Annotated in this window: 41 protein-coding genes, 1 tRNA gene, 7 pseudogenes and 1 CRISPR repeat array; of the genes and pseudogenes, 8 read left to right on the forward strand and 41 right to left on the reverse strand. The window is 38.9% G+C overall.

The window, feature by feature from the left end; genetic code table 11:
* Window positions 1-38: 38 nt before the first annotated feature.
* A CRISPR array of direct repeats spans window positions 39-339; the repeat unit is 37 nt; unit sequence TGTTTTGGAACCATTCGAAACAACACAGCTCTAAAAC.
* A gap of 322 nt (window positions 340-661) precedes the next feature.
* The 17 genes and pseudogenes from csn2 to HSISS2_RS08125 form a co-directional block, all read right to left on the reverse strand.
* Window positions 662-1,320: pseudogene (gene csn2, locus HSISS2_RS08045) on the reverse strand (type II-A CRISPR-associated protein Csn2).
* Complete coding sequence (cas2, locus tag HSISS2_RS08050; protein WP_042767104.1) at window positions 1,310-1,654, reverse strand: CRISPR-associated endonuclease Cas2; 345 nt, start codon at window positions 1,652-1,654, stop codon at window positions 1,310-1,312. The pseudogene csn2 and the gene cas2 overlap by 11 nt, the downstream one beginning before the upstream one ends.
* The gene (gene cas1 / locus HSISS2_RS08055) at window positions 1,651-2,520 is read right to left on the reverse strand and encodes a type II CRISPR-associated endonuclease Cas1 (protein WP_021146266.1); all 870 of its coding nucleotides are present in this window, start codon (window positions 2,518-2,520) and stop codon (window positions 1,651-1,653) included. The genes cas2 and cas1 overlap by 4 nt, the downstream gene beginning before the upstream one ends.
* Window positions 2,520-6,609: pseudogene (cas9, locus tag HSISS2_RS08060) on the reverse strand (type II CRISPR RNA-guided endonuclease Cas9). Before cas9 ends, cas1 begins: the two are co-directional and overlap by 1 nt.
* Before the next feature lie 330 nt (window positions 6,610-6,939).
* The gene (serB, locus tag HSISS2_RS08065; RefSeq protein ID WP_042767105.1) at window positions 6,940-7,587 is read right to left on the reverse strand and encodes a phosphoserine phosphatase SerB; all 648 of its coding nucleotides are present in this window, start codon (window positions 7,585-7,587) and stop codon (window positions 6,940-6,942) included.
* Between the two features lie 113 nt (window positions 7,588-7,700).
* The gene (gene ezrA / locus HSISS2_RS08070; protein ID WP_021146271.1) at window positions 7,701-9,425 is read right to left on the reverse strand and encodes a septation ring formation regulator EzrA; all 1,725 of its coding nucleotides are present in this window, start codon (window positions 9,423-9,425) and stop codon (window positions 7,701-7,703) included.
* Between the two features lie 96 nt (window positions 9,426-9,521).
* Window positions 9,522-11,474, reverse strand: a complete 1,953-nt coding sequence (gene gyrB, locus HSISS2_RS08075; protein ID WP_002887798.1) for a DNA topoisomerase (ATP-hydrolyzing) subunit B — start codon at window positions 11,472-11,474, stop codon at window positions 9,522-9,524.
* Window positions 11,475-12,034 (reverse strand): annotated as a pseudogene (locus tag HSISS2_RS08080) (HAD-IA family hydrolase).
* Between the two features lie 85 nt (window positions 12,035-12,119).
* Entirely contained in the window at window positions 12,120-12,815 is a 696-nt protein-coding gene (locus HSISS2_RS08085) for an LrgB family protein (protein ID WP_021146273.1), read from the reverse strand.
* Entirely contained in the window at window positions 12,808-13,182 is a 375-nt protein-coding gene (locus tag HSISS2_RS08090) for a CidA/LrgA family protein (protein WP_021146274.1), read from the reverse strand. The genes HSISS2_RS08085 and HSISS2_RS08090 overlap by 8 nt, the downstream gene beginning before the upstream one ends.
* Window positions 13,183-13,334: 152 nt before the next feature.
* Window positions 13,335-13,405: transfer RNA gene (locus HSISS2_RS08095), tRNA-Thr, on the reverse strand.
* A 57-nt stretch (window positions 13,406-13,462) separates the two neighbouring features.
* Complete coding sequence (locus HSISS2_RS08100) at window positions 13,463-13,816, reverse strand: arsenate reductase family protein (RefSeq protein ID WP_008535237.1); 354 nt, start codon at window positions 13,814-13,816, stop codon at window positions 13,463-13,465.
* Between the two features lie 33 nt (window positions 13,817-13,849).
* Entirely contained in the window at window positions 13,850-14,344 is a 495-nt protein-coding gene (locus tag HSISS2_RS08105) for a methylated-DNA--[protein]-cysteine S-methyltransferase (RefSeq protein WP_021146275.1), read from the reverse strand.
* A gap of 56 nt (window positions 14,345-14,400) precedes the next feature.
* Window positions 14,401-15,579, reverse strand: coding sequence for a 3-phosphoglycerate dehydrogenase family protein (locus HSISS2_RS08110; RefSeq protein WP_021146276.1), 1,179 nt, complete (start codon window positions 15,577-15,579; stop codon window positions 14,401-14,403).
* A gap of 18 nt (window positions 15,580-15,597) precedes the next feature.
* Window positions 15,598-16,155: an acetyltransferase gene (locus HSISS2_RS08115; protein WP_021146277.1), complete on the reverse strand. Its 558-nt coding sequence runs from the start codon at window positions 16,153-16,155 to the stop codon at window positions 15,598-15,600.
* A gap of 12 nt (window positions 16,156-16,167) precedes the next feature.
* Window positions 16,168-17,262, reverse strand: a complete 1,095-nt coding sequence (gene serC, locus HSISS2_RS08120) for a 3-phosphoserine/phosphohydroxythreonine transaminase (RefSeq protein ID WP_002887682.1) — start codon at window positions 17,260-17,262, stop codon at window positions 16,168-16,170.
* A 153-nt stretch (window positions 17,263-17,415) separates the two neighbouring features.
* A complete protein-coding gene (locus HSISS2_RS08125; protein ID WP_021146278.1) occupies window positions 17,416-18,309 on the reverse strand; it encodes an ROK family protein in 894 nt (297 codons plus the stop codon).
* Window positions 18,310-18,421: 112 nt separating this feature from the next.
* Here HSISS2_RS08125 and HSISS2_RS08130 point away from each other — a divergent pair, with 112 nt between their 5' ends.
* On the forward strand, window positions 18,422-18,817 hold the full coding sequence (locus tag HSISS2_RS08130; RefSeq protein ID WP_021146279.1) for a VOC family protein: 396 nt from the start codon (window positions 18,422-18,424) through the stop codon (window positions 18,815-18,817).
* Between the two features lie 45 nt (window positions 18,818-18,862).
* Here HSISS2_RS08130 and HSISS2_RS08135 read toward each other — a convergent pair whose 3' ends face one another.
* The 8 genes and pseudogenes from HSISS2_RS08135 to folB form a co-directional block, all read right to left on the reverse strand.
* The gene (locus tag HSISS2_RS08135) at window positions 18,863-19,756 is read right to left on the reverse strand and encodes an SPFH domain-containing protein (RefSeq protein WP_021146280.1); all 894 of its coding nucleotides are present in this window, start codon (window positions 19,754-19,756) and stop codon (window positions 18,863-18,865) included.
* A 271-nt stretch (window positions 19,757-20,027) separates the two neighbouring features.
* Window positions 20,028-21,095 (reverse strand): PotD/PotF family extracellular solute-binding protein, encoded by a 1,068-nt coding sequence (locus tag HSISS2_RS08140; protein WP_021146281.1) that lies wholly within the window; start codon window positions 21,093-21,095, stop codon window positions 20,028-20,030.
* Complete coding sequence (locus HSISS2_RS08145; RefSeq protein WP_021146282.1) at window positions 21,088-21,867, reverse strand: ABC transporter permease; 780 nt, start codon at window positions 21,865-21,867, stop codon at window positions 21,088-21,090. Before HSISS2_RS08145 ends, HSISS2_RS08140 begins: the two co-directional genes overlap by 8 nt.
* A complete protein-coding gene (locus HSISS2_RS08150; protein WP_021146283.1) occupies window positions 21,864-22,658 on the reverse strand; it encodes an ABC transporter permease in 795 nt (264 codons plus the stop codon). The genes HSISS2_RS08145 and HSISS2_RS08150 overlap by 4 nt, the downstream gene beginning before the upstream one ends.
* A complete protein-coding gene (locus tag HSISS2_RS08155; RefSeq protein WP_002887695.1) occupies window positions 22,642-23,796 on the reverse strand; it encodes an ABC transporter ATP-binding protein in 1,155 nt (384 codons plus the stop codon). The genes HSISS2_RS08150 and HSISS2_RS08155 overlap by 17 nt, the downstream gene beginning before the upstream one ends.
* Window positions 23,797-23,842: 46 nt before the next feature.
* Window positions 23,843-24,745, reverse strand: coding sequence for a UDP-N-acetylmuramate dehydrogenase (gene murB, locus HSISS2_RS08160; RefSeq protein WP_008535264.1), 903 nt, complete (start codon window positions 24,743-24,745; stop codon window positions 23,843-23,845).
* Between the two features lie 188 nt (window positions 24,746-24,933).
* A pseudogene (gene folK, locus HSISS2_RS08165) lies at window positions 24,934-25,424 on the reverse strand (2-amino-4-hydroxy-6-hydroxymethyldihydropteridine diphosphokinase).
* Window positions 25,421-25,780, reverse strand: a complete 360-nt coding sequence (gene folB, locus HSISS2_RS08170; protein ID WP_021146287.1) for a dihydroneopterin aldolase — start codon at window positions 25,778-25,780, stop codon at window positions 25,421-25,423. Before folB ends, folK begins: the two are co-directional and overlap by 4 nt.
* Window positions 25,781-26,001: 221 nt before the next feature.
* Between folB and HSISS2_RS12125 the strand changes: the two are divergent.
* Window positions 26,002-27,451 (forward strand): annotated as a pseudogene (locus HSISS2_RS12125) (alpha-amylase).
* A 32-nt stretch (window positions 27,452-27,483) separates the two neighbouring features.
* On the opposite strand, the gene folP reads toward HSISS2_RS12125, so the two are convergent.
* The 9 genes from folP to HSISS2_RS08220 all read right to left on the reverse strand — a co-directional run bounded on the left by folP (window position 27,484) and on the right by HSISS2_RS08220 (window position 36,716).
* A complete protein-coding gene (folP, locus tag HSISS2_RS08180) occupies window positions 27,484-28,284 on the reverse strand; it encodes a dihydropteroate synthase (protein ID WP_021146290.1) in 801 nt (266 codons plus the stop codon).
* Window positions 28,285-28,292: 8 nt separating this feature from the next.
* Entirely contained in the window at window positions 28,293-28,856 is a 564-nt protein-coding gene (gene folE / locus HSISS2_RS08185) for a GTP cyclohydrolase I FolE (RefSeq protein ID WP_002884345.1), read from the reverse strand.
* Window positions 28,857-29,001: 145 nt separating this feature from the next.
* Entirely contained in the window at window positions 29,002-30,846 is a 1,845-nt protein-coding gene (locus HSISS2_RS08190) for an APC family permease (RefSeq protein ID WP_008535274.1), read from the reverse strand.
* A gap of 62 nt (window positions 30,847-30,908) precedes the next feature.
* Entirely contained in the window at window positions 30,909-32,171 is a 1,263-nt protein-coding gene (locus HSISS2_RS08195; protein ID WP_021146291.1) for a folylpolyglutamate synthase/dihydrofolate synthase family protein, read from the reverse strand.
* Window positions 32,172-32,289: 118 nt separating this feature from the next.
* Window positions 32,290-32,538 carry a KH domain-containing protein gene (locus HSISS2_RS08200; protein ID WP_021146292.1) on the reverse strand — a complete coding sequence of 83 codons (249 nt, stop codon included), beginning with the start codon at window positions 32,536-32,538 and terminating at the stop codon, window positions 32,290-32,292.
* A gap of 11 nt (window positions 32,539-32,549) precedes the next feature.
* A complete protein-coding gene (gene rpsP / locus HSISS2_RS08205; RefSeq protein WP_008535277.1) occupies window positions 32,550-32,822 on the reverse strand; it encodes a 30S ribosomal protein S16 in 273 nt (90 codons plus the stop codon).
* A 162-nt stretch (window positions 32,823-32,984) separates the two neighbouring features.
* A complete protein-coding gene (locus tag HSISS2_RS08210) occupies window positions 32,985-34,379 on the reverse strand; it encodes a hypothetical protein (protein WP_021146293.1) in 1,395 nt (464 codons plus the stop codon).
* Between the two features lie 112 nt (window positions 34,380-34,491).
* Window positions 34,492-35,643 carry a sensor histidine kinase gene (locus tag HSISS2_RS08215; RefSeq protein WP_021146294.1) on the reverse strand — a complete coding sequence of 384 codons (1,152 nt, stop codon included), beginning with the start codon at window positions 35,641-35,643 and terminating at the stop codon, window positions 34,492-34,494.
* Window positions 35,644-35,978: 335 nt separating this feature from the next.
* On the reverse strand, window positions 35,979-36,716 hold the full coding sequence (locus HSISS2_RS08220; RefSeq protein WP_008535280.1) for a LytTR family DNA-binding domain-containing protein: 738 nt from the start codon (window positions 36,714-36,716) through the stop codon (window positions 35,979-35,981).
* A gap of 212 nt (window positions 36,717-36,928) precedes the next feature.
* Here HSISS2_RS08220 and HSISS2_RS11995 point away from each other — a divergent pair, with 212 nt between their 5' ends.
* The 4 genes from HSISS2_RS11995 to tehB all read left to right on the forward strand — a co-directional run bounded on the left by HSISS2_RS11995 (window position 36,929) and on the right by tehB (window position 39,848).
* Entirely contained in the window at window positions 36,929-37,123 is a 195-nt protein-coding gene (locus HSISS2_RS11995) for a hypothetical protein (RefSeq protein WP_021146295.1), read from the forward strand.
* Window positions 37,124-37,183: 60 nt separating this feature from the next.
* Window positions 37,184-38,116: a putative Zn-dependent protease gene (locus tag HSISS2_RS11070; RefSeq protein WP_021146296.1), complete on the forward strand. Its 933-nt coding sequence runs from the start codon at window positions 37,184-37,186 to the stop codon at window positions 38,114-38,116.
* Entirely contained in the window at window positions 38,080-38,196 is a 117-nt protein-coding gene (locus HSISS2_RS12000; protein WP_240472074.1) for a M10 family metallopeptidase domain-containing protein, read from the forward strand. Before HSISS2_RS11070 ends, HSISS2_RS12000 begins: the two co-directional genes overlap by 37 nt.
* Before the next feature lie 773 nt (window positions 38,197-38,969).
* Window positions 38,970-39,848, forward strand: a complete 879-nt coding sequence (gene tehB / locus HSISS2_RS08235; protein ID WP_002887717.1) for an SAM-dependent methyltransferase TehB — start codon at window positions 38,970-38,972, stop codon at window positions 39,846-39,848.
* Between the two features lie 123 nt (window positions 39,849-39,971).
* Here tehB and HSISS2_RS08240 read toward each other — a convergent pair whose 3' ends face one another.
* A complete protein-coding gene (locus HSISS2_RS08240) occupies window positions 39,972-40,640 on the reverse strand; it encodes a DUF4767 domain-containing protein (protein ID WP_021146297.1) in 669 nt (222 codons plus the stop codon).
* 560 nt (window positions 40,641-41,200) lie between these two features.
* On the opposite strand from HSISS2_RS08240, the pseudogene HSISS2_RS08245 reads away from it, so the two are divergent.
* A pseudogene (locus HSISS2_RS08245) lies at window positions 41,201-42,027 on the forward strand (exodeoxyribonuclease III).
* Window positions 42,028-42,100: 73 nt separating this feature from the next.
* Complete coding sequence (locus tag HSISS2_RS08250) at window positions 42,101-42,580, forward strand: QueT transporter family protein (protein ID WP_021146300.1); 480 nt, start codon at window positions 42,101-42,103, stop codon at window positions 42,578-42,580.
* A gap of 36 nt (window positions 42,581-42,616) precedes the next feature.
* Here HSISS2_RS08250 and HSISS2_RS08255 read toward each other — a convergent pair whose 3' ends face one another.
* The 6 genes and pseudogenes from HSISS2_RS08255 to HSISS2_RS08280 all read right to left on the reverse strand — a co-directional run bounded on the left by HSISS2_RS08255 (window position 42,617) and on the right by HSISS2_RS08280 (window position 50,208).
* Window positions 42,617-44,245: a hypothetical protein gene (locus tag HSISS2_RS08255; RefSeq protein ID WP_021146301.1), complete on the reverse strand. Its 1,629-nt coding sequence runs from the start codon at window positions 44,243-44,245 to the stop codon at window positions 42,617-42,619.
* Window positions 44,246-44,351: 106 nt separating this feature from the next.
* Window positions 44,352-45,341, reverse strand: coding sequence for a YafY family protein (locus tag HSISS2_RS08260; RefSeq protein WP_021146302.1), 990 nt, complete (start codon window positions 45,339-45,341; stop codon window positions 44,352-44,354).
* Window positions 45,342-45,425: 84 nt separating this feature from the next.
* Complete coding sequence (locus tag HSISS2_RS08265) at window positions 45,426-46,238, reverse strand: hypothetical protein (RefSeq protein WP_021146303.1); 813 nt, start codon at window positions 46,236-46,238, stop codon at window positions 45,426-45,428.
* Window positions 46,239-46,667: 429 nt separating this feature from the next.
* Window positions 46,668-47,681, reverse strand: coding sequence for a diacylglycerol kinase (locus tag HSISS2_RS08270; protein WP_008535295.1), 1,014 nt, complete (start codon window positions 47,679-47,681; stop codon window positions 46,668-46,670).
* Window positions 47,682-47,690: 9 nt separating this feature from the next.
* Window positions 47,691-49,648, reverse strand: a pseudogene (gene ligA, locus HSISS2_RS08275) (NAD-dependent DNA ligase LigA).
* 50 nt (window positions 49,649-49,698) lie between these two features.
* A complete protein-coding gene (locus HSISS2_RS08280; protein WP_042767106.1) occupies window positions 49,699-50,208 on the reverse strand; it encodes a QueT transporter family protein in 510 nt (169 codons plus the stop codon).
* Between the last annotated feature and the right edge of the window lie 164 nt (window positions 50,209-50,372).

Here is a 50,372-nt window from a genome sequence, read left to right on the forward strand (position 1 = left end):
CTCTAAAACAAGTCCCTGGCATTATCTAATACGAAATATGTTTTGGAACCATTCGAAACAACACAGCTCTAAAACAAGTCCCTGGCATTATCTAATACGAAATATGTTTTGGAACCATTCGAAACAACACAGCTCTAAAACGTAATAATAGATTGTTGTACGCTCATATTAGTTTTGGAACCATTCGAAACAACACAGCTCTAAAACGCATTAGTACCAACGTTTTCAACTGGATTTGTTTTGGAACCATTCGAAACAACACAGCTCTAAAACAAAGGTTGCTCGACTTCAGTCTCTTCGTCTGTTTTGGAACCATTCGAAACAACACAGCTCTAAAACCTCGTATATCGTTTTTCTCTACCAGATTTCGTAATCGCGCTATTCATCTCAGCATGACTTCAGTTTCAAAATGATTCCATTTTTATATTTATTATACCTTAAAAAACCTTATATATCAACGTTTTAGACAAGATGTGACTGTAACCATATTGGATTATTTCTTAATAATCATATGTAAAGCAACTTAACTCCTCCTCTATCAAAGCCTTATAATCTACTCTCTAACAAAATAATTATTCCATTCAACTTCATACAGAAACTACTAAATACTAAAAGATAGTCTTGAAATAACTCAAGACTATCTATACTTATTACCAAATTACTAGTTATTATAGGGCATCAAAATATAATCCTTGTCTAAAATAAATTGTTGAATCCCTTTAATCTGTCTAGGTTCCAAAAATAATACATCAGCTTGTAATAACTTTATATATTCCAAGATTTGATAAATTTCATCTTTAGAAAAATACGACAAGCTATTGACGAATACTAAAATTTTCTTTTTAACTAAATATTTGAAAATCTGTAAGATCTCAAATATTTTTCAAAAACCGTACAAGACTTAGTTTCGATTCTGATACCTAATACTTTAACTAGTTCTAAAAGTGTAATCTCATCATACTCTATATCTAGTTCATTTTCTAAACACTCTGCCATTATAATATCAGTAATTAATGATACCAAAGAATCTATTTCTGATCTAACTTCAGGTTTATCATTCAACTGGTTTACAATATCTGTGTGAAGCAACTTTAATACCTGAGAAGTATTAATATCGTAACCTAAAATATCTGTTATTAAAAGTAATTCAGAGGACCTTATACTCCTTATTTTACTATCAAATATTGTTAAATTCGATTGTTCATCATACTGATAGAATTCCTTGACTAATTGAGCAAACACACTCACATCCTCAATTACGAGAACTGTCCCCTGGTTAACCTCCATAGGCTCATCCAAAAGCGAAAAATTAATCTTCATCAAAATAATTTTCTCCTAAGAACACTAACCTTTCGTCTGAATTGGCAATACTAGTGTTTTTATCTCCGTACAAATAAATCATACGGGCAAATTGCTTTTCAGTAACTGTTAGTATTGTTATATTTCCTTTTTTAGGATTATTAGCTTTAAGTCGTCCAACCATTGCTGTATTGGCGGTATTATTTAATAAAAGTTTACTATATACCGAAAACTGGTGCATGATGAAACCTTCACTTAAAAGAAACTTTCTAAACCTACGATACGCTTTCCTATCTTCAGCAGTATCTGTTGGCATATCAAACATTAATATCATTCGCATATATCTATAACTCATATTCTAAATTCAGGAATTTCCTCATCTAACTGATTTAACGCTTTTATAACTTTTTTTGTATAATCACTAACAATGTTTGATAAATACATCTCTTTTCCATTATAGGGATAGGTTTCTGAAAAAATCGAAAAGAGTTCTTTTTTGATTTTGACGAAATTATTATGACGATTTTGATAAACAATTCTATCTATAATTGGTCTAAATGGCTCCATAATATCACTAGCAAGGTTAAATTGATTAAACTGATTAGCATGCTTTAAACCAATTTGTGTCATACAACCACAGATGACAACCTCACGTGCAAACATACTCAATAATAAGGTATATCCATAATCCAATGCTGCATTGATATCGTTATCACTTTCCCTAGTAAAATCATTACCGAAAAGCGTGTTAAAATAAATTCTGGCAGAATGACCCTCACGATTACTAGGATCAAACTGTTCTAATCCATGATATAACTCCATAATTGACTGAGATTTCTCAAAGAAGGAACATTCCCCCAAATAGTAGGACTGATTCAATATCTTTTGTGCAATAATAGCAGTCCATACTTTACATTTAATATCTTCTTTCCACGCAATTTGTCTAGCTATTTGTAGACTAGAATCATGACGTGCATAATACGACGTAAGGAAAGCAGTCGGTAATCGTTTATCATCACAGAAAATAACAAGAACATTTTCATCAACTAATCTCTTCACTAACATAGTAGTCAGTACAATGTCAGTAGTTTCTAATAAAAGTATATCAATCTCAGAAAGATGAATCATCTCAGTTTTATATGAGTTTCTAAAAATAAGGTGATTATTCTTATATGACAGTTTAGAATGTGTGTTTACGACTACTGTTCTCCAACCCGCCATTAATCCTCTCCTAGTTTGCCAAGGTCTATTCGTGTTTCATAGAGGCCTGTAACAGATTGGTGAATAAGTGTGGCATTTAGAATCTCAGCGATAGATGAATATCGTCTTCTCTCAATACTACGTCCAAAGAATTTAAAAGTGGCTGGCGCTCCAATCGAAGTAAAAGTCAACAAATTGATAAAGGAAGTAACCAACTCATCAATTTCAGTATCCACATTTTTACGATAGATTTCTTTCATCTTTTCTAAATTTGCTTCTGCCAAAATATATTTTTCAGAAAAAACTGATACAGTATCAAGGATTTTTCCAAAATCTGTCCGATGAGTTTCTACATATTCTAGATGTTCTGGTTCTAGAGTATTATAGATATTTTTAGCATGATAAAGTAGTTTGACCAATTTGTCAGGCAGAATAAACTCATTTCCCTTTTGTAACTCTTTAGCACTTGCTAATAATCTACGTCTTCCATTCTCTAATTCAAATAGACTGAACTTAGGTAACTGTATGATGTTTTCAACTTGGATATTTCGGAGTCCTCTTCTTTCAAGAAAATCCACTGTGTTCTTTTCAAAAGACTCTTTTTCCATAATAGTTATACCAATTAACTCCTTAACTGGCTTTAACTTTTTAGACTTTCCTTTCTCTCTTTCGGCCATAACCAATACAGAATAAGCAACAATAGGACTATCAAATCCACCATATTTTTTGTATCCCAAAACATTTTCTTGGTCTTTCTAGGAATCAACTTGTCAGAATTACCATGCGGCTGTACCAACTCTTTAGAAAAACCTCCTGACTGTACTTCAACTTTTTTCACAACATTTACTTGCGGATAAGAAAGTACTCTCCTTACAGTCGCTAAATCAGATTCTTTATTCCAAACATATTCACCTGTCTCCTCATTTACCTCAATAAGTGGTCTGTCAATAACTGTACCATCAGCTAAAGTAATAGATTTTTTAAAGGTATTCATGATATTTGAATAGAAATATACCTTTTCTGTAGCGGACTTTCTTTCTCTAAAACTATTGTATTTTGGATAGTCACCATACACAAATTCTGGCTTTAGTTTAGGGTATTTCTTCAGCAAGGCACTTGCCACAACAGCATTCAAGTAGGCATCATGAGCATGATGAAAGTCATTTATTTCACGAACTTTATAAAGTTCAAAATCCTTACGAAATTGAGAAACCAAGCTAGATTTCAAGGTAATAATTTTTACTGTTCGTAACGCTTTATTATCTTCATCTTTTTTATTATTAAATCTCTCATCAAGTAAACGAGCTACATGTTTTGTTATTTGACGTGTTTCAACCAACTGGCGTTGAATAAAACCAGCTTTATCCTCAGGTGACAAACCTCCTCGTTCAGCTTTTGTCAAATTATCAAATTTTCGTTGAGAAATTAATTTGGATTTCAACAATTGGTGCCAAAATGTCTTTCTTTTTTTGACAACATCTAAACTTGGAACATCATCTGATTTACCTCGATTACTAGCAGATGAAACAAGTACTTTATTGTCAATAGAATTATCTTTCAAAAAAGCTTGAGGAATAATATGATCAATATCATAATTACTTAATCTATCAATATCTAAATCATCTCCGGTATACATATCTTTTCCATTTTGAAGATAATACAGATAGAGGCGTTCATTTTGAAGTGAGTTATTGTCTATTTTAGAAAGTTTTGCAGGAACATTTTCCTTAAGTATCTTACTACCTAACTCTTTGAGAGATTCTTCTAAACGTTTTAAGCGTTGTTGAGAATTAGATTTACCTTGGTTGGTATATTGGTTTTCACGAGCCATCTCAACAACAATTGACTCGGGATTTCTTCCCATAACTTTAACCAATTCATCTACAATTTTTATGCTTTGTAAAATACCTTTTTTAATCGCGGGACTTCCTGGCATAGACTGAACGACCTGTTTAATATTATCTTGGTCACCAATAATTTGTGCTTTCTGTATCTTCTTTTTAAAAGAAAGAGTATCATCGTGAATAAGTTGCATGAAATTACGGTTAGAAATACCATCATCAATTAAGTAATCAAGAATAGTTTTACCAGATTTTTCATCTCGAATACCATTAATTAGTTTAGCAGATAACTTACCCCAACCAGTATAATGTCTACGAAATAACTTTTTCAAAACGGATTTATCAAAAATATTATCAAATTTTGAAAGACGTTGTTTTATCATCTCTCTATCTTCAAAAATTGTCAAAGTATGGATAATTTCTTCGATAATCGCTTCGTTTGAACTATCATCCAAAAACTCTTTTTCATTAATAATATTTAAAAGATCATGATAAGTAGATAAACTAGAATTAAACTGTTTCTCTATGCCTTTTAATTCGATTCTATCATATCCATCAATTGCATGTAAATAATCAATAATATCCTTATCAGTAACTTTCCTTTTATCCTCAAAATAAAGTCGAACAATATCTTTCTTCTGCTTACTATCTAAAAATTGATAATCTCTCATACCTTCAGCGATAAATCTAACTTTTGTTAATTCATTATATACTGTAAAAGTTTCGTATAAGAGACTATGCTTTGGAAGCACCTTCTCTTCTGGCAAATACAAATCAAAACTAGTCATTCGATTAATAAAAGCCTCTGCCGAAGATTCTTTATCAATAACGTCCTCAAAATTCTAAGGTGTAATTTTTTCATTTCGTTTTCTTATTGACCAAGCGAAGTCACTATTCCCTCTCGCAAGTGGACCTACATAATAAGGAATTCGGAAAGTTAAAATCTTCTCGATTTTTTCTTTATTTTTAGCCAAGAAAGGATAAAATTTAGCTTGCTTGTCAATAATAGCTCTCATTTCTTGAAGATGAATCTGATATGGTATCGAACCGTTATCAAATGTACGTTGCTTTCTTAAAAAGTCTTCTCGATTAATTTTTTCAAGAAAATAGTCCGCACCTTCAAGACCCGTCAATAGTTTTTTTAGATAAACGTAGAAATCTTCCTGATTTGTTTTTCCATCAATATAACCAGCATAACCATTTTTAGTGTCGTCTTTAAATACTTCGTTATAGGTTTCTAGCGAAATTTTTCTTATATATGCCTTTAGTAAAGCCAAATCTTCCTCGTGTTCCTTATATCGCATTATCATGGCAGAAGAAAGAGGTGCTTCTGTTTCATTATCTGTTACAGCCAGAATACCTGATAAAAGAATAGCGTCATAAACTTTTTTGGCTTTGAGAAAGACATCACTGTAATCATCTCCAATGTGACCTAACAACGTCTCTAAATCTTCGTCATAGCTTTCTTTAGAAAAATGTAAGGAAGTTTTTTCGTCTAAATTAAAAAATTTCCTAAAGTCAGCTTGGTTTCCTACAATCAACTTCAGAAACTCTGAAAAAATCCCTGAATTCTTTTCCCTAGGAAATAGTTTTAATAAACGTTCTTTCTTAGCTGATTTGCTAATTTTATCTTTAACAATTTCCTCAAGCTGTTTACTATTCTCAAGTGATAAATCTGATTCAAAAATAGCATTATAACTGTCCAAAAAATCTTGAAAATTCTTCTTAATATCATTATTTCTAGAATTAAAATCTCCTTCAATTAAGAAGTGACCTCTATACTTAATCATATGAGCCAATGCAAGATAAACTAGACGTAAATCTGCTTTTTTAGAACTATCTGCTAAGTATTTCCTTAAATGATAGATAGTTGGAAATTCATCATGGTAGGTTTTTTCTTTTACTAGGTTTCCAAAAATCGGATACTTACTGTCACGCTTGTCATCAGGAACTAAAAATGAATCGTCTAGTCTTTGAAAGAAAGATTCATCTACCTTAGCCATCTCTGTGCTAAAAATTTCCTGTAAATATAGAATACGATTTCGACGTCTAGTATAACGGCGTCTTGCAGTACGCTTTAATCTTCTTCCTTCTGCTGTGATTCCGGATTCAAAGAGCAATGCCCCCAACAGGTTCTTTTTAACATATTTTTTACTGGTATTTCCTAAGACTTTCATTTTTTAGACGGAACCTTGTAACTATCAGTTATAACGGCCCATCCAACACTATTCGTTCCAATATCAAGTCCAATTGAGTATGGCTTAGTCATACATTTCTCCTTATTTGAAAAATCTAAATTTATAGAAAATATTATACACTTATTAAATAACATTTCAATATCTGATAGAATTACTGATTAAATAGTATGACGTTAAAATCTTGTAATCAAGAATAAAATATTTTATACTTTACCCTGTAGTAATTGACATATTAGTTACAAAACTATATAATAATAGTGGTTTGAAACCATTCGAAACAAGACAGCGAGTTAAAATAAGGCTTAGTCCGTATTCAACTTGAAAAAGTGGCACCGATTCGGTGCTTTTTTTTATGCACAAAGAGTCCCTTGAAATCATCCAAAGGACTTTTTTTATCTCTACTATTTTCCAACCTCATCCATGATCTCAATGACCTTATACAAATCTGGTTCTGTGATTTGGTATGGAGCTTGTTCACGGACGATTGGCTTGGCACAAAAAGCGATACCGATGCCAGCTGTCTTAATCATCGGCAAATCATTGGCACCGTCACCCATAGCAATAGTTTGCGAGAGGTCGAGGCCATTTTCTGCTGCCCAATCCTTGAGTTTGGCTACCTTGACATCTTTGGTGACGATTTCACCATAAACCTTACCCGTCAAAACACCATCTACCACCTCTAGATGGTTAGCCATAACATAGTCAATGCCTGCCTCCGAGGCTAGTCTGTCAACCGTCTCGTGGAAGCCTCCAGAAACCAAACCTACCTTGTAGCCACGTGCATGAAGTTCATCCACTAGTTCCTTAGCTCCCTTATTAAAATGAATGCGAGCATAGACCTTGTCAAAGATACTTTCTGGTAATCCTTTTAAGGTTGCTACACGCTCATTGAGAGCCTGTCTAAAATCCAGTTCACCACGCATGGCACGCTCTGTGATTTCAGCGACTTGTTGACCGACACCTGCCTCTTCTCCCAGTAAATCAATGACTTCTTCTTGGACAAGAGTTGAGTCTACGTCCATGACTAATAACCCTTTAACTTGTGACATAATTACCTCTCTTTTTTAAATACCTATTTTATTTTTAACTAGGTTGGCGCTTAACTGTAAAATAATAAATGCTTCTTACAAAAAATCCTGGACCAAGGTCCAGAATCTTTTACTTACATACGAATAAGTTCTCGTGTTTTCTCGTAAGATGAAACAAAACGCTCTGTTACACCAGGTTCTACAGTTTCCAAGGCGTAAGAAATTTCTTCTAAAGATGCATCATAATCGTGGTCAACTTCGAACAATTTTAGGGCGTGTTCGAAGCTACTTTGAACAGCAGGTTCGAAAGAACGGTAACGGTTTGAATACTGCAATAACTGTTCTGTCAAGGTTGCATTTTGAACAACCAAGTAAGCCGTCTCTTCCAAATGTTCGATGGCATTTTTAGATGTCTCAGTCAAACGCATTACCGCATCAATATTAATACGTCCACGGCTAAGCTCATCCATGAGAGCCTCAATTTGAGCGCTTGTTGAGAAGAAAACACTCAAGAAGGACTGAGGAATTCCTGGAAGGTTACGTTTTTCCATGAAACGCTTGATAACATGCAATTTATTAACATACACATCAAGTGCTTCACGTGCCTTAGCTTCATTTTTCTCAATAGCCTGAAGGTTTCCAAAGACCTCTACCTGTCCATTTTCAACAGCAGACAGGGTGTTGAGACTCTTTTCAAATGTTTTCTCGAGCTCTGAGAAAGGTTTAACCTGAGTATCAAAGTTTTCAAGAGTTGGAAGAACAGCTGTTTCCACACCTGAAATATCAGAAGCAAAGCTACGAACATCCGCAGCATAAGTTTCATCGAAGATGTAGGTTAACATGAGACGTTCAAGTTCTTCTTGAAGTTGCTTATTATTATTCTTAGCATGCTTGAGATAGTCTGGCAAGACTTTCTTGTGACGCATAACAACTTTGTAAGATGCAATTTCACGTTCAAAAATGCTATACAAGTTGTTAATCTTATCTTGAATCTCAACATTTTCTTCTTCCGCACGATCCAAGTCAAGAGAAACCAACTCACTTGAATTTGAACGGATAGCTTCACGAATCTCTTGGAAACGACGTTCGATATTTTTTTCAGGGAAGTGATAATTTTGCTCGATCAGCTTACGATAGCCAGATTCCAAATCATCCAACTGATCTGGGAAGTCGTCTTCTAACTTAGCGACAATGGCTGGAATCTTCTCTGAAATTTGACCCAAAGCAATAGTGTGCTCTTCTGCACGATCCAAAATACTTGATGCTTCAACAGGGTCACCCGATGAGTTGAGAGTCACGAATTCTGAAAACTCAGCTTCAATATTTTTAAGCTGTTTATTGATTTCACTCATGGTAGAGCCAAAGTTATCAGAATTTTCTTCAATAGAGTTTTGTAACTCTTCATACAAGTCAAGAGCATGCTTCACACGAGCACTGTTCTTTTCTTCTTGTTCTTTCAAGGTTGAGAGAGCCTCACGGATAGACTTGATGTCTTCTTCCACAAGATCTAACTGACTCTCGATATTATTAATTTCACCACTAGCCTTGAAAAAATGGAAGGTATCGTTCATATTTTCAGCTTCGAAAATATGATTTTCAATATCTGCAAATGAATTTGTCGAGATATCTACCCATTTCTGATTCCATTCACGGAAGGTTGTCTGACTTTGCCCAATCAAGTGAAGCTTTTTGACTTCTTCAATTTCTTCATTTATCGGCAAGTCAAACAAGCCTTGCTTGCGTTCTTCAAGATTTGCAATCCGCGAATCATTTCGTTTTCTAATAAGAATACCGACTAAGTAAGCGACAATTACAAGTATAACTACCACTACAATCAGTAAAACAATTCCGCTAGACATAGTTTCTCCTTAATCGTCTATTATGTTCATAAATGTAGAATAACATTACGATTATATCATAGTTATCCTAGCATTGCACCCTTTTCTAAAAGAATATTAGATATCTAGAGTACTGTAAACGGCATTTTCTTCGATAAATTCGCGGCGAGGTTCAACCTTATCCCCCATCAACATATCAAAAATCTTATCTGCTTCTGCAGCATCATCCACAGAAACTCGTGCCATCAAACGATTTGCAGGATCCATGGTTGTTTCCCAAAGTTGGTGATCATCCATTTCACCTAAACCTTTGTAACGTTGTACTGTAGGTTTTGAACGTCCCACACTGTAATTTTCAAGAGCAGCACGTAATTTTTCTTCCTGATTTACACCTGGTTGGATGTACTCTTTGATTTCAGAGCCAACCTTAACCCCATAAATTGGAGGTTGAGCAATGTAAACATAACCCGCTTCCAAGATTGGACGCATAAAGCGATAAATCAAGGTCAAGAGCAAGGTACGAATGTGAGCTCCATCAACATCGGCATCGGTCATGATAACCAATTTGTGGTAACGAGCCTTGCTGACATCAAACTCTGCACCAAATCCAGTACCCATAGCTGTGAACAGGGAACGAATTTCTTCATTAGCCAGAATCTTATCCATACTAGCCTTTTCAACATTCAAAATCTTACCACGAATAGGTAGGATGGCTTGGAATTCACGGTTACGACCTGACTTAGCAGAACCGCCAGCTGAATCTCCTTCGACAATGAAGAGCTCATTCATTTCGGCATTGTTTGACGAACAATCCGCCAACTTACCTGGAAGGTTAGAGATTTCAAGACCTGACTTCTTACGGGTCACTTCACGCGCACGCTTGGCTGCAATACGAGCTTTAGAAGCCAAAATTCCTTTTTCAACAATCTTTTTAGCGATAGCTGGATTTTCCAAAAGGAAACGACTAAGGGCCTCGCTGAAAAGACGGTTAGTAATCTTAACCACTTCAGAGTTCCCTAGCTTGGTCTTGGTTTGACCTTCAAATTGTGGGTTGGGATGCTTAACAGAGATAATGGCTGTAAGACCTTCACGAACATCGTCCCCAGTCAAATTATCATCTTTATCCTTAAGAATCTTATTTTGACGTGCATAATCATTAATGACACGTGTTAAGGCCGTACGGAAGCCTTGCTCGTGAGTACCACCTTCATGGGTGTGGATGTTGTTGGCAAAACTCATGACAGTTTCATGGTAGCCAGTCGTATACTGCATAGCAACTTCGACTGAAATACCATCCATTTCACCATCCGTGTAAATAGGTTCGTCAAAGATAACATCTTTGTTTTCATTGATGTATTTGACATAAGAGGTGATACCACCCTCATAGTGATAATGTTTCTCTTGCTCAAGACCCTCACGTTTATCGGTGATCGAAATGCGCAGCCCCTTGTTCAAGAAGGCCAATTCTTGGATACGTTTAGCTAATTTTCCAAAATCAAACTCCGTTGTTTCTTGGAAAATTTCTGGATCCGGAGTAAAGTGAACGGTTGTTCCGTGTTTCTCTGTATCACCAATAATCGCTAAATCGTCTACCACAACACCACGTTTATACTCTTGGAAGTGAATATGGCCATTTTTATAGACCTTAACATCCAGTTGGGTTGAGAGGGCATTGACGACCGAAGAACCAACTCCGTGCAAACCACCAGAGACCTTGTAGCCGCCACCGCCAAATTTACCACCAGCGTGAAGGACCGTAAAGACTGTTTCAACCGCTGGACGGCCTGTTTTCTCTTGGATGCCTACTGGGATACCACGACCGTCATCGACAACCGTAATGGAATTGTCAGGCTCAATAAAAACTTGAATATGAGTGGCAAAACCAGCCAGCGCCTCATCAATAGAGTTATCAACTATTTCCCATACCAAATGATGCAAGCCCTCTTTAGAGGTTGAGCCAATATACATCCCTGGGCGCATACGCACCGCTTCAAGTCCTTCTAGAACTTGAATCTGACTAGCATCATATTCTTGTGCTTTTTCTTCGAAATTTTTTAATTCATCAGTCATTTATGTCACTATCTCCAATAATGATTTATGGCCATCAACAAGTAAGGTGTCCATACCTGCCGCTTTTCCAGCCTCAATATCTATCTGGCGGTCACCAATGACCAAGCCGTGTTTAATATCGTATTTTTTATTAAATAAAGGAAACTCTCAGGACTAGGCTTTCTCGCAAAACCATTTTCCGAAGTTACAATCTCTGTAAAGTAAGGAGTAATCTCTGCTTTATCCAGGATGTCTAGCACTAGATGGTTACGGTGGCTAACCAAAAAGTTACGCCCACCTTCAGTTACAATCTTCGCCAGAATCGCCTTAGCTCCTTCAAAAAGCACAGGTTCTTGCAAATGCTTAGCCTCTTCCTGCTTATATAGGGTGCGAAAATCAGCTATATCAGGTGCAAACATTCCAATAGCAGTACTGGTTGACACCTTAAGAGCATCATAGACTGCTTGAAATTCCGCCGTACGGTTAAATTGTTTCAAAGTTGCTTGAAAGGCTTGGGTTGACACCTGATAATTATCCAGTAAGGTACCACCCAAATCCCAGATATAATCTCCATAATTCATAACCTTAATTATAGCATAAAAGGTCAGATTTTGCTTGTTTTTCACAGCTAAAAAGGCTTGGAAAACCAGTCCAAGCCTTAATTTTTTAGCTTAAAATCAAACTAGCCACAATAGGGCTAATAAAGACGTATAAAATCCCTGTCACAGCTATAGATAATCCACCCATGGCACCTGCTACTTGTCCATATCTAAAGGCAGCTCCAGTACCTACGGCATGTCCAGTTCCTCCGAGAGCAAGCCCAATAGCTACCGGATCCTTGATTCCCATTATTTTTAGAAAAACAGGACCTAGGACAGAGGTTAAAATTCCCGTAATGACAACGACTACTAGGGTAACGGTCGTAATCCCTTGCATTTTTTCAGAAATCCCCACAGCCATGGCCGTTGTTACAGACTTTGGAAAGAGGGAAATCGCTAGGAAATAATCCATCCCAAAAAGTTTAGCAATCAAGGCCGTGTAACTTGTATTGAGAACACAGGCCAAAGTCGAACCAATCAAGATACTCTTATAATGGTGACGCATGAGGTGGAGATTTTTATAAAAAGGAACAGCTAGGGCAACCGTTGACGGAATAATCAAGCTATTAAGATATGAACCGCCTACATAGTAATCCTTATATGAAATTCCTGTATAGTGCAAAATCAAGATAATCAAGGCAGTAGATACAAGAAGAGGTGTTGTCAATGGATTAGGAAAACGACGGTAAATCAAAAGCCCGATTGTATAGGCCAACACAGAAAGGGTTAAGCCAAACAAGGGTGTGTTATAAAAATTAGCCACGTTTAACCTCCTTGTAGTCACCTTCGAAGTGTTTCTTGATAAAACCAACAACTACTGCAATCACTACAATATTAAGAACCAAGGCACCCATAATAATCAAAATAATAGGGACAATGTTATCAGAAATAGCATCCCATCGTTCCATAATACCGACACCTGCTGGCAAAAATAGAATGGTCATATTGGCTATTAAAAATTCTGCGACTGCATGAATATGACGCAAACGAATCCACTTGAGCTGCAGAGCAATCAAAAGCAAGAATAGACCAATAATACTTCCAGGTATGGGTAGTTTAAAAAAAGTTGAAATGGCTTCACCAATAACGGCAAATAAGCAAATCAACATGAATTGAACGTAGTATTTCACGAGTTGCCTCCTAGGTTTAATCACCTAATAGTCTACTCCTTTTTTCTTGGATTTCAAGAGTTTTCAGTAAATTCTTTTGAAAAATCCCTACCGTCCACGGACTCCCTTTGAACAAGAAAAAACTCCAGCTCTAAGCTGGAGTAAATCACAGATGCCACCACCGAGAATTGAACTCGGAACGGAGCATTACCATTGCTCTATTATACCATTTAACTATAGCGGCAACTGTTTCTATCTTACCATATCACTGTTTACCGTGGCAAGACATTTTGCTTACTTTTTATAAATTTAAGTCTTGGTAAGGCGTACGGTAGCCAATTTGTAAAACCTTACCATCCTTAATCAAGATAGGACGTTTAATCAGCATACCATCTGAAGCTAAGAGTTTTACAGCTTCATCTACCGATAAGGTTGGAAGCTTGTCCTTCAATCCTAAAGAACGGTAGGATTGTCCACTCGTATTAAAGAATTTCTTGAGCTCTAAATCTGACCCCTCTAGAAGCTCTTTTAGAAATTGAGCTGAAGGTGGATTTTCCTTAATGTTGATGGACTCAACCTCAATACCTAATTGATTGAGTTCAGCTTTAGCCTTACGACAAGTGCTGCATTTTGGATATTCATAAAAAGTATACATGTTTTTCTCCTTTTCTATAGCATAAGCATGTTTCTACATCTTGTCAAACCTAAGCCCTTCCAAATGGAGTAAGAAACGCTTGGCAGCCTCTCCAGCAGCATAATTTCCTATATGACCGGTGTTAGGTAGGACACGGTGACAAGGAATAAGTATCAACCAGGGATTCTTCCCAACAGCGGTTCCAACAGCCTGAGCTGAATGACAAGAAAGCTGCTTACCAATCTGACCATATGATCTGCTTTGTCCATACGGAATCGCTCTTAAAGCCGACCAAACTTTTTGTTGGAAGTCTGTTCCTCGTTCAGCTAATGGAAGGATATTTGGGCTTGGATTTTCACCTTCAAAATAGGCCTGCAACCACTTCTTTGTCACTTCTAAAATAGGATTTGAGGTGTCTACTAACTTTTCCTCTTCAAGACCAGCTTGAAAATGATTTTGTCCTTCCAACCATATACCATAGAGGGCTTCCTCACTAGCCACCAAGGACAGGCGACCAAGGGGAGATACATAATACTGACGATAAAACATAGGTTCATTATAACAAAAAGACAGGAAACACATGTCCCTGTCAGCTTATTTTTGAATTATTTACCTTTAATCAAACGTACTCGTACGATATTGTCACTAGCCTCAAACTTAGCGACCAATTCATCAATCTTAGACTTGTCTGTTTCATCAAGGTCAAGAAGGGTATAAGCATACTCTCCCTTTGAACGGTTGATGATATTGTCAATATTGATATTAAAATCAGAGACCGCTGTTGAGATACGAGCCACAATGTTAGGCACGTTTTTATTAATCAAGGTAATACGATATGGAGCGCTCAAAGCTTGTTGTACACGTGGGAAGTTAACAGAATTGACAATTTCACCTGTTTCCATGAAGCGACGGATGGTTTGACCAGCCATAATCGCACAGTTGAGTTCTGCTTCACCTGTTGAACCACCGACATGCGGGAAGACTGTCACATTAGGCTTGTTAAGCAGTTCTTCTGTCCCAAAGTCCGTGATATAACGTTTTACGACACCTGTTTCCAAAGCATCAAAGAGCGCATCATTCTCTACCAATTCTGCACGGGCAAAGTTGATGATTGTTGTTCCTTTTTGCATGAGGTTAAAGGCGTCCGCATTGAAAGTACCTTTCGTATCAGGTGTCAACGGAACGTGAACGGTGATATAGTCACAGTTTTCAAAGATTTCTTTGAGATCAGAAACACGTCTGACATGGTGAGAGATATTCCAGGCAGCTTCAATAGAAACATATGGGTCATAACCATAGACCTTCATTCCCAAACGGTAAGCATCATTGGCAATACGGGCACCAATGGCACCAAGTCCGATAACACCAAGTGTTTTACCAGCAATCTCACTACCTGCAAACTGTTTCTTACCTGCTTCGATTTGTTTAGGCACATCGTCACCACTAAGCGTATTAACCCAAGCATTGGCCGCAATATAGTCACGTGCTGAGAGCAAGATAGAAGTCAAAACAGCTTCTTTAACTGCATTAGCATTAGCTCCTGGAGTATTGAAGACAACAATTCCTTTTTGAGTGGCTTCAGCAACTGGGATATTGTTAGTACCAGCACCGGCACGAGCAATGGCTTTCAAATTTTCAGGGAAAACTGTATCATGGAGATTTTGACTACGAATGATGTAAGCATCCGGATTTTTCGCTAAATCACCATCGATTTGAAAATGATTTCCAAGTTCCTTCAAACCAATCTGGTTAATATTGTTATACGTTTTTACACTAAATACCATAATTTTATTCCTCTTGAATCAATGTATACCATGATGGGTTGCCTCATCAACTTCTTGATAGAAGGCCTTTTCCCTCTTGGTTTTGATTTTCTGATAGGCAAATCGTTCCCCGTCAATAGGAACCTTGCCACAATAGACATAACCTAGCTTCTCCAAAATATGCTGCATGACAAGGTTCTTTTCATGCGTGTCGCAACGAAAATCATGAGCGTCAGTTCCCTCGATAAGACCTTGAATAAAGGTTTGAGCGACCCTTTGACCTGTAACCTCAGTCAAAACGGCAATCCTATGAAAAGTAATGTATCGCTTATTGTGATGCTTCCAATCACCGTCATAGATTTTGTCGTAAGCAGGGTCTCCATCAGTAACCACCGCAGCATAAGAAACAATTTGACCGTCAATGATACCTACATAGGCTTGTCCTTTGAGGACATCATCAAAGATGTTTTCTTCAGTAGGGTAACCATCAGCCCCTTGCCATTGGGAACTGCCAGCTTCTGCTAGAGCAGCTCTGGCACTCTCAATAACCGTCATGATGGGCTTAATTTCATTTGGAAAGGCTTGTCTAATTTCCATCTCTTTACCTAATTACTTATTTTCAGCTTCAAATTTCTTCATAAAGTCAATCAAATCAAGCACACCTTGGCGTGGAAAGGCGTTATAAACACTGGCACGCATACCACCAACTGAGCGGTGACCCTTGATATTCTTGAAGCCAAGAGCATCTGCTTCTGCTACAAATTTAGCATCCAAGTCTTTACTTGGTGTGACAAATGGAATGTTGCAGACAGAACGATCCTTGGCATCTTTAACAGGATTGGTGTAAAAATCAGATGACTCGATATAATCATAAAGAAGACCTGATTTTTCACGTTGAATTTCCGCCATCTTATCTACGCCACCAATTTCATTTTTAACCCAGTCAAAGACGAGTTTTGAAATATAAATACTGAAACATGGTGGTGTATTGTAAAGTGATCCTGCTTCAGCTTGAATACGGTAGTCCAACATAGCAGACAATTGTGGTTGGTCGTTAAGGAAGTCTTCACGGACGATAACCACTGTCACACCAGCAGGTCCAATATTTTTCTGAGCACCAGCATAGATAAGGGCAAAATCTTCAACGTTATAGCGAGCAGCCAAAATATTTGAAGACATATCAGCTACAATTGGCACACCATTGGTATCAGGCAAATCATAGATAGCTGTTCCTTCAATGGTATTGTTAGTAGTCAAGTGAACATAGGCAGCTTCTGGATCAATTGTTGAAGGATCAAAACTTGGAATATGATCGTAAACAGTATCCTCAGATGACGCCAAAAGAATTGGTTCAAAAGGAATGGTTTTTGAAAGTTTAACAGCTTCTGTATAAGCTTTTTTACCCCATGAACCACCTACAAGGTAGTAAGCTTTCTTCCCTTGAGCGAGGTTCAGTGGTAGCATTGAGAATTGTGTAGAGCCGCCACCTTGCAAGAAAATAACCTTATAGTTATCAGGAATAGCCATTAACTCACGAAGTGTCGCTTCCGCATCTTTAACGATTTTGTCAAATTCTGGAGAACGGTGGGACATTTCTAGCACGGACATACCGGAATCTTGGTAGTTAAGCAATTCAGCTTGTGCCTTTTCAAGCACTGGTTTTGGTAATGTAGCAGGTCCTGCTGAGAAATTATAAATTGTCATAAAGACACCTCCAAAATTTTAATGGTCCCATTATAGCGAATTTTCTGAATATTGTAAAGTCCTAAGAGCAAAAAACGAACGGAATTGCCCGCTTGTCACAAAAAAGTTAGGTATTTTATGTATATTTTTGGCGCCATTTTATTTTAGTATCCGTTATCTCTGTTTAAGGAAATAAGCCGCACCAATCAAATTAGCACCATTATGGTGATGGCAGGCGACAATTTTAGGTCGTTTAATAATTTTTCCGATAAAGTCTATCTCATGGCGAACCTTATCAAACTGGCGGTTGACCTCCTCAATCAGAACCGGCTGAGCTGAAATACCACCTCCAAGAACAAAGATTTCCATATCAAAGATGGATTGAAGATTTAGAATAGTAATAGCTAAGCTTCGACAATAGGCCTCAAAAATTGGATAAACAGCTTCATTTCTAGCATTGATTGCCTTAAAAGCTTCACGACCATCTTTTAAATCAGCATTACCCAACACTTCATTAACCCTAGTAATGAAACCAACAGCTGAAAGAGTTGTTCCTCGCATTTGTGAAGGATTAACTTTTTCCATTTGAACTGGAAGAAGAAATGTTAACTCAGCCGCTTGAAAGTGACTTCCTTGAAAAAGTTTACCATTAATAATAAGACCACCACCTAGACCTGAACCCAAAACAAGGGCTGCACCGTTGGTCACTCCCTGTAAATGCCCCATCGCCAGCTCGCCTAAAGCTGCTGCTTTCCCATCATTAAGAGCCGTGACTGGTAAATGATACTTGGCTTCAAGGATGTCTTTGATACGAAAACCGTGGAAGAATCGCAACAAGCCTCCGTGATAAATAACACCCTCATCAGTATCTACTGTCCCAGGAACACTGATAGCAATGCCCGTTAAGGCTACTTTAACCGACGTTACCAAATAGTCAATCACATCAAGGGTTTGATTCAAGGTTTGTGGAGATGATTGCGTTGGTAGACTCTTTTCAAGGGCAAACTCCTCCGAAACAAGGGCAGACTTGACCTGAGTTCCGCCAAAATCAATCGCTAAAATCGTCATAAATACCTCCTCAGATTCTTTTTCGCCATTATATCACATGTAGCTAAGACTAGAAAAACGGTCCCAAAATGCTACTATGAGAATACAAAATTAGATAAAAGGAGTCTCTCACATGACTAAATTCCTACACACTTGTGTTCGTGTTAAGGACCTAGAAGCTTCACTAAACTTTTACCAAGACGCTCTTGGTTTCAAAGAAGTCCGTCGTAATGATTTTCCAGAATATAAATTCACGCTTGTCTACATGCAACTCGAAGACGATCCTGATTACGAGTTGGAATTAACATACAATTACGATCATGAAGCTTACGACCTTGGAAATGGCTATGGACACATCGCTGTTGGTGTTGATGACCTAGAAGCTAAACACCAAGCACACAAAGAAGCTGGCTACACTGTCACTGATCTCTCAGGTCTTCCTGGTAAACCAAAAATGTACTACTTTATCACTGATCCAGATGGCTATAAGATTGAAGTTATCCGCTTGGCTCAGTTCTTAGAAAAATAAACAAAAAAGTCAGATTATCTCAAATCTGGCTTCTTTGTTTGCTTACTATTTATCTGTCTTCAAGGCTGACAAAATTTGGGTACGAATATCATCTACTCCATTTGGATTATTCGGTAAAAATAAGGTTTGATTACCTTTAACAGCAAAGGTATTAAGGGTATCTAAATATTGGTTGGTCAAGAGAATAGACATAATCTGCTCTTCAGACATACCCACATTAGCTTCTTTCAATTCAGCAATAGATTCAGCCAAACCGTCAACGATGGCCTTACGTTGTTGGGCAATACCTACCCCATGAAGGCGGTCTTTTTCAGCTTCGGCTTCGGCTGCTGTGACAATCTTGATTTTATCCGCTTCTGCCAATTCTTGGGCTGCTACACGCTTACGTTGGGCAGCATTGATTTCATTCATAGACTGTTTAACTTCAGCATCAGGTTCAACCTTAGTAATCAAAGTCTTCACAATGATATAACCGTAGGTTGTCATTTCTTCAGCCACTTGGTGTTGTACTTCAAGGGCAATTTCATCTTTCTTCTCAAAAAGCTCATCAAGTGTCAATTTAGGAACGGATGAACGAAGGGCATCCTCAATATATGACTTAATTTGAGCCTCTGGACGCATGAGTTTGTAGTATGCATCGGTCACATTTTGCTCATTAACACGGTACTGTGTAGCAACATTCATCATGACAAAGACATTGTCTTTGGTCTTAGTTTCCACTACAATCTCGCTTTGAAGCAAGCGTAATTGAATACGTGCGGCAATTTTATCGATACCAAATGGCAGACGCATATGGATACCACTAGTTGCAATTTTTTGATAGCGTCCAAAACGTTCAACAATAGCTACTGACTGCTGACGAACGACATAAAGCATACTGATGAGAATTCCCATGAGAATTAGGAAGGAGATCAGTAAAAAGAGAAGTGCTGTTTGCATGTTAAGTCCTCCAAAATAAACATTATAAATTCCTTCGCTTTATTATAGCACAGCAATACAATTATTCAAGAAAAACAAATCTTCTTTTTGCTCCCTTCATAGACATTAGCCAAAGCCCCTATGATTCTTATGGAAATGAGGATTAATAAGCGATATTTATTGGCATTAGTAAAAAGACTGAAACGATAGTGTTTCAGCCTCTCATTATTTTTGAAATAAAAGCATTTGAAGAATTGTTTTACTTTGAATCTAGCACTTAAACTTAGAAGGCTTATTTACGATACATCTTAACTTGAAGGTAAATATCGTTATAGATGCCTAACCATTTTTGGCCTAGATTATCATAGACTTCTAGGTTTTTGATCGTTGATTCTGATGGATAGAAGGCTTTATCATCAGTAATCCGCTTTGGAAGCAAGGCTTTGGCTGCATCGTTAGGTGTTGCATAACCGATGTATTCGGCATTTTGAGCTGCATTTTCTGGCTTAAGCATGAAATTGATAAAGGCATAAGCCTCTTTTTTGTGCTTAACTGTCTTCGGGATAACCAGATTATCAAACCAAAGATTTGAGCCCTCAGAAGGAACAACATAACGAAGATTCTCATTTTTATCAAGCATCTCACTAGCTTCCCCTGAGAAAGTTACTCCGATAGCAGCATCACCTTGAATCATGTAGCCCTTCATTTCATCGCCTACAATAGCTTTGATATTAGGGGTTAAACTATTGAGCTTGGTCTCCGCCAAACGCAATTCCGTCATGTTCTTGGTGTTCAGACTATATCCCAAGCTATTAAGTGAAAAGCCAATGACTTCACGTGCCCCATCAACTAGCATAATTTGGTCTTTGTAATCAGACGACCAGAGATCATTCCAATGCTGAGGAGCTTTTTTTACCAATTTTGTATTATAGACAATGCCGACAGTCCCCCAGAAATAAGGAATGGAATAATCATTGTGAGGGTCGAAACTAAGTCCCTTGAAGCTTGAGCCAATTTGATCAAAGCCATGGATTTTAGATTTATCCAATTTCACCAACAGGTTTTCCTTAACCATTTTATCAATGGTATAGTCTGACGGTACAGCAATGTCGTAGGTAGTCCCCCCCTGCTTAATCTTGGTATACATGGCCTCATTGGAATCAAAAGTTTCATACTGAACCTTGATGCCTGTTTCCTTGGTGAACTTGGTCAAGAGATCAGGATCAATATAGTCCCCCCAGTTATAAATCACTAATTTATCAGAGGCACTTCCTGTGTGACTTTGCATATAGGCAGAAATTCCCCAAAGGACAAGTATAATGGCTACAATCCCTAGTAAAAATTCATAGAGTCTACGCATCTTGCTCCTCCTTTTTCTCCTTGGTAATCAAGTAATAGCCAATAACCAAAAGGATAGAGAATAGGAAAACAACGGTTGAGAGAGCATTGATTTCCAAAGAAATTCCCTTACGAGCACGTGAGTAAATCTCCACAGCAAGTGTTGAAAAACCATTACCCGTAACGAAGAAGGTCACGGCAAAGTCATCCAAAGAATAAGTAAAGGCCATAAAATAACCAGCGATAATTCCAGGTGTCAAGTATGGTAGCATTACCTCTCGCAACATCTGCCACTGGGTCGCACCCAAGTCATAGGCCGCATTTACCATATCACGATTCATTTCCTTGAGACGTGGTAAAACCATGAGAACCACAATTGGAATTGAAAAGGCGATGTGGCTTAGCAAAACAGAGACGAAACCAAGCTGAAAGCCAATTAAGGTAAATAGAATTAAGAAACTGGCACCAATCATAACGTCAGGTGCAACCATGAGCACGTTATTTAGAGATAAAATCCCCGTTTGTTGTTTCTGTTTGCTCTCATAGATAAAGATAGACCCGAAGGTACCAATGAGTGTCGCCAAGAGAGCACTAAGAAAGGCTAAGAAGAAGGTTTGAGCCAAAATCAACATGAGTCGACTATCTGAAAACATGCTCTGATAATTATCCAGCGTAAAGCCTTTGAAATGATTCATATCGCCACCACTATTGAAAGAATAGGCGATTAAATAAAAGATAGGCAAATAGAGGATAACAAAGACAAAAACGAGATAGAGATTTGCAAATTTTTTCATTGACGTCTCTCCTTCGTTAACCACATAGTCGCAATCATAGCAGCAATGAGAACAACCCCAATGGTTGCCCCCATCCCCCAATTTTGCGTTGTGAGGAAGTGCTGTTCAATAGCCGTTCCTAGTGTAATCACTCGGTTACCACCGATCAAGCGTGTCAACATAAAGAGACTGAGACTGGGGATGAAGACTGATTGCACACCTGAACGAACCCCGTTAAGCGACAAAGGAAAGATAACCTTAGTAAAGGTCTGCCAATCATTAGCACCCAAATCCTTGCTCGCATTAACGATATTTTCATCCAAATCATCTAGGGCATTATAAATCGGCAGAATCATAAATGGTATTTCGATGTAGCTGGCTACAAAAATAAAGGAGAAATCCGTAAAAAGGATTTGCATAGGTGCAATACCAAAGAAACCAAGAAAGGCGTTAATCCCACCTTGTTGACCAAAAATCCCCATAAAGGCATAAGCTTTAAGAAGGAGATTGACCCAGGTTGGCAAAATGACAAGCATTAACCAAAGCTGTTTATGCTTGAGTCTCGTCAAAAGATAAGCCGTAGGATAGGAAATGAGGAGAGTGACTATAGTAATAATAGCCGCATAAAGAACCGAGTTGAAGCTCATCCTCAAGTAGGTCCAACTGGAAAAGAAGGTCCCGTAATTATCTAAAGTAAAGTTGCCACTGATATCAAAGAAAGACTGATACAAGAGCATGAGCACTGGAGCGACCACAAAAAGCAGAAGCCAAAGCAGGTAGGGTACCGAAAAGAGGCTAGCTGTTTTCTTCATGGCGCTCCTCCTCAATGGCATTAATCAAGCCATCTTCATGCTCTTCCATTTCCACATATTCTTCAATACGGGCATCAAATTCTTCTTCTGTCTCATTGAGACGCATGATGTGAATATCTTCAGGCGTAAAATCAAGACCGATAATCTCACCCTCAATAGCCTTACGGGTCGAGTGGATCATCCATTCATTGCCAAGATTATCATGAGCAATAATTTCATAGTGAACCCCACGGAAGAGTTGCGTTTCCACTCGAACTTGTAGCTTTCCTTCTTCAGGAAGCGTGATTTGTAAATCTTCAGGACGTATAACCACTTCAACAGGTTCGTTAGGACGCATTCCTCCATCAACAGATTCGAAGCGTTTTCCATTGAACTCAACCAGATAATCCTCAATCATCACGCCAGGAAGAATGTTGGATTCTCCAATAAAAGTAGCTACAAAGTGGTTGATAGGCTCATCATAGATATCAACAGGGGTTCCTGACTGAACAATTTCCCCATCATTCATAACAAAAATCCAATCCGACATAGCCAGGGCTTCTTCTTGGTCGTGGGTAACAAAGACAAAGGTAATCCCAAGTCGCTGCTGCAATTCACGCAACTCGTATTGCATTTCAGTACGTAGCTTCAAATCCAGTGCTGACAGAGGCTCATCTAAAAGGACCACTCGTGGTTGGTTGATAATCGCACGGGCAATGGCCACCCGTTGACGTTGTCCACCAGATAATTTTTGAATTGAGCGCTTTTGATAACCATCTAGTTGAACCATTTTCAAGGCTTCTTCTACACGCTCTTCAATCTCCTTTTTAGGGACCTTTTTTAACTTAAGCGCAAAGGCCACATTGTCAAAGACATTCATATGTGGGAAGAGGGCATAAGATTGGAAAACGGTGTGGACATCCCTTTTATTGATAGGGATATCATTGATACGTTTTCCATCTAAAAGGACGTCACCACTGGTCGCATCTAAGAGGCCAGCAATGATATTCAAAATGGTTGATTTCCCAGAGCCAGAAGCTCCAAGAAGAGTATAGAATTTTCCTTCTTCTAGTTCGAAGTTGATGTCTTTTAAAACTTGTGTGCCACTGTCTTCAAACACTTTTGAGACGTTTTGAAAGGCAATAATCGGATTAGTCAATTGTCATAAGTCCTCCATAAAAATTAAATATAAGATAGGGGTTGATTTAGTTAAGCTTATCACCAATGATACGAACTTCAGGTTCTAGAGTAACTCCAGAATTTTCCTTAACCTTGGCAATGACATCGGCGATAAGATCCTCATAATCTTTAGCTGTTCCTTGATCCACATTGACCATGAAACCAGCATGCTTGGTTGAAACTTCAACACCACCGATACGATGTCCTTTAAGATTAGCTTCCGTAATAAGCTGACCAGCAAAGTGGCCTGGTGGGCGTTTGAAAACAGAACCACATGAAGGGTATTCGAGAGGTTGCTTAAGTTCACGTAAGTGATTGAGGCGATTCATTTCATTCTTAATTTGATGATAGTCACCTGGATGGAGATTAAACTTAGCTGAAATAACAACTTCACCAGTCTCCTGAAGAACCGAGCGACGGTAACCAAAACGCATGTCACGTGCCGCAATGGTACGAATATCACCGTCTTTTGTCAAAACCTGAGCTGAAACCAAGATATGAGCAATCTCTCCGCCATAGGCCCCAGCATTCATGAATACAGCACCACCAACACTACCTGGGATGCCTGCTGCAAATTCAAAACCAGTCAAGCTTTGGAAACGAGCCACCTTTGTTGTCGCAATCAAATTAGCACCCGCTTCTGCTTCAATTTGATAACCGTTTACTGCAATACCGTTAAGCTTGTCAAACATAATCACAAAGCCTCGGATACCGCCATCACGGACAATCAAATTACTAGCATTTCCAAGAACCATCCAGGGAATCCCTTGCTTATTAGCAAATTTGACGATACGTGAAAGCTCATAACGATTACGTGGAAAGGCCAAATAATCTGCTGGTCCACCAACCTTGGTATAGGTGTAACGTTTTAAGGGTTCATTGAAACGAATATCAATTCCCACTAAATCTTTTTTTAATTCATCAAGCATATTTTTTCCATACTTTTCTATTCTTTTTATTTCTTCGTAGGCATTGTGATAGGCTTCCCTATCATTAAAGGCAGAACCTACAAATGTGTTACTATTTTCCCCTCGAACATCGAGGAAAAATACAGCAAAAGCCAAGATTAATTATAGCAAAAAATCCCCATCTTGACGACAAGGAATTTTAGTAAAAACTAGTCCGAAGTCACGAATTTGTGAACATCATTAGTGTCTAATTGACTCAAATAATTTTCGTAGGTTTGACCAGTTTGAGGCTCAACTAAGTCCTTTGCAATTTCTAGCAGAGGAACCAAAACAAAGGCTCTCTGAGTCATGAAAGGATGTGGTACTATCAGATGCTCAGTCTCCCAAATTTCCTGTCCATAGAGAAGAATATCAATATCCACGGTCCGGGGTCCCCAATGCTCATGGCGAACGCGATCCAAGTCTTTCTCAATGGCCTGACAAGCACTGAGTAGGCTTTCAGCTGGCAACTGCGTTTCTAATGCCAAGGCGAGGTTTAAAAAATCAGCCTGATCTGTTAGCCCCAAGCGGCTGTTTCATAATAAGAGGACACGGTTTCAACCTCAGTATCAGTCAACTGCTTCAAGGCTTCCACAGCTCTTTGGAGATAGCCTTGGCGGTCGCCCATGTTAGACCCCAAACTCAAGTAAACTTTTGTCATCGGCTACGCTCCAACTCAATTCCCACACTCTTGTAATGTCCGTTAATAGGTGGATTCTCCTTATAAATACGAATCTTAATGGCTTGGATAGGGCCAAATTGAGCAAATAAATCTTCGCAAATAGCACCAGCTAAACGCTCAATTAAGCTATACTTTACTTCTTCCACCTGTCTCTTCACAGCCTCAAAAACCAAGCCATAATGAACCGTATCTGCTAGTTCATCACTTCGTGAGGCCTTGACCAAATCAACTGCCAATTCCAAATCCACCACAAAAATCTGTCCTAGGGTTTGTTCCTCAGCAAAAGCACCATGATAGCCATAGAAACGGCAACCATTCAAAATTATTTTATCCATTTACTCTCCTTTAGACGACTAAACTTACCCTTATTCTAGCATAAAACAGCTAAAAAGTTACGCTCTAATTCGTATGATTTTTTAGACAAAACAGAGACTTTTGTCACTTTATTCAATGCAAACGCTTGCACAATTATTCTTATTTGATAAAATAAAGGTGCAGAGGTTGAAAAACTTCCTGCTATAACATATAGACTTTCTCAATGAACAAGGAATTAACTATGACAAATCAAACTGTAATGCAATATTTTGAATGGTATCTTCCAAGCGATGGACAACATTGGAATCACTTGGCTGAAGATGCCCAACATCTCTCAGACCTTGGTATTAGCCATGTTTGGATGCCACCTGCTTTTAAAGGCACTAATAAAGATGATGTCGGTTACGGAGTCTATGACCTCTTTGACCTAGGCGAATTCGATCAAAAAGGTACTATTCGCACTAAGTACGGTTTCAAAGATGAATATCTTAATGCTATTAATCGCCTCAAAGACGTTGGTATTGTACCCATGGCTGACGTCGTCCTTAATCACAAGGCGGCAGCGGATAAACTCGAGACCTTCGAAGTGGTCGAAGTTGACCCAGAGGATCGTACAAAAGAAATCAGCAAGCCTTTTGAAATTGAAGGGTGGACACATTTCACATTTGATGGTCGTCAAAAGGCCTACAATGATTTTGAATGGCACTGGTACCACTTTAACGGGACGGACTTCGATGCCAAACGTAATAAAAGTGGTATCTATCTTATCCAAGGTGACAACAAAGGTTGGGCTGAAAACGACTTGGTAGACAACGAAAACGGTAACTTTGACTACCTTATGTATGCCAATCTAGACTATAAGCATCCTGAAGTCATTGAAAATATCTACAGTTGGGTCGACTGGTTCGTACAAACAACTGGAGTCCTCGGTTTCCGCATGGATGCTGTCAAACATATAGACTCTTTCTTTATGCGTAATTTCATACGTGACGTCAAAGAAAACAAGGACAAGACTTCTATGTCTTTGGGGAATTTTGGAATGCCAAGGAAGAAGATAATAATACTTATCTCGAAAAACTGAAAACCGCTTTGACCTTGTGGATGTTCGCCTTCATAACAACTTATACGATGCCAGCCTGGAAGGGGCCGATTACGATTTGACGACTATTTTCGATCAAACATTAGTCAAAAATCACCCAGAGCATGCGGTAACCTTCGTAGAGAACCACGATACCCAACGTGGACAGGCTCTAGAATCAACTGTTGAAGAATGGTTTAAGCCAGCTGCTTACGCTCTTATTCTACTTCGTGAAGATGGTCTTCCTTGCCTGTTTTATGGGGACTACTATGGTATCGAAGGAGAGTTTGCTCAGGAAAGTTTCCAAGAGGTCTTAGACACCCTACTTTACGCTCGTAAAGAATTAGCTTACGGAGAGCAAATAGACTACTTTGACGACCCTAACTGTATCGGATGGACACGCTCTGGCAACGAAGGCGGTACTCCATTAGCCGTAACCATTTCTAATGATGTTGCTAACAGCAAAACTATGGAAATTGGCAGTGATTGGGCAGGACAAACCTTCCATGACATCCTTGGAAACTGCTCTGATACTGTAACCATTGATGAAGACGGATGGGGAGACTTCCCAGTTTCTGAAAAATCTGTCAGCGTTTGGACAATTCAAGACTAAGAAAAAAAGCTCGATTTGAGCTTTTTTTCGTTTCATAAAATTCCTGCGATAGTCTTGACAATATCACGATTGGCTTCAACATTATGGACACGAACAATTTGACATCCCTTGCTAACAGCATAACCAGATAGAGCAGCTGTTCCTTGATCACGGTCCTTGGCAGGAATATTTCCACCTAGGAGATAATCCACAACACGCTTACGAGAAATCCCAAAAAGAACAGGATACCCAAGCTCAACAACCTTGTCCAAGCCTTTAAGCAGATCTATATTGTGTTGGACATTTTTAGCAAAACCAAAGCCAGGATCAATCCAGATATTTTCCTTGGCTACACCAGCTTCCAAGGCAGCTTGCGCACGTTGATTGAGAAAGGCACAGACATCTTCAGTGACGTCATTGTAAATTTCTTCCTTTTGATTGTGCATTAGGATGATTGGCACGTCTTTCTCAGCAGCTAAAGCTAACATCTGACCATCATAAAGACCTGCCCAAACATCATTAAGAATATCCGCACCTGCTTCAAGAGCAACTCTAGCAGTAGCTGTCTTGTAGGTATCAATACTGATAAGAACGTCATATTTTGCCTTAATAGCTTGTATAATTGGCACAATACGAGCAATCTCTTCTTCCTCGGTAACAAATTCTGCTCCGGGTCTTGTAGACTCACCACCCACGTCAATAATACTAGCCCCTTGAGCAATCATACGCTCAACCTGAGCTAGCGCATCTTCTATTGTGTCAAAATCACCACCGTCTGAAAAAGAATCTGGGGTGACATTCAAGATTCCCATAATGCAGGCCTTACCTGCAATTTCATGTTTACCAATAAACATTTTAACTCCTAAAAATCACGCATCAAAGAAAGAATTTCCTTACGTTCTTCACGGTCTTCTTTATAGAGGCCTTTAGCAACTGTTGTGATGGTCTTACTTCCTGGTTTCTTAATACCACGCATGGTCATACACATGTGTTCTGCTTCCACCATGACAAAAACACCTCGAGGATTAAGGGCTTCTTCAAGCGCTGTAGCGACTTGATCTGTCAGACGTTCTTGCAATTGTGGACGACGGGCCGCCACTTCAACAGCACGTGCTAATTTTGACAGTCCAGTCACCTTATCCCCACTTGGCAGATAAGCTACATGAGCCTTTCCATAAAAGGGAACCAAATGATGCTCACACATAGAGTAAAAAGGAATATCCTTGACAAGGACAACTTCGTCATGTACTTCTGAGAAGACTGCTGTAAACTGATCTTTAGGGTCTTCATTTAAACCTGAAAACATCTCAGCATACATCTTAGCCACACGTTTTGGCGTATCCAAAAGACCCTCACGCTCAGGATTTTCACCCAAAGCTTCCAATAATTGATAGACTGCTTGTTCTACTTTTTCTTGATTTGCCATAATTTCCTCTTGAAACGTTATAGTACTATCTATTATAACTCATTTTGCTCGATTTTTCTTGCAAAAAATAAAATTGCCTAGCTGAATTCCAGCTAAAAAAGCGAAGACTCCCCGTCACATGGGGACTGTCCTCGCTTGTCTTTATTTAATCTTTTAAGTGGTAAGAATATGATGAAATGACAATATTCTCACGCCATTTGAGATAATATTTCAATCGTAAACTCATCTGGTTGTGAAGCATGGTTTGCCATGATTTTTTCGGAACAAACTGTGGAATCATAACAGTCAGAGTCGCATTCTCTTTTTCAGCCTGAGTAGCTACTTCGTCTACATATTGAATAGTTGACTGCGTAATTGAACTGTAAGGTGATTGGATATGAACCATCTCGATTTCTGGGAAATATTTTTTAAACTCTTGTTCGGTTTCCTTGTCCTTATTCTCTGTATCTTTAGTAGACACATGCATAGCGATAACCTTATCACCAATAGAACGTGCATAAGAAATAGCACCAATATTAGCCTTTGTAACATTCCCCACCAAGATAAGGACAATATTGCCTTGATAATGATGTTCTTTGACTTGACCATCAATACGCAATTGTTGAGCAACCCCATTGTAATGTTTCTTAATCTTAAGGAACATCCACATCAAAATCGCAATAATAGGGAAGAATGGCCAAATATCTCCTAGACGGAAAAGGAAGAGAATGAGGACGATAGCATAACAAATTAGGGCACCTAAAATATTAGCTAAAGAGTGTTTCCAGAATCCCTTACCATATTCACGAATCCAATGGACAACCATCCCTGTTTGAGAAAGTGCAAAAGGAATGAACACCCCAATAGTATAAAGCGGAATCAACCGTTCCGTATTTCCTCGGAAAATGAATAAGAGGGTAATGGCCCCAATAGCCAGCGTCAAGATACCGTTAGAGTATCCCATACGTGCACCTTTTTCAAGATACATGTGAGGCATGTATTTATTCTTAGCCATATTAAAGGACAACATCGGAAAGGCTGAAAAACCAGTATTTGCTGCTACTGCAAGAATCATAGCAGTTGAGAATTGGAAGATATAAAATAAGATACTACCAATCCATGAATAGCCAAGAATTTCTCTAGCCATCTGTGCCAAAATTGTCACACCTGAATGAGGTGTAATGCCAGTCCACCAGTTTAGGAAGGTAATCCCGGCAAACATAATCCCCAAGATGCTTGACATGATAAAGAGGGTTGATGCAGCGTTTTTAGGCTTAGGTTTCTTAAAGAAAGGCACTGCATTAGAAATAGCTTCCACCCCTGTCAATGAAGCCGAACCTGATGTAAAAGCCCTTAAAATAAGAATCACTGACACACCTGTAATCGGTTGGCCTAAATGGGCCGTAGCCGCATAAGGCATATGCCCCGTTAAGATCTGTAAGAAACCAAATCCTAATAAGAACATCGTTGAGACAATAAAGAGATAAACAGGAATCATCAGAGATTTTGCCGATTCACGCATTCCCCTGAGGTTCATCACCATCAAAACAAGCACCAAAATCATTGAGATTTCCAGATTATAGGGATGAAGTAAAGGAATAGCTGAAGTAATGGCATCCGCACCTGAGGCAACTGAAACGGCTACTGTCAACATATAGTCGACTAAGAGGCTACCACCAGCTATCAAACCAAATTTAGGTGACAGATTTTCCGAAGTTACCATGTAGGCACCACCACCTTGTGGATAGGCCTTAATTACCTGTCTGTAAGAAATAGTAAGGCTAGCCAAAAGGACTAAAACCAAAACCCCAATAGGGATAGACCACCAAATAGCAGCGCTTGATACAGCCATCAAGACCAATACGACCTGTTCAGGACCATATGCGATAGATGATAGAGCATCACTCGACAACATGGCTAACGCTTGAACCTTAGATAATAAGTGATCATCACTGCTATTATCCTGGGTCAAGGGTTCACCTATTAAAATGTTTTTCAGACGTTGAAGCATTTTTTCTCCTTACTTTTAAAACATATGGGGTATTATACGCCCCTAAGTCTTATCTTTCAAGTCTAAACGTTACTTTTTCGCTCTAAAAGCCATTTTCGAACTTGAGAAATAAAATAAAGAGATCCTGTAATCACATATAATTTGTCTTTATCCGCTGATACATGATTCTTGATCCAAGTTTGGAAGCCTGGGACCTTTTTGTAAGCAGCTGGGTACTTGTCCAATTTGACACTATTTGGATACTCAAAGCTGGTTACTGTCAAATCACCGACCGACTCTAACTGAGCCAACATACTATCAATAGGCTTGGTATCAATAGCTGCAAAAAGCAATTCAATATCCTTATCCGCATATTCTGATTTTAACAAATCAATCAAGACCTTAACACTCTCGTTATTATGAGCACCATCTATCATGAGATTAGGCATCAAAAACTCTGTTCGACCTAGCCAACTAGCATGAGCTAAGGCAGCCTTAATGAGGTCAGGAGTCACTTCTGGATAATCTTTTTGAAGCAGCAAAGAAGTCATGATGGCCAAACTAGCATTAGCCACCTGATGCTGACCAGCCATAGCCAATGAGATATTTTCTAGCTTTTGTCCCTCGTAAGCAAAATCAAAGGAATGACTTGTTCCGTTAGCTGTGAAATCTTTTCCTAACTCGTAGGTCTTAGCCCCTTCTTCATGTGCTTTCTTTTCAAAGACTGCTCGAACATCATCTCGCTCAGTCGCAAAAATAAAGGGAGCTCCATTTTTCAAAACACCAGCCTTTTCTGCCGCAATTTCAGCATGAGTATTTCCCAAAACCGCCTGATGATCCAGACCAATAGATGGACAGATGACCGCTAGAGGACTAAATAGATTAGTCGAATCATGCAAGCCGCCCATTCCAGCCTCTATAAATGCAATATCCACAGGATGGACTTGTCCAAAGTAGAGAAACATCAAGACTGTGATAATCTCAAACTCTGTCGCATTTTCATGCTCTGTCTCTTTTGGTAGACGATCAACTACAGGCTTAACACGTTCAACCAAGTCCAACAACGCCTCTTCTGAAATCATACGACCATTGACAGAAATCCGTTCCTTAAAATCAATAATGTAAGGCGAGGTAAAGGTTCCAACTTCATAACCTGCTTGACTAAAAATCGTTTGTAGGGCATTTACCGTAGACCCTTTTCCATTAGTCCCAACGATATGCACAGCCTTCAAATTGTCTTGTGGGTTTCCTAGTTCTTCAAGCATCCAGGCCATACGTTCCAAACCTGGCTTAATGCCAAACTTCAACTGACCGTGAATCCACTCTAACGCTTCTTGATAAGTCATTCTTGCTCCTTCTTTCAGATTAATCTTTGACTTAGGTATTATGTTTAACCCTCATATTATACCAAAGACTAAGAGGGTTAACCAAAAAATGCAAAAAAGACAACCCTAAGGTCGCCTCTTAAGCATTCTCTTTTTCGTCAATAACAAGACGAACCTTCTTACCTTGAGTAGGTACCGAATAGACAATCGCTCTTATCGCCGTAATAGTACGTCCTTTTTTCCCGATAACACGCCCAATGTCTGCTGGGTCGAGGTCAAGATGGTACTCCAAAAACTCAGAGCCATCAACAATTTTAATGGTCAACTGATCTGGTGAAGCAATTAAAGGTTTAACGATAGCGATAATAAGATTTTCAATGGTATCCATAGGCTAAAAAATTATTTTGAGAATTTTGATTCGTGGAATTTCTTCATAACGCCTTCTTTTGAAAGGATGTTACGAACTGTATCTGAAGGTTGTGCACCTTTAGACAACCATTCAAGAATACGATCTTCTTTGATTGTTACTTGGTTTTCTTCAACGAGTGGGTTGTAAGTACCAACTGTTTCGATGAAACGTCCATCACGTGGAGCACGTGAATCTGCAACGTTAATACGGTAGAAAGGTTTTTTCTTAGAACCCATACGAGTCAAACGGATTTTTACTGCCATTTTGTAATATCTCTTTTCTTTAGTTTTTTATTATGGTGGAGGCATTAATCACCTCTCGACCTTATCTAGTATACCATAACATTTTTATGTGTCAAGAAAAAAACTTGACAGACTCAAATTTTCAACAAAAAAGTTAGAGACAACCTCTAACTCACTTTTTACCTATTTTTTGCTTGTAGTCTTATGATTTTTTTCGTAAGCCACTTTTGCTTCAGCATATTCAGCTTCTAAGCCTTTAGCTGTCGCTTTTGAGACCTTCTCATAAGTATCACGGCTAGTCAGTTTACCATCTTCATTATAGGTAGAAACAACCAAGGTATCCTTATTAACAGTATACGACTTGGTTCGTTTTCCTTTGCGATAAAGTCTATAGTTATCTACATTATCCGAAATATAGTAATCCACTAAGTTCTTATCGGCATTTGGATAAAGTTCTGAGACCACCCGAGTCAACTCACGCTTAAATTCTGAGACTTCCTTGGTATAGGTAATAGACTTATTCCACTGATCAACAACTTGATACTCCTTCAGATAATCTGAAGCCGTAAAAGTAGGGTGGTCCTCCTTACCCTTAGTATAGAAGTAAGAATGTGTCTGTAGATTATTGGAATGGTCAACCTTAAGGAAAGAGACATAAATTTCATTATTGTTTTCATGCTCCTTAAGAGCATTGGTTAACTTGCCAGAATTTTCATCCAAGACTTTTGACGTTTTTAATTCCCAAGTCCCCTCAATGTTACCTGAAGCGTTACGCCAAAAGCCATAAACACCACCAATCAACAGCATCAAAACAACGGCAATAAGGCTAGAAATCAAGGCCCCTTTACCCCAACTTTTTGCCTTCTGTGATTTTTTGTCAATGTTCTGAACACTTTCTAGAAGACGAATCTGACTTTCCAATTTCTTTTCTAGTTTGATTACAGTCTGATCTTCTTTGGACTTGACTTTATCAGCAAGCTTTTCGGCCTTTTTCTTATCACGAGCAGCCTGACGAGCAATTTTCTTGGCCTCTTTTTCTTCTTTTCGGTTGGCTTTTTTCAAGTCCTCAGAACTGTCATGATATTGTGATTCATTGCTGAACACTGGAATATCCTGAATAGTTGCACTCGCAGCACTTGCTGAATGGCTTACTGAATCCAGACGTGTTGGCGCATAACTAGCCAACCGTTCTTTAGCTTCAGCGACACGTTGACGCTGTTCTTCTTCCTTTTGAAGAACCTCAGCTTCACGACCTGATTGAAGCGTCTTCACTTGGAGAGCACTTTCTTGGGATAGCGCTTTTCTCTTTTCTTGAGCCGCATTAGCTAGGGCCTCTTGTGCGCCGTTACGCTCTTTTTGAGACTGGGCTAGTGCTTTTGCGGTTGCAGTTTCTCCATCTAATGATTGATCAGGCGATGCTTGTCCTTGATCAGACGGTGCTTGATTAGTTACTTGGCTTGAGTCTGACTCCTCAGAGAGGATAAACTCTCCTCTTTCTAGAGCCTCTTTAAAATCAATAGGCCTCGGCTTTCGCCCATTGACAGCTTCAAAGTATTCTAACCATTCGTCTTTCAACATAATAAATCCCCCTAAATTAAAAAACACATGATTAACGTTACTATTTTAACATATTTCAAAACATAAAAATAGGGACTAACAAGAATTCTAAAAACTCTTATTAAATCCCCAATTAATCTTGTTTTGGTGTAACGGACAATAACTGCACAAAACGGTGCTGTGCTGACTCCGTTTCGAGTGACACATTGTCATATCTGAAGAGAATTTCTTCAATATTTGCTAAGCCTAAACCACGACCTGTTCCCTTGGTCGAAAATCCTCTTTGCTTCAAAGGAGCTATGTCAATAGAAGCTTCCTTAGTGGAATTTTCAACAGCAATTACAGACTGCCCCTCCATCTTAAAGATAGCAATAGACAACTTTGGTGTTTCTGACAGAACAGCTGCCTCAATCGCATTATCGCAGAGGATTGATGTAATAGTAATCAAGTCCAAGACACGCATATCTGTGAAGAAAACACCTTCTTCGACCTCAACATGACAATGAATTCCCTTATCAAACGCCTCAGCCAGTTTAGAAGATAACAGGCTCTTGAGTGGCATATTGGTTACATGTGTTAGTTTCGCCAAATCAAATTTTTGTTGCCTCAAATCTGATGCTGAATCTTTAAGGACAGTGTCATAAATCATCTTGATCTGGTCAATATCTCTCATCTGTATCGCCTCACTAAGCGAAATCAGAACATTGGTATAATCATGACGAAAACCACGTAGTGTTTCATAAAGGCTCTCAACTTGCTCAGAATACTTTTCTAAATCATCCAAGTGACGACGATTTTCTTTCCGACGCTGATTTTCAAAGTACTCATCTGCATACTTATTGACACTATATACAGCAAAAAGGATAGATGCAAAACCAACTAAGGTTACGATAGGACCAGCATAGTAGAGTGAAAAGAATTGCGAAGCTACAACCACAGCATAGTTAAAAATCACATAACTAATCAAGATAAAGTTAGTGAAAAACATAATTCGACTAAACTTACGGTCTCTCTCCAAGACCCTTAAAGATTTAAAGTCAATATTAAGGAGCTTGGAAAGAGCAACAAAGGTTGGAACAATTAGAAGGTCAAAGAAAATAAAATAAAGATAACTCTTGTTGAGAAAATCTGAAGTGATATTAAAGGCTGGCATCAAGAAATAAGAATAACCATTAAATATCAACAGATAAATGACTAAAGGGTAGAAGGCATAGAAGGCCAACATATTGGCCGTTCTTTCCTTGCCAAAGAAATAGGCATAGAAAAGAAGATAGAAAGGCGTCATAAAGGACAAGCCGACCCCGAAAGAGGAACCGAGTAATCCTCCTAGGAATCTACTAAGAAAGCCAAGGGGAGAATCAGTCGGGGAACCCTAACCAAACTGGTCTGTTCGTAAATCCATTGTATGACGATAAAATGCAAAAGATACTCTAATGCAATTTGAAAATCAATCATCATATGATAGTTAGCCACCTCCTTCTAGTCATGATAGGTATATGATAAAAGCCACGCTACTATTTTATCACAATTCCCGTCAATAGATGAGATAAAACTGAATAATCATCTCGGTTTTCAGAAAATTTTTAATAACTATTAGAGAAGAAGGATAGGCTAGATACTTTAACGATTTTTCAATCGTTCCAAAAGTTCTTTTTTACGTGTTCGCGAAAGGAGGCAAGACTCATCGTCATCAAAGAAAACCATATTAGCTGTACGATCCACACTTGTCACATTGCTGACATTAACGACGAAAGAGCGGTGGGTTTGGAAGAATATATCATCCAGTTTTGCCACCTCTGCAATTTTCCCATAAAATTCAACCAGGTTTGTCTTGGTATGGGCAATCAACTTATGTGGAACAGGAGCTGTCTCAATATACAAAATGTCATTATAAGGAATACTGACATCATTTTTATCCGTTTTAACAGTGAGACTCTGTGTCTTCGTTTCTTGCTCAACCTGTGACTGGGCAAAATCCAAAAGCTCTACCAAAGCTCTCTTGAGATCCATATCTTCCATGGATTTATCCACAAAATCAAGGGCCTGAATCTTATAACGAAAAGTTAAGGGCATAAACTCCGAGTAGGCTGTTACAAAAGCAATTTGTGCTTTCAAATCTTCTTTTCGAATCTCCAAACCAATATCTAGTCCCTGCTTGGTCTGATTTTTGAGGTCAATATCCAGAAGGTAAATCATGGATTTACCTGAACCTCTGTCAGCATCTAACAATTCCTGACCATTCTCAAAGAATGTGATGTCATTAACAACAGCCTTAGACTCCTCGACCGCTTCGTCCAATAAGCGACCAACACGGTGACGCTGTAAGGCATCATCTTCCAGGATGATAATAGAAAGCATCTTATTTCCCTCTTTCTTTCTAATGCACTTAGCATACCTACTTGTCATTTTATCATATTTAAGCGGATATTATTCTTTTTTTCTGTATAAAGTCTTTTTTTAACGACCAAGTTTTTATTTATATAACAATTGTTATATTGTTGTCACTTTATATTCATTTTCAGATGGTATCATTAGGACTGTTTTTGTTTTATATTAAAAAGGAGAAAGTTATGTTACGTTTTACTGAAAGGCAAGGATTCCATTCGAAGACCTTGTTAACCCTTGCAACTGTTGGTATCATGAGTGTTTTTCTTTTGGGACATTCTCAGACAGCTTCTGCTGATCAGACTTATGTCTCAGATTCCACTCAGGCACTGACTTTTGCTGAACTTGAGACAAGTACAAATCCTGGTACTGGCACTTAAACACATGCTGCTATTGCTTCTGAAGCACCTGCTACCGTCACCACAATCTCACACACCTCTGTGGATGACCAACATACACATGAAAATGATTTTAATCAATCTACCTCAACTACTCCAACTTTTGACGAATTAGCTCAAAATAGTCAAACAGCAAGTAGCACTGTTAATCGTCAGACCGGAGTCAGAACCTATGAGACTAAGATTCCGACAAGTTCAGAAAGTCATTCTCAATCTCAAGAAAATAAAGCAACATCAAAGACCGAAACTGTCGCACAAGCACAAACTTGGTCAAAAGATGGTGCTACATGGGTTTCAACGACAATTGACAATGGCAATGTTCATAAAATTTTGTCTACCTATTTTCCAAAACCATTAACAGACATAACAAAACCAGCGACTACTGGAACTTCTAAACCTAAAACATCAAGTTCTACGGCTAACCAACCCAAGAAACCAGCTACAGTTGCAAACAAGCCTTCAACAACTGCAACTATTCAGCCTAAGAAGCCTGTGACTACCGAAAATAAGCCCACAGCTTCAGGCCAAGCTACTAAACCAGTTGACCGAGTAGCACAAGTATGGCAAAAGAACAACGTTCTTGTCAAAGAAAATTACAACACACCTCATTGGTCAAGTAATGAAGCAACCATCTTCATCAAAGCTAAAACACCAGAGATTGTGACTGCTTACAAGGAAGCTATTACCTCTTGGAACAATACTGGAGCCTTTAACTTCCTACTTACCGACGATAAACTAAAAGCTAACATTATTGCTGATGAACGTTTCGAAGAAAATGTAGCCTCTCCTCTGGGAGTTACCTACTCTACTTATTATGTCCCAACCAAGCAATATAACAATGCTACCGTTTACCTGAATAGCTTCCATGTTAAAAACAACTACTACCAAAAAATGGTGGTAAACTCCTTAACACTGCCCAACACGAACTGGGACATGCGATTGGACTTGACCATAATAGTGCAGTTGCCTCTGTAATGGAACCTAAGGGTGGAAAAACAAGTATCCAACCTGTTGATATTAACAATGTTAAGAAGCTCTATGGTAAGATTGTTTAAGGTATCAAATCATTACTATCATTTACAAGCAGAACCTGAGGGATCTGCTTTTTTAATAAAGTGAGATGACCATTCAAGACTATTAATTGACTGTTCATGATTTTTTCTTACACTTTTTAAAAATATGTAAAGTTATATTCCATATTTCTGGTAAAATAGAAAATGTAAAGAGAGACCGGATGAGGCAAAAAGTTATTTTTATAAGTTTTTACTCACTATTCTCATAAACAGAATAAAATATAGTCTAGGAACCCTTCTTAACATTTATACCTATCTTCCCCAAACACTTTTCCCCCATTCCTAGATTTCCAGATCTCTCCTATAATTAACGTCTAGCTGCTTTAGTTAGACGTTTTTCTTTTATCTACTTTCTATAAATACATTTCTTAGGATACTGTAATAGTAATCACTCAAAATAGATTGTACAAAGTTACCATTCAAGACCATTAATTGACTGTTCGTGATTTTTTCTTACGCTTTTTAATATTATGTAAGCATTTTGCTGATTTTTTTGGTAGAATAGATAGTGTAAAGAGAGAACGAATGAGTTCAAGATAAATATTTTATCATTTGAAACTTATTGTTCTCATGAACGTTTTTGATAGTCTAGGACCCCTTCTTAACATTTATACCTATCTTCCCCAAACACTTTTCCCCCATTCCTAGATTATCAGTTCTCTCACAATAAAAGCGTCTAGCCCCCCAGCTAGACTTTTTTTCTTTTCCAAACTTTTGCTATAATAGAACCATACCTATTGAAAGGAACTCACAAAATGACTATAGATCAGCAACTTCTTTGCTATAAACGTCTCCCAAACTGGACAGCCACTACTCTTCCAGAAATGGTGACTCAAAAACATAATACAAAGGTAGGAACATGGGCTAAACTGACCATCCTGTCTGGGGCTCTTCATTTTTACGAATTAGATGAAGAAGGGCAGGTTACTGCGGAACATCTCTTCACACCTGAAACAGATATTCCTTTTGTAGAACCTCAGGCTTGGCACCGCATCGCTGCTGCTTCAGAGGATTTAGAATGCTATCTGTCTTTTTATTGCAAACCTGAGGACTACATGGCTAAAAAGTATGATACTAAGGCCCACTCTGAGGTTCTTGAGGCCGTGCAATCTGGCTATATCAAACCTGGTCGCACTCTAGACCTTGGTTGTGGTCATGGTCGTAACGCTCTTTATTTAGCGTCACTTGGACATGATGTCACTGCTGTTGACATTAATAATGAAGCTACCCAACGTATCCAGATGATCGCTGATGAGGAAAATTACAATGTTAGAGCTGGTTACTACGATATCAACCTTGCTGCTCTTCCAGAATCAGAAACCTTTGATTTTATTCTCTCAACAGTGGTCTTCATGTTCCTTGATCCTGACCAAATTCCGGCTATCATCAAGAATATGCAAGAGCGTACTGCCCTTGGTGGTTACAATTTAATTGTCTGTGCCATGAATACTGAGGAGCACCCTTGTACCATGCCTTTCCCATTTACCTTTGAAGAAGGCGAATTGAAAAACTACTATAGCGACTGGGAGCTTGTCAAATACAATGAAAATATTGGTCACCTTCACCGCTTAGATGAATATGGTAATCCAATTGCCCTTCAATTTGCGACTATGTTGGCTAAAAAGGTTAAATAACACACTACTTAGAAAAGTGAATATCAAAGAATGTAACTCTAACTAGGCAGGTGGTACTTAGAGTTTTCTCATCTTGCCTTTCTTCACACTAAAAAACTAGGTTTCCAATTGGAAATCTAGTTTTTAGTTGCTGACAATATCGGCGTATGCTGATTTGAGATTTTCATTTCCTGTTTCTTTGACGTAGTAAATGCTACCATTAGTAGTTGATGAATAAAGAACAACTGGTGTTCCATCTCTTTTTATGGAGAAGAAATAACGGTGAACGGTCGTACCCTGCCAACGCTCATATACTGAAACAATAGTGTACTCAGAACTGCTATTCCCATTTGCAGCATAGGTTGCGTCCACAACCTGATCACGGTCTGACCCCCAATGGATAGGAATAGTGGAGGCTTCTTTGGTAATTTCCTGATAACCAGGTTGATTCATCTGGTTACCCCAAGAAACCATTAAATTAGCAAGACGACTTCCTTTATCATTGGTCCAACGTGGATTTTCACTCGCCGAAACACTAGAATTGTCACTTGATATTCCCGTTGATGCGAAAAGCGTGCTAGCCATTGTAGAAGGTCCCTCAGACTGTTGATGTGTTGTCCCTGAAATCAGACTAATTCCTATGGCAACGACAATTGCTAATAGAGAGCCCAGAAGAATATAGATATAATTGTAATTTTTCGAGACTTCAATAAGTCCAGACTGATAAGCCAGTTGTAGTTCATCAGGTTTTGGATTACGTCCCTGAACTTGCTCAAAACGGCTTATCCATTCTGCTTCTGACAGCTTTCGCATGATTTTCCTCTTCTCTTTATCATTTCACCTTTCATCCTATCATAGAATGCCTTTGATGACAATAGTGTTAAGGATATGAAACTTGCTGTTAACAAGACGATTAAGGATTTAGAAGAGCGAACAGATTCAGACAAAAGAGGAAAATCAAAACACCCATGACTAGTAGGATACTAATCTTATAGCCTAGTGGATTCCTAGGATTTAAACTGGTCCCAAGGCCAATCCTACGGAGGACAAATAAGGGTTCTGAAGGAGACTGATTAAGGCTGTAGCCTAAGAGGTACCTTAAATAAAGCAGGAAGCAGAAACTCACCCCCGGAAAAACGACCAGAGGAAGCACTAGCCCCTGTGACCACCAAATCATGATTGTAAGGATGATTTGCAGCAAAAAGAGAACCCAAAATAAATAATAAATGCGTGTTTGTTTTTCATTGATTATCACCTCTCAATATAAGATAAATTATACTCCTCCAAGTTGTTCTTAACAATCCCATAACTCGCCTGACATCTTATTTTCTGCTACAATAGATAAGAAAAATCCAAAGAAGGAAACTGTACACATGAAATTAATTTCTTGGAATATTGATTCCCTAAATGCCGCTCTTACTAGTGATTCTGCACGCGCTCAATTATCACGCACAGTCATCGATACCTTGGTCACTGAAAATGCAGACGTCATTGCTATTCAAGAGACAAAATTATCTGCTAAAGGTCCTACCAAAAAGCATCTGCAAATCTTGGAAGACTACTTCCCTGACTATGTCAATACTTGGCGTTCATCTGTTGAACCCGCCCGTAAAGGTTATGCTGGAACCATGTTCTTGTATAAAAAGAATTGACACCAGTCATTACTTATCCTGAAATTGGGGCGCCTTCAACTATGGACTGTGAAGGGCGCATCATCACTCTCGAATTTGACAATTTCTTTGTGACACAGGTCTACACACCAAATGCTGGTGATGGTCTCAAACGTCTGCTTGAACGTCAAATCTGGGATGAAAAATATGCGGATTACCTAGCCGAATTGGACGCCCAGAAACCAGTCCTTGCGACTGGCGACTATAATGTTGCCCACAAGGAAATCGACTTGGCCAATCCTTCAAGTAATCGTCGTTCACCAGGCTTTACAGATGAAGAACGTGAAGGCTTTACTAATCTCCTCGCTAAAGGTTTCACAGATACCTACCGTCATCTCAATGGCGATGTTACAGGTGCCTACACATGGTGGGCCCAACGTAGCAAAACATCTAAAATCAATAATACAGGCTGGAGAATTGACTACTGGTTAACTTCAAACCGTATTGCCGATAAGGTCACAAAATCAGACATGATTGACTCTGGTGATCGCCAAGACCACACACCTATTGTCTTGGAGATTGACTTATAAAACAACTCTAGACCTAAATCCCTAAAAAGAGTAGAACTACTACTCTTTTACTATGCCCAATTAAGGAGAACTAATGAAAACTAAACTGAATACCACTCAAAAACTCGTTCTGTCAGCTATTATCATGGCTCTTTACATCGCTATTCTCTTTGTGTCACAAGCCATTTCCTTTGGTGCTGTCCAAATGCGTCTGGCCACTGCTCTATATGGATTAACCTATATTTTCCCATTTTTGGTTGTTCCCCTCAGTCTCGCAAATGCTATTGCTAACTCTTTTGGTGGTCTAGGATTGATTGATGTTGTCGGTGGATTCTGTGCCAGCTTTCTGGCAACTGGTAGCATCTATCTCATCCGTAAAGCTAAGCTGTCTAGCTGGTTTATCATTCTCCCAATCCTACTCGTTCCATCCTTAGTAGTACCTATCTGGCTTAGTGCCTTACTTAAACTTCCTTATCTTGCTCTCGTTTTCAATCTCCTCCTAGGACAATTAGTACCGTCAATCTTGGGAGCTGTCCTTGTAAGAGAGTTATCCAAACGTGGATACAAAGACTAACAAAAATATCTCTGCACATTGCAGAGATATTTTTGTTTAGTAATGATATGCTCTTTCGTAAGCTTCTTTTGGTGTGAGTTTGTCGCCAAAGATAAGTAAACGGTAGTCAACATTAGTCGGGTCTTTTTGATAGTCATCAACCCAATCTTGGTCCATTTCGAGATAAAGATTATAGGTTCCCAACTTAGTTGTAACAGTCCCTACCTCATAAAAATTTTTGTAACGCTTTTGGTTATCCGATTTTTTCAATTTTTCATACTTATAATAGGTTCTGCCAAAGTCCATGAATTGGAATTCTTTTTTAGCCTTTCCAGAACCCGTTGTTACCTTAATTGTCCCCTGGTTATTGGCTAGGTGTAAATCATAGATATAGTCGCCATGATTATTTTCATAGAAAAAACCTGAGGTTTTACTCTCATTACCAGATAAAATCTCAGTATTTACAAACTTAGCAGCCTGCCAAGACAGAGGCACACCTTCATACTCACCATCATCCTGCAATCCTAGAAGTGACCAATAATAGCCAACATAAAAGGTATTGGACTTATTACGATCTGTCACCAATTCACCCACCATCTTAAGGTTTTCAGCACCGAGTCGGTAAGGGTTAGAAAGGTAACCAAAGACTGGGAAGAAATAAATGACAACCGTAAAGGTCAAGAGGGTCTTCATATTAATCTTATTGATTGCCCAGAAGAAATAAGCAGCTGAGAACAAGAGAGCGTAAGCAGCACCGTAGCTAAACTTATGAGCGTGAGCAATCAAGAGCAGAATAAAGAAAATAGGTTGAATAGGACGAATCTTGTGGTAGATGATAGAGAAAACATCCTCCTTGTCTTCCTCTGATTTGAAAATCAAAGACAAGACAATAGTCAAGAGAACAAAGAAAGCACCAAAACTGAAACCAACATCATTGGGACGGAAGAAATAAGCCAAAATGGACATGTCCATTACCAATAGCCAAACAGAAGCGAATTTGATCATGTTACTACCAAATTTTTCAGCTGTTTGACTAGGAGCCTTCAGAGGTACCTCAAAAGCCCTTGCAAGAGCTCTCTCTTTGGCCAAACGTTCAGCTTCTATTGCTGCCTTCATTTCCCTCGTACGGCGCTCCTTCTGAAAATAATGAGCAATCTTAGTCGGTTCGTCCTGCCGTGACTTAGTAATACTTATCAAAAGCAAATATTGCATGGCAAAGATAAGGGCTGTATTCCCACCATATTCCAAGAAAGAACCGTCCCACATACTAGAGACAATCGCAAAAACAATATAGCCTCCAATCGACACTAAAACAGTTAGAAGCAGATGAATCCAACGAAAACGGTAGGTGTACTTATCCGTTATATCCCGTCCCAAAAAACTGTCACGTGGGTAAAGATACCAAATAATGAAAATAAGTTCGATAGCCTGAACGGCTGTTAGAAAACCAACATAATTGAAACCCAAAATAGCCGCAACAACATTGATGAGATAGGAAATAATGGCCAAAACTCGCAGGCTGGTGCGCTTAGACAATAGTCCGATACTCATCAGGGTAATGGTTGAAAAGGCAGAAAATCCAGCGCCCATCTTATCATCAAAGATAAACACATTGACAAAGGCAAAAATCAAAATCCCCAAGAGAGTCATAACCTGTTTTTGCATTTCTTTTTTCTTTTCTTTCATACTTTCCCTCCGTATGAAAATGATAGCGTTTCCACAAATCTATTTTAACACAAATAGAATCTCCTTGTCCTAAACAAAAAGGCATTCAGTCGCCTGAAAACCCTTTTCACTTGTTATCTATTGTTTCAATCTTTAGAAAAACGAAATCTCCATCAAAACGTTGGATATACTTTTGGAAACCCAATAAACTAAAGGTTTCAATCTCATAGCGAGCCTTGTCAATACCGTCATTAATCGTCTCTTCAAGAAGATTTAGTTTGGGAATATCAGACTCCAAGACATCACGGTAGAGACCCGTATATTCAAAAGTAATGCGAACCCATTCATTTCCCGAAAGCATTGAGAAAGCCTGATAGCGCACTTGCTCGTCTGTAATCAAACGATCCTCTTGTTCTGAACTGAGCGTGAATGCGACCTTATTTTCAGATTTATCAATGGTCTGGAAACGATCCACACGGAAATAACGGATTTCAGAGAACTGATAATCACAGGTAAAGTTATCATCCAATTTATAGGAAATACAGTAAAAATAGTGGTTGTCGAAGATAACAGAAATCGGAAAGACCTTATATTCCTCCACTTTTTCTCCAGGTTTACGATAACTGAAAGCCAAGGGCCGTTGGTCCACAATGGCATCAAAAATCGCTGAAATAGCTGGTAAGAGTGACTTATCTTGATTTTGATAAATCTTCAATTCTTGATAACTATCTAGCTCTAACTCAGTCAATTGCTTGATACGTCTGCGTTCCTTGTCATCTACAGCCCTCTCAACAAAGATGTTAATAATTTCTGATACCTCATCTTTTCGAAGGGCACGACTCTCCAAAAGAATTTTAGACAAGATAACCGCTTGATTATATTTCAGATTACCATATCCTTGCTCATATTGGGCATGGTAGGAACCATATTTTCTGGAATATTTTACTTTCATATTAGGACGTAGCTCTGTCAAATTGTCCTTAAGTTCGCTAACATCCTCTTTAAGTGTACGCTCGCTAATGCCAAAGCGAGCCAGATAGTCCGTTTTTGAAATGTCATTTCCCTTTTCCAATTCGGACATAAAATACAAGAGACGTTTGGTTTTTGATGCTGTCATTATAAAATCCCCCTTTATAATTGAATCTCTTATTACTAAAAAAATTGCTGTCTAATGAATAATTATTTCATTATCATAAGTCCTTCACCAAGAGTAACGAGAAGCAGAATTATAACTCAGATAATAATCCTTCTTCTCCTCATTGTACTCAAAAGATAGTCTTAAAAATTTTGCTTTCTTAATAGAGCTATTCTGAACAGTATAATCAAGATCAACTGTCTTATGCATAGCTCCTGAAGAATGCACGCTTATGCGCCTCTGTGCACTGTCTGCCTGAGGGTGTTCCCTCACTACCTCAGACAAGGGTGTTGCTGGCCCAAAAATTTCTTGGTCTTTAGTTCGTAACCGGTTAAGCTGTTCTTTTGTCCAGTCACTACTATAATTATCAACTACCGTGACGCCATCAGGTGGATAAGTCGCTGTCCCACCATCATAAACATATTGACCTTCTTTATTTTTGACAAAAGTGAGATCAATATACTCTTTTTCATCTCCCTGGCTATATTCTCCCTTTAAACCACTGGACTCCAGCACGACATATTTTGGCTTTCCGTGGCGTTTAATAATTGAGCACAGTGTATCTTTCTTAGGCTTCAAATTCTCAAAGTCTTCTTCAGTCCAGTTATAAGCCGCAGACACATCTTCGTAATCCTGAGGATTATCACTATCAGCTTTATTCTCCGACTGAGATGCCTGCTGAATCACCCTGTATTTTTTATGGTTTCTCAATAAATAGAACAGCCCAAAGTGGCAATGAATATTAGCCCAATCAATGCAAGAACAATGGACGCCCAGAGAAACCTTCTCAGTTTTAGCCCTAGCCTGAGGATAATGATAGAAAGCACGAAGCAGGCAATAATCACAGCTAAATACAAGATTACTGGCTGATGCTTTCAAGATAAAATAGCTGATACCAAGCTTACGAGTAAAAGTATCATTGGAGAAACAAAAGTGAGAAAGACATACCGCTTTTCAGCTTTTTCCTCCTGAAAAGCAGACTCGAACTCAGGTCCTTTGTCATAAAAGCCGACTCAAAAGAATTCTCACTCTTTATTATGTCATTATCATTGAAATGACTGTCCTTTTCCTTATTAAGCTTCTCACCCTCCCCAAGATACACTCCAGAAAAATTTACTGGTTTTTACTATTGTAACAAATGAAAACGTTATTTTCTATAGAAATACTAAAAAAGCAACCTGAAGCAGGTTGCTTTAGAAGGTAGACAGACGATTTAAATGTGTCAAAAACTAAGAAGGCGACACATGATTTGCAATAAATCCTTGATTTACAATCGAAGTTAGCATAAACCGAAATTCTGTCTGTCATTTAATCATTTTCAATTTTTTCAGCTTCGCTACTGAATTTTTGTGCGATGGCTTCGAGAGCCAATTCATCGGTGTCAGGAAGCGTGATGGCATCGTCAGAGATTTCATCAATATTTGCATAGAATTCAATGTGATTCTTAAGATTTTGCAGATGAATAGGGGCGTCTCCACCATATTCTCCATCGAGATTAATCATCATCCGATCTTCACCTAAGGGCTCGATATCTAGCGAACTGGTTTTGATATAAGCAACTCTCTTATCATAGATGTGTTTTCCACCTTGAAGAACCTGTCGAATAAGGTCAACCAGCTCAAAAAGGTTGGCTGTTTTAACCATGATTAGGGTAAATTTACCATCGTCCAGTTTAGCATCCGGAGCAATCGTTTCAAAACCACCGACCGAATTGGTCAGGGCAACGAAAATCATAGAAATGCCACCTTCAAAGACGCCCTCATCATGTGTAATGCGAACTGGAACCTTCTTAACTTGAGGCAACAGCTCAGCTCCTTTAACCAGATAAGCCAAGTAACCAAGGACCGTCTTCAATCGACTAGGAACACTATAGGTTAATTCGGTAAAGGAACCTGCAGCCGCAATGTTGATGAAGTATTTATCATCATAGGCACGACCAATGTCCATCTGCAGGGTTTGTTTTTTGGCAATGACTTTGGCTGCTTCAACAGGATTCCCTCTTGGAATCTTCAAAGCACGCGCAAAGTCATTCGTTGTTCCTGTTGGAATCACTGCCATTTGTGGGCGCATTTTGAGCGGAGCAATCCCAGAAACCACTTCGTTAATCGTTCCATCACCACCGGCAGCAATGACCAAGTCAAAACCTGCTTTAGCGGCACGAGTGGCCTCATTTTTGGCTGAGTTTTCATCTGGTGTTGTTTGAAAAGCTGACGTTTCAAAACCAGCACCTTCCAAAATATCCAATACCTCAGCAACATTTTTCTTCATAATTTCTTGCCCAGATGTTGGATTATAAATTAAGCGGGCACGTTTTTGTTTCATATTGAACTCCTATAAATTCAGCAACCAAGCCTCATCCACTACATCAATGCCTAGGCTTTGTGCTTTTTCCAACTTACTTCCAGCATCACTACCGGCAACCACTAAATCTGTTTCTTAGAGACAGATCCTGTCACCTTGGCACCTAAGGCCTCTAGTTTTGCTTTTGCTTCGCTACGTTTAAGATGTTCCAATTTACCTGTCAAAACGACCGTCTTTCCAGACAAAATGGCATTGTCTGCAACTTTTTGCCCAAGATAGGCCATATTAATGCCATAGGATTCTAGTTCTTTCAAAAGAACTTTAACCTCCTCCTTGACGAAATAACGTTGAATAGACCTGGCGATAACCTCCCCTAATCCATCGACAGCTGCAATGGCCTCAACATCAGCGCTTGCCAAATCCTTGATCGTTTCAAAAGCTTCCAGCAACTGCTTGCTTACTTTAGCACCGACATGACGAATGCCCAAGCCATAGAGTAATTTCTCAGCAGAGTTTTCTTTTGACGTTTGAATGGCAGCATAAAGTTTCTCGGCAGATTTTTCCTTGAAGCCTTCTAGCTGGAGGAAATCCTGGCTGTTCAATCCATAGATATCAGCCACATCCTTTACCAATTCAGCTTGAAAGAGCTTTTCAACCACTGAAGGTCCCATACCTGCGATGTTCATGGCATCACGGGAGGCGAAATGAATCAGGCCTTCTTTGATCTGAGCAGGACAAGAAGGATTGATACAACGTAGGGCAACTTCATCTTCAAAATGCAAGAGATCACTGCCACACGATGGACATTGCGTCGGCACTTGCATTGGTTCTTGTGTTGTACGCTTACTTTCTACTACACGGAGTACAGCAGGGATAATATCACCTGCCTTGTAGACAATAACAGTATCACCAATGCGAATATCTTTTTCAGCAATATAATCCACATTGTGAAGGGTGGCTCGGCTAACTGTGGTCCCTGCCAATTGTACCGGCGTCAAATTAGCCGTCGGCGTTACCACACCCGTTCGACCCACTTGCCAGTCCACAGAAAGAAGCTCGGCTTCCTTTTCCTCAGCCGGGAATTTATAAGCAATAGCCCAACGTGGTGCCTTAACTGTAAAGCCTAGTTCTTCTTGCATGGCCAAACTATTGACCTTAATGACAACACCATCAATGTCGTAGGCCAAGTGATCACGATCCTGACCGACAGCTTGAATAAAGTCCCAAATCTCATCCATCGATGAAGTGACAATACGACGTGGATTAACTGAAAATCCAAGTTCTGTCACCTCATTCAAGACATCATTTTGCGTCAAGCGTTCCGTCGGACTGGCTTCCTGATAAAGGAAAGTCGCCAAACGACGCTCAGCCACCACTTTAGTATCCAATTGACGAAGGGTCCCTGCAGCAGCGTTACGAGGATTGGCAAATTCTGCCTCACCATTTTCTTGGCGTTGGGTATTGATGCGTTCGAATTCAGCACGTGGCAAATAACATTCCCCACGCACAGTAATGTTAAGCGGTTGATCCAACTTCAGTGGAATATCTGAGATACGCTTGACATTTTCAGTGATATTTTCACCAACTGAACCATCACCACGTGTCGCACCGACTTGTAGAATACCATTCACATAGGTCAACGAGATAGAAAGACCATCGATTTTGAGTTCAGCCATATAATCAGCATTAGGAAATTCGTCCTTAACTCTCTTATCAAAGGTATCAAGTTCTTCTCGAGAAAAAGCATCCTGCAAACTATAAAGGGGATACTCATGTTGGTATTTCTCAAAACCATCAAGGACCAAACCTCCCACACGATGAGTCGGACTATCTGCTTGAACAAGCTCGGGGTGCTCAGCCTCTAAAGCTACAAGTTCACGATAGAGCTTATCATACTCGGCATCTGATACCGAGGGATCATCTTCAGTATAATACTCTTTTGCATACTGGTTAAGTTTGGCAACCAGCTCTTTCATTCGTTTTTCCATAGGAACATTTTATCATAAAAGCAACAAAAAACGCCTTTACAGACGTTAATTTAGGAAACAAAATCAATCACTTTGGCTAATTTTTTGATAAGAATGGCACCGACCAAGAGTGAAGCCAATTCTCCCATAGCTACAGAGAACCAAGTTGCCCAAAACGGAGCATGAGCCACCAAGGTCAACTCAGCAGCAATAGTCACCATGAAAAATGAAAAATAAAGGGCAAAATAGACCTGGGCCTTGTCAAAAAGGCCTCCAAAAATATCTTGATTCTTAAAGCTGTCAAAGAAATGGACACCTGAGCTGACAAAAACCAAGGTTGAGAGACTACCAATGACCACATCAATCATGTTAAAACTAAAGAAGTTGGCAATCAAACATCCCAAGGTCACAGCAATGATATACTTGCGATTATAAAATCCCAAAAGATTAAACATTTCTGCAATTCGAAACTGGTATGGACCATACGAAATCAGATTAAAAGGTGGCACAATGGTCAAGACCACATAAAGTGCTGCCACAATAGCAATATGAGTTAAATCACGAATAGTTTGATTTTTCATTTTTTCCTCTACAATCTCTCTATTTTTTCTTTGACAAGAACTCATTCCCGCCAAAAGAGCCTGGACCTCGCCAAGCTCTCTTTAGCATCTAAGAATTGTCCTCGTCTTTTTTGTGTTTTGTGCTATCATTACCATCTCCTGAAAAACTATGAATAATGGTAAGC

Source organism: Streptococcus sp. HSISS2 (assembly GCF_000448665.1).
Classification (GTDB): domain Bacteria; phylum Bacillota; class Bacilli; order Lactobacillales; family Streptococcaceae; genus Streptococcus; species Streptococcus raffinosi.

What these genes read in the sequence shown, in the direction of transcription:
- HSISS2_RS08200 (WP_021146292.1), bottom strand. Translation starts at nt 32,538, where the DNA reads ATGGATACCATTGAAAATCTTATTATCGCTATCGTTAAACCTTTAATT.
- HSISS2_RS08260 (WP_021146302.1), bottom strand. Translation starts at nt 45,341, where the DNA reads ATGACAGCATCAAAAACCAAACGTCTCTTGTATTTTATGTCCGAATTG.
- HSISS2_RS08115 (WP_021146277.1), bottom strand. Translation starts at nt 16,155, where the DNA reads ATGGAAATTAGACAAGCCTTTCCAAATGAAATTAAGCCCATCATGACG.
- folB (WP_021146287.1), bottom strand. Translation starts at nt 25,780, where the DNA reads ATGGATAAAATAATTTTGAATGGTTGCCGTTTCTATGGCTATCATGGT.
- cas1 (WP_021146266.1), bottom strand. Translation starts at nt 2,520, where the DNA reads ATGGCGGGTTGGAGAACAGTAGTCGTAAACACACATTCTAAACTGTCA.
- folE (WP_002884345.1), bottom strand. Translation starts at nt 28,856, where the DNA reads ATGGCAAATCAAGAAAAAGTAGAACAAGCAGTCTATCAATTATTGGAA.
- HSISS2_RS08280 (WP_042767106.1), bottom strand. Translation starts at nt 50,208, where the DNA reads ATGAAAAATCAAACTATTCGTGATTTAACTCATATTGCTATTGTGGCA.
- HSISS2_RS08130 (WP_021146279.1), top strand. Translation starts at nt 18,422, where the DNA reads ATGACTAAATTCCTACACACTTGTGTTCGTGTTAAGGACCTAGAAGCT.
- murB (WP_008535264.1), bottom strand. Translation starts at nt 24,745, where the DNA reads ATGCTTGATGAATTAAAAAAAGATTTAGTGGGAATTGATATTCGTTTC.
- cas2 (WP_042767104.1), bottom strand. Translation starts at nt 1,654, where the DNA reads ATGAGTTATAGATATATGCGAATGATATTAATGTTTGATATGCCAACA.
- rpsP (WP_008535277.1), bottom strand. Translation starts at nt 32,822, where the DNA reads ATGGCAGTAAAAATCCGTTTGACTCGTATGGGTTCTAAGAAAAAACCT.
- HSISS2_RS08270 (WP_008535295.1), bottom strand. Translation starts at nt 47,681, where the DNA reads ATGAAACAAAAACGTGCCCGCTTAATTTATAATCCAACATCTGGGCAA.
- serB (WP_042767105.1), bottom strand. Translation starts at nt 7,587, where the DNA reads ATGTCACAAGTTAAAGGGTTATTAGTCATGGACGTAGACTCAACTCTT.
- HSISS2_RS08105 (WP_021146275.1), bottom strand. Translation starts at nt 14,344, where the DNA reads ATGTTTTATCGTCAGTATTATGTATCTCCCCTTGGTCGCCTGTCCTTG.
- HSISS2_RS08255 (WP_021146301.1), bottom strand. Translation starts at nt 44,245, where the DNA reads ATGAAAGAAAAGAAAAAAGAAATGCAAAAACAGGTTATGACTCTCTTG.
- HSISS2_RS08195 (WP_021146291.1), bottom strand. Translation starts at nt 32,171, where the DNA reads ATGACTTATCAAGAAGCGTTAGAGTGGATTCACGGTCAGTTGAAGTTT.
- HSISS2_RS11995 (WP_021146295.1), top strand. Translation starts at nt 36,929, where the DNA reads ATGTTACGTTTTACTGAAAGGCAAGGATTCCATTCGAAGACCTTGTTA.
- HSISS2_RS08215 (WP_021146294.1), bottom strand. Translation starts at nt 35,643, where the DNA reads ATGACGCCTTTCTATCTTCTTTTCTATGCCTATTTCTTTGGCAAGGAA.
- HSISS2_RS08140 (WP_021146281.1), bottom strand. Translation starts at nt 21,095, where the DNA reads ATGCGTAGACTCTATGAATTTTTACTAGGGATTGTAGCCATTATACTT.
- HSISS2_RS08210 (WP_021146293.1), bottom strand. Translation starts at nt 34,379, where the DNA reads ATGTTGAAAGACGAATGGTTAGAATACTTTGAAGCTGTCAATGGGCGA.
- HSISS2_RS08100 (WP_008535237.1), bottom strand. Translation starts at nt 13,816, where the DNA reads ATGTATACTTTTTATGAATATCCAAAATGCAGCACTTGTCGTAAGGCT.
- HSISS2_RS08250 (WP_021146300.1), top strand. Translation starts at nt 42,101, where the DNA reads ATGAAAACTAAACTGAATACCACTCAAAAACTCGTTCTGTCAGCTATT.
- tehB (WP_002887717.1), top strand. Translation starts at nt 38,970, where the DNA reads ATGACTATAGATCAGCAACTTCTTTGCTATAAACGTCTCCCAAACTGG.
- folP (WP_021146290.1), bottom strand. Translation starts at nt 28,284, where the DNA reads ATGTTTATTGGTAAACATGAAATTGCAGGTAAGGCCTGCATTATGGGA.
- gyrB (WP_002887798.1), bottom strand. Translation starts at nt 11,474, where the DNA reads ATGACTGATGAATTAAAAAATTTCGAAGAAAAAGCACAAGAATATGAT.
- HSISS2_RS08150 (WP_021146283.1), bottom strand. Translation starts at nt 22,658, where the DNA reads ATGAAGAAAACAGCTAGCCTCTTTTCGGTACCCTACCTGCTTTGGCTT.
- HSISS2_RS08220 (WP_008535280.1), bottom strand. Translation starts at nt 36,716, where the DNA reads ATGCTTTCTATTATCATCCTGGAAGATGATGCCTTACAGCGTCACCGT.
- HSISS2_RS08135 (WP_021146280.1), bottom strand. Translation starts at nt 19,756, where the DNA reads ATGCAAACAGCACTTCTCTTTTTACTGATCTCCTTCCTAATTCTCATG.
- HSISS2_RS08125 (WP_021146278.1), bottom strand. Translation starts at nt 18,309, where the DNA reads ATGACGATTTTAGCGATTGATTTTGGCGGAACTCAGGTCAAGTCTGCC.
- HSISS2_RS08145 (WP_021146282.1), bottom strand. Translation starts at nt 21,867, where the DNA reads ATGAAAAAATTTGCAAATCTCTATCTCGTTTTTGTCTTTGTTATCCTC.
- HSISS2_RS08190 (WP_008535274.1), bottom strand. Translation starts at nt 30,846, where the DNA reads ATGCTTCAACGTCTGAAAAACATTTTAATAGGTGAACCCTTGACCCAG.
- ezrA (WP_021146271.1), bottom strand. Translation starts at nt 9,425, where the DNA reads ATGTCTAGCGGAATTGTTTTACTGATTGTAGTGGTAGTTATACTTGTA.
- HSISS2_RS08240 (WP_021146297.1), bottom strand. Translation starts at nt 40,640, where the DNA reads ATGCGAAAGCTGTCAGAAGCAGAATGGATAAGCCGTTTTGAGCAAGTT.
- serC (WP_002887682.1), bottom strand. Translation starts at nt 17,262, where the DNA reads ATGACAATTTATAATTTCTCAGCAGGACCTGCTACATTACCAAAACCA.
- HSISS2_RS08110 (WP_021146276.1), bottom strand. Translation starts at nt 15,579, where the DNA reads ATGGTATTTAGTGTAAAAACGTATAACAATATTAACCAGATTGGTTTG.